This is a genomic window from Cytobacillus firmus (genome assembly GCF_023715565.1).
Lineage (GTDB): Bacteria > Bacillota > Bacilli > Bacillales > Cytobacillaceae > Cytobacillus > Cytobacillus firmus_C.
In genome coordinates, this window is the sequence record NZ_JAMBOJ010000020.1 from 1 (window position 1) to 57671 (window position 57671).

General features: G+C 41.2%; 57 protein-coding genes and 1 pseudogene. 41 read left to right on the forward strand and 17 right to left on the reverse strand.

Going from position 1 to position 57671, the window contains the following annotated elements:
* Positions 1 to 352: 352 nt before the first annotated feature.
* The 16 genes and pseudogenes from M3205_RS09825 to M3205_RS09900 all read left to right on the forward strand — a co-directional run bounded on the left by M3205_RS09825 (position 353) and on the right by M3205_RS09900 (position 15542).
* Positions 353 to 1417, forward strand: coding sequence for a M14 family zinc carboxypeptidase (locus M3205_RS09825; RefSeq protein WP_251169741.1), 1065 nt, complete (start codon positions 353 to 355; stop codon positions 1415 to 1417).
* Positions 1418 to 1699: 282 nt separating this feature from the next.
* Positions 1700 to 2729: pseudogene (locus tag M3205_RS09830) on the forward strand (IS1595 family transposase).
* Between the two features lie 111 nt (positions 2730 to 2840).
* On the forward strand, positions 2841 to 3695 hold the full coding sequence (locus M3205_RS09835; RefSeq protein ID WP_251169742.1) for an aminoglycoside adenylyltransferase domain-containing protein: 855 nt from the start codon (positions 2841 to 2843) through the stop codon (positions 3693 to 3695).
* A gap of 337 nt (positions 3696 to 4032) precedes the next feature.
* On the forward strand, positions 4033 to 4230 hold the full coding sequence (locus tag M3205_RS09840) for a helix-turn-helix transcriptional regulator (RefSeq protein WP_251169743.1): 198 nt from the start codon (positions 4033 to 4035) through the stop codon (positions 4228 to 4230).
* Entirely contained in the window at positions 4227 to 4655 is a 429-nt protein-coding gene (locus M3205_RS09845; protein WP_251169744.1) for a hypothetical protein, read from the forward strand. The genes M3205_RS09840 and M3205_RS09845 overlap by 4 nt, the downstream gene beginning before the upstream one ends.
* Positions 4656 to 5334: 679 nt before the next feature.
* The gene (locus tag M3205_RS09850; RefSeq protein ID WP_268891662.1) at positions 5335 to 5493 is read left to right on the forward strand and encodes a YezD family protein; all 159 of its coding nucleotides are present in this window, start codon (positions 5335 to 5337) and stop codon (positions 5491 to 5493) included.
* Between the two features lie 104 nt (positions 5494 to 5597).
* Entirely contained in the window at positions 5598 to 6314 is a 717-nt protein-coding gene (locus tag M3205_RS09855) for a phosphoadenylyl-sulfate reductase (RefSeq protein ID WP_251169745.1), read from the forward strand.
* A gap of 15 nt (positions 6315 to 6329) precedes the next feature.
* Positions 6330 to 7394: an inorganic phosphate transporter gene (locus tag M3205_RS09860; protein WP_251169746.1), complete on the forward strand. Its 1065-nt coding sequence runs from the start codon at positions 6330 to 6332 to the stop codon at positions 7392 to 7394.
* A 26-nt stretch (positions 7395 to 7420) separates the two neighbouring features.
* A complete protein-coding gene (gene sat / locus M3205_RS09865; RefSeq protein WP_251169747.1) occupies positions 7421 to 8566 on the forward strand; it encodes a sulfate adenylyltransferase in 1146 nt (381 codons plus the stop codon).
* A gap of 12 nt (positions 8567 to 8578) precedes the next feature.
* Positions 8579 to 9178, forward strand: a complete 600-nt coding sequence (cysC, locus tag M3205_RS09870; protein WP_251169748.1) for an adenylyl-sulfate kinase — start codon at positions 8579 to 8581, stop codon at positions 9176 to 9178.
* Between the two features lie 211 nt (positions 9179 to 9389).
* A complete protein-coding gene (gene cobA, locus M3205_RS09875) occupies positions 9390 to 10166 on the forward strand; it encodes a uroporphyrinogen-III C-methyltransferase (RefSeq protein ID WP_251169749.1) in 777 nt (258 codons plus the stop codon).
* Between the two features lie 31 nt (positions 10167 to 10197).
* Positions 10198 to 10950, forward strand: a complete 753-nt coding sequence (locus M3205_RS09880; RefSeq protein WP_251169750.1) for a sirohydrochlorin chelatase — start codon at positions 10198 to 10200, stop codon at positions 10948 to 10950.
* Positions 10931 to 11539: a precorrin-2 dehydrogenase/sirohydrochlorin ferrochelatase family protein gene (locus M3205_RS09885; RefSeq protein ID WP_251169751.1), complete on the forward strand. Its 609-nt coding sequence runs from the start codon at positions 10931 to 10933 to the stop codon at positions 11537 to 11539. Before M3205_RS09880 ends, M3205_RS09885 begins: the two co-directional genes overlap by 20 nt.
* Before the next feature lie 95 nt (positions 11540 to 11634).
* Positions 11635 to 12732 carry a CdaR family transcriptional regulator gene (locus M3205_RS09890; RefSeq protein WP_251169752.1) on the forward strand — a complete coding sequence of 366 codons (1098 nt, stop codon included), beginning with the start codon at positions 11635 to 11637 and terminating at the stop codon, positions 12730 to 12732.
* A 124-nt stretch (positions 12733 to 12856) separates the two neighbouring features.
* Positions 12857 to 14131: a GntP family permease gene (locus M3205_RS09895; protein ID WP_251169753.1), complete on the forward strand. Its 1275-nt coding sequence runs from the start codon at positions 12857 to 12859 to the stop codon at positions 14129 to 14131.
* Between the two features lie 268 nt (positions 14132 to 14399).
* Positions 14400 to 15542 (forward strand): glycerate kinase, encoded by a 1143-nt coding sequence (locus tag M3205_RS09900; RefSeq protein ID WP_251169754.1) that lies wholly within the window; start codon positions 14400 to 14402, stop codon positions 15540 to 15542.
* Between the two features lie 94 nt (positions 15543 to 15636).
* Here the strand turns inward: M3205_RS09900 and M3205_RS09905 are convergent, their stop codons facing one another.
* Positions 15637 to 16659 carry a DUF1646 family protein gene (locus M3205_RS09905; protein WP_251169755.1) on the reverse strand — a complete coding sequence of 341 codons (1023 nt, stop codon included), beginning with the start codon at positions 16657 to 16659 and terminating at the stop codon, positions 15637 to 15639.
* Between the two features lie 121 nt (positions 16660 to 16780).
* The gene (locus tag M3205_RS09910) at positions 16781 to 16945 is read right to left on the reverse strand and encodes a hypothetical protein (protein WP_251169756.1); all 165 of its coding nucleotides are present in this window, start codon (positions 16943 to 16945) and stop codon (positions 16781 to 16783) included.
* A gap of 249 nt (positions 16946 to 17194) precedes the next feature.
* On the opposite strand from M3205_RS09910, the gene M3205_RS09915 reads away from it, so the two are divergent.
* Positions 17195 to 18355 carry an MFS transporter gene (locus M3205_RS09915; RefSeq protein ID WP_251169757.1) on the forward strand — a complete coding sequence of 387 codons (1161 nt, stop codon included), beginning with the start codon at positions 17195 to 17197 and terminating at the stop codon, positions 18353 to 18355.
* Between the two features lie 207 nt (positions 18356 to 18562).
* A complete protein-coding gene (locus M3205_RS09920) occupies positions 18563 to 19816 on the forward strand; it encodes a methyl-accepting chemotaxis protein (protein WP_251169758.1) in 1254 nt (417 codons plus the stop codon).
* 278 nt (positions 19817 to 20094) lie between these two features.
* Here the strand turns inward: M3205_RS09920 and M3205_RS09925 are convergent, their stop codons facing one another.
* Together M3205_RS09925 and M3205_RS09930 are read right to left on the reverse strand one after the other, a co-directional pair.
* The gene (locus M3205_RS09925; protein ID WP_251169759.1) at positions 20095 to 20979 is read right to left on the reverse strand and encodes a hydroxymethylglutaryl-CoA lyase; all 885 of its coding nucleotides are present in this window, start codon (positions 20977 to 20979) and stop codon (positions 20095 to 20097) included.
* The gene (locus M3205_RS09930; protein ID WP_251169760.1) at positions 20976 to 21647 is read right to left on the reverse strand and encodes a GntR family transcriptional regulator; all 672 of its coding nucleotides are present in this window, start codon (positions 21645 to 21647) and stop codon (positions 20976 to 20978) included. The genes M3205_RS09925 and M3205_RS09930 overlap by 4 nt, the downstream gene beginning before the upstream one ends.
* 218 nt (positions 21648 to 21865) lie before the next feature.
* Here M3205_RS09930 and M3205_RS09935 point away from each other — a divergent pair, with 218 nt between their 5' ends.
* The 8 genes from M3205_RS09935 (at position 21866) to M3205_RS09970 (ending at position 30458) form a co-directional block, all read left to right on the forward strand.
* A complete protein-coding gene (locus M3205_RS09935; protein ID WP_251169761.1) occupies positions 21866 to 23068 on the forward strand; it encodes a CaiB/BaiF CoA transferase family protein in 1203 nt (400 codons plus the stop codon).
* Between the two features lie 12 nt (positions 23069 to 23080).
* On the forward strand, positions 23081 to 24508 hold the full coding sequence (gene leuC / locus M3205_RS09940; RefSeq protein ID WP_251169762.1) for a 3-isopropylmalate dehydratase large subunit: 1428 nt from the start codon (positions 23081 to 23083) through the stop codon (positions 24506 to 24508).
* On the forward strand, positions 24505 to 25110 hold the full coding sequence (leuD, locus tag M3205_RS09945) for a 3-isopropylmalate dehydratase small subunit (RefSeq protein WP_251169763.1): 606 nt from the start codon (positions 24505 to 24507) through the stop codon (positions 25108 to 25110). The genes leuC and leuD overlap by 4 nt, the downstream gene beginning before the upstream one ends.
* Before the next feature lie 25 nt (positions 25111 to 25135).
* Positions 25136 to 25396 carry a hypothetical protein gene (locus M3205_RS09950; protein ID WP_251169764.1) on the forward strand — a complete coding sequence of 87 codons (261 nt, stop codon included), beginning with the start codon at positions 25136 to 25138 and terminating at the stop codon, positions 25394 to 25396.
* Positions 25393 to 26901 carry a sodium:solute symporter family protein gene (locus tag M3205_RS09955; RefSeq protein ID WP_251169765.1) on the forward strand — a complete coding sequence of 503 codons (1509 nt, stop codon included), beginning with the start codon at positions 25393 to 25395 and terminating at the stop codon, positions 26899 to 26901. Before M3205_RS09950 ends, M3205_RS09955 begins: the two co-directional genes overlap by 4 nt.
* Before the next feature lie 24 nt (positions 26902 to 26925).
* The gene (locus M3205_RS09960) at positions 26926 to 28173 is read left to right on the forward strand and encodes an MFS transporter (RefSeq protein WP_251169766.1); all 1248 of its coding nucleotides are present in this window, start codon (positions 26926 to 26928) and stop codon (positions 28171 to 28173) included.
* A 22-nt stretch (positions 28174 to 28195) separates the two neighbouring features.
* Positions 28196 to 28792: a flavin reductase family protein gene (locus tag M3205_RS09965; protein WP_251169767.1), complete on the forward strand. Its 597-nt coding sequence runs from the start codon at positions 28196 to 28198 to the stop codon at positions 28790 to 28792.
* A 295-nt stretch (positions 28793 to 29087) separates the two neighbouring features.
* The gene (locus M3205_RS09970; protein ID WP_251169768.1) at positions 29088 to 30458 is read left to right on the forward strand and encodes an aldehyde dehydrogenase; all 1371 of its coding nucleotides are present in this window, start codon (positions 29088 to 29090) and stop codon (positions 30456 to 30458) included.
* A gap of 259 nt (positions 30459 to 30717) precedes the next feature.
* Here the strand turns inward: M3205_RS09970 and M3205_RS09975 are convergent, their stop codons facing one another.
* Both M3205_RS09975 and M3205_RS09980 read right to left on the reverse strand, forming a co-directional pair.
* Positions 30718 to 30897 carry a type II toxin-antitoxin system SpoIISB family antitoxin gene (locus M3205_RS09975; protein ID WP_251169769.1) on the reverse strand — a complete coding sequence of 60 codons (180 nt, stop codon included), beginning with the start codon at positions 30895 to 30897 and terminating at the stop codon, positions 30718 to 30720.
* On the reverse strand, positions 30878 to 31642 hold the full coding sequence (locus M3205_RS09980; RefSeq protein WP_251169811.1) for a type II toxin-antitoxin system SpoIISA family toxin: 765 nt from the start codon (positions 31640 to 31642) through the stop codon (positions 30878 to 30880). The genes M3205_RS09975 and M3205_RS09980 overlap by 20 nt, the downstream gene beginning before the upstream one ends.
* Positions 31643 to 32054: 412 nt before the next feature.
* Here M3205_RS09980 and M3205_RS09985 point away from each other — a divergent pair, with 412 nt between their 5' ends.
* Positions 32055 to 32762, forward strand: a complete 708-nt coding sequence (locus M3205_RS09985; protein WP_251169770.1) for a CsxC family protein — start codon at positions 32055 to 32057, stop codon at positions 32760 to 32762.
* Between the two features lie 50 nt (positions 32763 to 32812).
* On the opposite strand, the gene M3205_RS09990 is transcribed toward M3205_RS09985, so the two are convergent.
* The 3 genes from M3205_RS09990 to M3205_RS10000 all read right to left on the reverse strand — a co-directional run bounded on the left by M3205_RS09990 (position 32813) and on the right by M3205_RS10000 (position 36623).
* Positions 32813 to 34753, reverse strand: a complete 1941-nt coding sequence (locus M3205_RS09990) for a hypothetical protein (RefSeq protein ID WP_251169771.1) — start codon at positions 34751 to 34753, stop codon at positions 32813 to 32815.
* 102 nt (positions 34754 to 34855) lie between these two features.
* Complete coding sequence (locus tag M3205_RS09995) at positions 34856 to 35632, reverse strand: CsxC family protein (RefSeq protein WP_251169772.1); 777 nt, start codon at positions 35630 to 35632, stop codon at positions 34856 to 34858.
* A 223-nt stretch (positions 35633 to 35855) separates the two neighbouring features.
* Positions 35856 to 36623 carry a CsxC family protein gene (locus M3205_RS10000; RefSeq protein WP_251169773.1) on the reverse strand — a complete coding sequence of 256 codons (768 nt, stop codon included), beginning with the start codon at positions 36621 to 36623 and terminating at the stop codon, positions 35856 to 35858.
* Between the two features lie 176 nt (positions 36624 to 36799).
* On the opposite strand from M3205_RS10000, the gene M3205_RS10005 reads away from it, so the two are divergent.
* The gene (locus M3205_RS10005) at positions 36800 to 37987 is read left to right on the forward strand and encodes a ParM/StbA family protein (protein WP_251169774.1); all 1188 of its coding nucleotides are present in this window, start codon (positions 36800 to 36802) and stop codon (positions 37985 to 37987) included.
* Positions 37988 to 37989: 2 nt separating this feature from the next.
* On the forward strand, positions 37990 to 38361 hold the full coding sequence (locus tag M3205_RS10010; protein ID WP_251169775.1) for a hypothetical protein: 372 nt from the start codon (positions 37990 to 37992) through the stop codon (positions 38359 to 38361).
* 88 nt (positions 38362 to 38449) lie between these two features.
* Here M3205_RS10010 and M3205_RS10015 read toward each other — a convergent pair whose 3' ends face one another.
* On the reverse strand, positions 38450 to 39052 hold the full coding sequence (locus M3205_RS10015) for a CotY/CotZ family spore coat protein (RefSeq protein WP_251169776.1): 603 nt from the start codon (positions 39050 to 39052) through the stop codon (positions 38450 to 38452).
* Positions 39053 to 39307: 255 nt separating this feature from the next.
* Here M3205_RS10015 and M3205_RS10020 point away from each other — a divergent pair, with 255 nt between their 5' ends.
* On the forward strand, positions 39308 to 40684 hold the full coding sequence (locus M3205_RS10020) for an N-acetylmuramoyl-L-alanine amidase (protein ID WP_251169777.1): 1377 nt from the start codon (positions 39308 to 39310) through the stop codon (positions 40682 to 40684).
* Positions 40685 to 40714: 30 nt separating this feature from the next.
* Here M3205_RS10020 and trhA read toward each other — a convergent pair whose 3' ends face one another.
* Complete coding sequence (gene trhA, locus M3205_RS10025; RefSeq protein WP_251169778.1) at positions 40715 to 41362, reverse strand: PAQR family membrane homeostasis protein TrhA; 648 nt, start codon at positions 41360 to 41362, stop codon at positions 40715 to 40717.
* Positions 41363 to 41506: 144 nt separating this feature from the next.
* Between trhA and M3205_RS10030 the strand changes: the two genes are divergently transcribed.
* On the forward strand, positions 41507 to 42061 hold the full coding sequence (locus M3205_RS10030; protein WP_251169779.1) for a DUF1836 domain-containing protein: 555 nt from the start codon (positions 41507 to 41509) through the stop codon (positions 42059 to 42061).
* A 637-nt stretch (positions 42062 to 42698) separates the two neighbouring features.
* Here the strand turns inward: M3205_RS10030 and M3205_RS10035 are convergent.
* Positions 42699 to 43529, reverse strand: a complete 831-nt coding sequence (locus M3205_RS10035) for an undecaprenyl-diphosphate phosphatase (RefSeq protein WP_251169780.1) — start codon at positions 43527 to 43529, stop codon at positions 42699 to 42701.
* Between the two features lie 336 nt (positions 43530 to 43865).
* Between M3205_RS10035 and M3205_RS10040 the strand changes: the two genes are divergently transcribed.
* From M3205_RS10040 to M3205_RS10060, 5 genes are all read left to right on the forward strand, one after another.
* Positions 43866 to 44927, forward strand: coding sequence for a multicopper oxidase domain-containing protein (locus tag M3205_RS10040; protein WP_251169781.1), 1062 nt, complete (start codon positions 43866 to 43868; stop codon positions 44925 to 44927).
* 119 nt (positions 44928 to 45046) lie between these two features.
* Positions 45047 to 46399: a right-handed parallel beta-helix repeat-containing protein gene (locus tag M3205_RS10045; protein WP_251169782.1), complete on the forward strand. Its 1353-nt coding sequence runs from the start codon at positions 45047 to 45049 to the stop codon at positions 46397 to 46399.
* Positions 46389 to 46862: a nitrous oxide reductase accessory protein NosL gene (locus tag M3205_RS10050; protein WP_251169783.1), complete on the forward strand. Its 474-nt coding sequence runs from the start codon at positions 46389 to 46391 to the stop codon at positions 46860 to 46862. Before M3205_RS10045 ends, M3205_RS10050 begins: the two co-directional genes overlap by 11 nt.
* Before the next feature lie 30 nt (positions 46863 to 46892).
* The gene (locus M3205_RS10055; RefSeq protein WP_251169784.1) at positions 46893 to 47846 is read left to right on the forward strand and encodes an ABC transporter permease; all 954 of its coding nucleotides are present in this window, start codon (positions 46893 to 46895) and stop codon (positions 47844 to 47846) included.
* A gap of 1 nt (position 47847) precedes the next feature.
* Positions 47848 to 48546 (forward strand): ABC transporter ATP-binding protein, encoded by a 699-nt coding sequence (locus tag M3205_RS10060; protein ID WP_251169785.1) that lies wholly within the window; start codon positions 47848 to 47850, stop codon positions 48544 to 48546.
* Positions 48547 to 48564: 18 nt separating this feature from the next.
* On the opposite strand, the gene M3205_RS10065 is transcribed toward M3205_RS10060, so the two are convergent.
* Positions 48565 to 49857 (reverse strand): TolB family protein, encoded by a 1293-nt coding sequence (locus M3205_RS10065; RefSeq protein ID WP_251169786.1) that lies wholly within the window; start codon positions 49855 to 49857, stop codon positions 48565 to 48567.
* 469 nt (positions 49858 to 50326) lie between these two features.
* On the opposite strand from M3205_RS10065, the gene M3205_RS10070 reads away from it, so the two are divergent.
* The 4 genes from M3205_RS10070 (at position 50327) to M3205_RS10085 (ending at position 53458) form a co-directional block, all read left to right on the forward strand.
* A complete protein-coding gene (locus M3205_RS10070; RefSeq protein ID WP_251169787.1) occupies positions 50327 to 51556 on the forward strand; it encodes a CNNM domain-containing protein in 1230 nt (409 codons plus the stop codon).
* A gap of 178 nt (positions 51557 to 51734) precedes the next feature.
* Positions 51735 to 51884: a hypothetical protein gene (locus tag M3205_RS10075; protein ID WP_251169788.1), complete on the forward strand. Its 150-nt coding sequence runs from the start codon at positions 51735 to 51737 to the stop codon at positions 51882 to 51884.
* Positions 51885 to 52098: 214 nt separating this feature from the next.
* A complete protein-coding gene (locus tag M3205_RS10080; RefSeq protein ID WP_251169789.1) occupies positions 52099 to 52734 on the forward strand; it encodes an FMN-dependent NADH-azoreductase in 636 nt (211 codons plus the stop codon).
* Positions 52735 to 52858: 124 nt separating this feature from the next.
* On the forward strand, positions 52859 to 53458 hold the full coding sequence (locus M3205_RS10085) for a YdcF family protein (protein WP_251169790.1): 600 nt from the start codon (positions 52859 to 52861) through the stop codon (positions 53456 to 53458).
* 43 nt (positions 53459 to 53501) lie between these two features.
* Here M3205_RS10085 and M3205_RS10090 read toward each other — a convergent pair whose 3' ends face one another.
* Positions 53502 to 53930 (reverse strand): cell wall hydrolase, encoded by a 429-nt coding sequence (locus M3205_RS10090; protein WP_251169791.1) that lies wholly within the window; start codon positions 53928 to 53930, stop codon positions 53502 to 53504.
* Positions 53931 to 54039: 109 nt separating this feature from the next.
* Complete coding sequence (locus tag M3205_RS10095) at positions 54040 to 55182, reverse strand: CAP domain-containing protein (RefSeq protein WP_285886237.1); 1143 nt, start codon at positions 55180 to 55182, stop codon at positions 54040 to 54042.
* A gap of 232 nt (positions 55183 to 55414) precedes the next feature.
* Here M3205_RS10095 and speD point away from each other — a divergent pair, with 232 nt between their 5' ends.
* A complete protein-coding gene (gene speD, locus M3205_RS10100) occupies positions 55415 to 56239 on the forward strand; it encodes an adenosylmethionine decarboxylase (protein WP_251169812.1) in 825 nt (274 codons plus the stop codon).
* Positions 56240 to 56446: 207 nt separating this feature from the next.
* Here the strand turns inward: speD and M3205_RS10105 are convergent, their stop codons facing one another.
* Entirely contained in the window at positions 56447 to 57382 is a 936-nt protein-coding gene (locus M3205_RS10105; RefSeq protein WP_251169793.1) for a MerR family transcriptional regulator, read from the reverse strand.
* 81 nt (positions 57383 to 57463) lie between these two features.
* A complete protein-coding gene (locus M3205_RS25605) occupies positions 57464 to 57598 on the reverse strand; it encodes a hypothetical protein (protein ID WP_285886238.1) in 135 nt (44 codons plus the stop codon).
* Positions 57599 to 57671: the final 73 nt, after the last annotated feature.

Below are 57671 nucleotides of genomic sequence, written 5' to 3' on the forward strand. Positions count from 1 at the left end.
GAAATTCACTGCCAAAAAATAAGAATTTAAAGAATTAATACCCTGAAATAAGAGAAAGGTGAATTTGAGCGCACTCAAATTCACCTTTCTTACTATCTGAAGCTAGTTTTGTCCCAGCCCCTTTTTAGTTCTATGTGCACTTCAAAGTGAAGTCAATTTTTGAAACCGCTCCCAATTGGTAAAAATGGATTATTTTCACAGGTATCCAGCCTTGTAAACTACTCTATTAGTACTTATTTCGCTACACGAAATTTGTCTAAAGAATAGGCAGCATACTCTATTAACTCCCTGTAGCTTCTCTACTAGAATTAATAGTGCAAGATCATCTATCAATTTTGGGGGAATGAATTTCATGACATTAAAGAAAAAAGTTCTATCCGTTTCACTGACAGGTTTAATGGCATTTGGTGCTGTCACAGCAGTTGGCACGCCCGCAGGTGCAGTAGGAAATGGTCCGGGCACAGGTAATGGATCCATCCAGACTTCTATTCTGCATACCTATGCCAGTTTAACAGATTATTTAAAAAAACAGGATGCCAAGCAGGAAGCCATGCAGCTGGAAGTCATCGGCCAGACGGTAAAAGGCCGTGATATTCACATGGCAAAATACATATCCAACACTGAAAATCCAACTATTCTCTTTCTGACTCAGCAGCATGGAAATGAGCAGCTGACAACGGAAGGAGCCTTGGAGTTTATCAAACACCTTGGCACCGGCAAATCAAGCGGTGTTCTAAAAGATGTCAATATTCTCGTCATCCCAATGCTTAACGCAGATGGTGCCATGGGGGATGTGGACTTCTCACTTGATGATTACCTTGCAGATGGCGACCGCCATTTAACCCGCTATAATGCCAATCGTGTGGATTTGAATCGGGAACATGATAAAGACCCAAGCGAAATGGAGCCGGAAGCGCGTGCTCTCCATGTAAACGTGTTCCAAAAATATGATATCGATTACATGATTGATCTTCACCATCAGGGCACTTTAAGTGAAACAGAAGGAAAGCTTGTATCCGGAAGCATTCTTTATCCGACCAACAGCAATGTAAAGCCGGAGGTTCTTGAAAAATCCAAAAAGCTTGGATCCGTTGTGTTTAACACGCTTCACAATACAGGCTGGGGCCACATTGGCAAATATGTCGGCGGCACAGGTGAAAACATTGGCCGAAACGGTGCTGCAGTCCGCTACGACATTTCCACCCTTCTTTTTGAAATGCGCGGAATGTCCGACCACAACTACGAGCCATACGCGCTTGGACAAAAGAGCAACGGCTACCTTATCAAGCAGACAATCAATACACTTGATGCAACAGTAAGAGCAATTGCAGACGGTTCAATCAATTCTGCTGACACCAGCTTCTGGGATACCCTGCCTGAGCAGACAACAAGACAAAACGGAGAAAGTGACGAATAGAATCTCTGCATCCCCGGTAAAGCCGGGGGTGTTTTTTGTTGGGAAAACAGCTATGGGTTGATGTACTTTTCCGGATAAGGTAATAGCATTCAGTGATGACCTAAAGCATTTATATGATGAAACACGCCATTGAATTTACAAAAAGAGAATTAAAATGCCTCAAAGAACAGTATAGAACCCCCTTTTTAAGCAAGGCTATGTTAAAGGTTAATGTTGATTATTGATTACTATCAAAAAAAGTGGTTATAATAAGAACAAACATTCTTAATTAGAGGGTTCAAAATGAGTAAAGCGTTTAACAATTTATTAAAACATATCGATAAATTATCGCATACAGATAAAGAGCGTGTGTTTCAATGGGTAAAACGCTATGTTGAACCTTCCGCAACTATTGGTGGTCGCTTAATCGATGAAATGAGGGAAGTGCGTTTTAAAGAAGGTTTTGAATGCCCTCATTGCACTTCAGAACATATTAATCGATTCGGTAAAGTGAATGGTCGTCAACGCTATCGCTGCAAGGCTTGTCGTAAAACATTTATGGATACTACAAATACAATTCTTTATCGCACTCGCAAAGGTAATGAGTGGATTACTTTTGTTGAATGTATGTTTAAAGGATATTCCTTACGTAAATCAGCAGAAATTGTGGGCGTTACTTGGGTAACTTTATTCTATTGGAGACATAAGTTGTTATCGGCTCTTAAACAAATGGATTTTGAGCAATTTGTGGGTATCGTTGAAGTGGACGAGACTTATTTTTTGTATTCTCAAAAAGGGCAACGTGGGATTAGTGAACGGAAACCACGCAAGCGAGGTGGTAAATCTACACTTAGAGGGATAAGCAAGGAACAAGTCTGTGTTCTAGTTGCAAGAGACAGAGCTAAAGCAACCGTTTCGAAAGTGGCTTGTATGGGGCGTGTTGTCAAAACTAAAGTTGACGATATGATTGGCTCTAAACTAACACCAAATAATGTACTCGTAACAGACGCTTGGAGAGCCTATAAAACGTATGCGAATGAAAAAGGCTTAGAAACACTACCGCATTAAATCTGACGGTGGAAAGCACGTTATCAGAGGTTTATTTCATATTCAAAATGTAAATGGACTACATTCACGATTAAAAAATTGGATAAATCGTTTTAATGGGGTAGCTTCAAAATATCTTGATAATTACTTAGCTTGGTTCTTATTTGTAGATAGCCATAGTAATGAAAGTACAAAACACAATATCAAAGAATTTTTATTGACATCCTTTATATTTGAAATGACAGAAACCTATAAAAGTTTACGTTTGTCGAAATTCAATATGTAATACTCGTTTGACTTTTAGGGCTTTCATCCAAATGCGAGGACTTACAGCGTTAGACGAAATAAAGTTACCAAACATCGCTTTGGGAATGTTCTAGAAGTAATAAATTTATAAATGATACCTACAATATTGATAAAGGAAGATATGATGCTATCTAAAATTAATAATTTAAAAACAAGTTCATCAGATATAAAAGAATTTATTACTAACCTGCAAAAAAACATTTTAGAGATAGTTAATGAAGGTATAATTGGTATCTATATTCACGGTTCATTAGCGATGGGGGGATTTAATAAAAGGTGTAGTGATATTGATATCTTGGTCGTTACAAAAGAATCGCTTACAGTCGAAACTAAAAGAAAATTAGGAAAGCTCTTTTTAGGATGTTCTGGTTCTCCATTTCCTATTGAAATTAGTTTCCTTAATATTCAGCAGCTAAAAGGCTGGCAACTTCCTTGTCCATTTGATTTTCACTACAGTGAATTTTGGAGAGAACGATATACAACCGATTTATTGAATGGAACAAACAGATTTTTGAATGATCAAGTTAATACCGATGTAGATTTAGCAGCACATATAACTATCACAAACAAAAGAGGAATTTGTATATATGGTCAACCTATCAAAAGAGTTTTCCCATCAGTACCTTCCTCAGATTATCGAGCGTCAATTATGGCTGACTTTAAGGATTGTTTAGAGAATATTGAAGAGGACCCTATTTACTGCACCCTAAATTTAATTAGAGTTTATTGGTACTTAACAGAAGGCGTTATTTCTTCAAAGCAAGAAGCTGGTAACTGGGGGGTAACTACATTTCCGAAAGAGATGAAAAACACAGTAAAAAAAGTGATTGAATGTTATACATATGAAAACGATAGTTATGTTTTCGAGAAAGATGAACTTGTACTATTGAAAAATTATATTTCAAACAATGTAGAGAATTTATTACCTATCGAGGGTACGTCTTGATATCGAAGTCCCTTGTTCTATTGAAAAAACAATATTCTGATTTTATAGAAGTTTAACTAATATCTAAAATTCAATATATGAATCTATGCGAAATAACGTTCCCAAATGACACTTAGGGAATATTTTTCTTTAACAAGTGTAGAACCAAAAATTGTAGGTTTTTATACGCATATCACATTTAAAAGTCGAATCCCTGTACGTTGGGGAATCGACTTTTTTAATTTTTGTCTGTTGAGTTAACCTTCACATACATTGCCTATTCGTTACTTGACGAAAACAAAAATGTAATATATAGTTTACATAAAGTAATATATAAATTACTTAAAGGTGGTCTTTTATGGTTAATAAAGTGAAAATTGCTCGTATTGAAAAGGATTTGACCCAGGCACAACTTGCTCAAAAAATTGGGGTTACTCGTCAAACAATCGGATTAATTGAGAAAAACGAATATAACCCAAGTTTGCAGCTGTGTGTTGCAATTGCGAAAACGTTAGACAAAACTTTAAATGATTTATTTTGGGAGGATGAAAAATGAATATTTTAAATTTCTTCGGTCAGGATGAATTCAAGCAGCAACAAATAGCGAGGTTTATAGTTGAAGCTGCATTGCTACAATTTATAGTATCCTTTGTAATGATTGCTTTATATGTCTTTACATCCATTGAACCACTATTCCTAATGCTTATTCCATTTGCTTTGTTTTTATTTTACTGTATCATTCGCTATATGTTATCCGGAATTGAATTCGCTGATGTATTTACTGAACAAGAGTACAGCAAAATGAAAAAACGAAATTTAAAGTTCGCTATCTGGATTTTCTTTTTTAATGGTTTGGCATTTTTCTTTATCGAAAAATCCCTATTAGAAAGTTCATTATTCGGACTCATATCAGGTATTCTAATGTGGGGTATGAATACAATATCCTTAAAAAAATCGTATAAAAAAAATGAGCAATTGTGATAGTCATTTTTAACAAAGAATTATTCCCATATATACAATCCTATACAAAATAACGTTCCCAAATCAAAGTTTGGGTACAGTTTAAAAAGGCACAAACGTTGATTTACAGCGTTTCGTGCCTTTTCTTGTGAACATTTTTTATACTCTATTTTATACAGGTGGCTCAAATGGTTGAAGCGACTGTATTTGTGCTTATTAGAAGTGTTCTCTATCTTGCATAAAATCGTGTATAAATCTGATTCGCTAAATAACAACAATTAAATTTAACAGAGCTTTAAGCAAAAGAAGAAACATGCAGCATCAAAAGCAGGTAGACGCCAATTATCCAGAAAATCAAAACAAGCAGCCTTCACCCGCCAATTAACGCAACTCCCCCCTAGAAATCTCCTTCACTCCCAATCAAACCCCAATCACAAACAATAACCCACGATCCAGCATCAATAAGAAACCAGCTATTCTCAAAGACTCAAATACTAATTAAATATGAATATACAAACGAAAATCCGGTACACTTTTCTAACGGTTTTCAGTGAAGAAAAGCCCATTTATTAGATTTTTATAATTTTCTTTTAATAAGTTGTTGACAATTCCTATGTGTATGGTAGGATTAATCTCAACATCACATATTCAAACTAAAAAACGTATCCTTTCCTCAACAAAAAAAAGGAGGCGAGCCTCACTGAAACAGGCAGACTGGGAAGAGTTATCTGCTCATTTAAAGCAGATGCTTCAGAACATTAAATTCGGATCGATCACACTGGTCGTCCAGGATGGCAAGGTTATACAACTAGAGAAGAACGAAAAGGTTCGTCTTCAATCAAATAAGCGCGCTGACTAGAAAAACTAGAGGCGGTCTTTTCAACTGAAGGAATTTCTTCAGTCGGGAAGACTGCCTTTTTTGATTGAAAAGAACACACAGGAACATGAAAGGAGTACTGCAAGATGAGCACTGCAGTAACATATGAAAACTGGAAGCAAATCTCAGATTCGTTCCCATTTGATGACAAATTTAAAGGCGCGGGCAGCGTGTTGAAATGGGCTTATGAAAATTATCCTGAAGATAAAATAGTTTATGCGTCAAGTTTCGGAGCTGAGGCCATTGTGCTGATTGACCTCATTCACCAAATTAAGCCGGATGCCCATATTGTCTTCTTGGACACAGGGCTTCATTTTCCAGAAACCTATGAAGTGATTGATAAAATGGAAGCCCGCTTTCCAACTCTAAGGATTGAGCGGAAAGAACCGAAGCTGACCCTTGATCAGCAGGCTGCAGAATATGGTTCAGCCCTTTGGAAAAGAGAGCCGAATTCATGCTGCCAGATCCGTAAAGTGATTCCGTTAAGAGAAGCGTTAACACCAAAGCAGGCCTGGATCTCCGGGCTTCGCCGGGAGCAGTCTCCGACAAGAGCGAATACTCAATTCCTAAACAGGGATGAAAAATTCAAGAATATCAAAATCTGCCCGCTGATTCACTGGACATGGGATGAGGTTTGGGCTTACATCAAGGAAAAAGGCCTGCCGTACAACTCTCTGCATGACCATGGCTATCCAAGCATCGGCTGCTTCCCTTGTACACAGGCAGTCGGTGGAAATGGCGATTCCCGTGCGGGCCGTTGGTCAGGCACAGGCAAAACTGAATGCGGCCTCCATACGAGCTAAAAGGAGGATGATACCATGCTTACGATTATAGCGGTCACAGTCGGTTTATTTTTCGCCATGAATATCGGGGCAAGCGGAGCAGCAGCATCCATGGGAATTGCGTATGGCTCAGGTGTCCTTAAAAACCGCATGATAGCTCTTATTCTTTGCGGGTTGGCCGTTTTCTTCGGGGCATGGCTTGGCGGAGGAGAAGTGGTTAAAACGATGGGCAGCGGAATCGTTCCCAAAGAGACCTTCACAGTAGCCATAGCGCTTATTGTGATTGCCTCTGCCGCACTTTCACTTTTTCTGGCAAATATATTCGGCATCCCGCTGTCCACCAGTGAAGTGACGGTAGGTTCTGTTGTTGGTGCCGGAATCGTCTACCAATCTGTATTTGCCGGAAAGCTTATCTGGATCATGATGTTCTGGCTAATTACTCCCATTGCCGCTTTTCTAATTGCCATAGCGGCGGCCTCACTTTTAAAGAGAAGCTTTATACAGAACCTGATTAAAAAGCCTAAAGCTGCTCCGGTTTTAGCCATTCTAGTCGTCTTTATGGGCGTGTTTGAAGCCTTCTCTGCAGGCATGAACAATGTCGCAAATGCTGTCGGGCCGCTTGTTGGTGCAGGCATTATGAGCACAGGCAGCGGAATTTTCTGGGGCGGCCTGTTTGTCGCTTTAGGAGCTGTCCTCTTGGGAAAAAAAGTTCTAGAGACGAATGGCAAAAAGATTACCAAAATCCGTCTTGAAGAAGGATGCGTCATCTCAGGGACTGGAGCAGGTATTGTTACAATCGCTTCCGTCTTTGGAATCCCTGTCCCTTTAACACAAATTACCACATCGTCCATTATCGGCATTGGATTTGTAAAGCAGGGACGTTCAGTCTTCAAGAAGGATATTGTCCTACAGCTATTGGTCGTATGGGTAGTTTCACCAGTTTTATCGATGGTCTTATCCTATACGCTTATCCAACTGCTCATTGAACATAATGTATATCCGGTGATTGCGATGGCCGGTGTCCTTATCTCCGTTTTTGGAGTGAAATTCTTAATGAATCAGGCACCAGCCAATGTGAGCCCGATTACTGAAAAAAAGTAAAACTAAAAAAGAAAGGTTGATGTAAAATGGCTCTGCCGAAACCTCATGGAGGAAAATTAATTCAAAACTATAATCCTAATTATGATCTGACAGGAATTGAAAAAGAAATTTTAATAGACGCCATCGCATTGAGTGATCTGGAACTTATCGGTGTTGGCTTATTCAGTCCTCTTACAGGTTTCATCGGAAAAGCAGACTATGAATCTGTAGTTGAAAAAATGAGACTTGCAGATGGAACGGTTTGGTCCATTCCGGTTACACTTCCGGTATCAGTGGAAAAAGCCAATGAGCTTGCAGCCGGTGAAAAATTCAAGCTGGTTCACGAAGATGAAATATACGGAGTCATCGATGTATCAGAGTGGTATGAGCCCGACCTGGGTAAAGAGGCACGTGAAGTCTACAAAACGGAGGAACTTGCACATCCAGGCGTAAAAAGGCTTTTTGAACGCGGTCCGGTTTATGTTGCCGGTGAGGTAACCCTGATTAAAAAACCTAGTAAAGGTGTCGCAGAAGATGTTTGGTTTGAGCCCAAAGATACACGTGCACTTTTTGAAGAAAAAGGCTGGAAAACGGTTGTTGGCTTCCAGACAAGAAACCCTGTGCACCGGGCACACGAGTACATTCAGAAAGCAGCTTTGGAAACAGTGGATGGATTGTTTTTGAATCCGCTAGTGGGTGAAACAAAGTCAGATGACATCCCTGCAGACGTCCGACTTAGAAGCTATCGAGTTCTACTTGAAAATTACTACCCAAAAGAGCGCACACAGCTTGCTGTTTATCCAGCAGCTATGAGATATGCGGGACCGCGTGAAGCGATCTTCCATGCCATTGCAAGGAAAAACTTTGGCTGCACTCACTTCATCGTCGGAAGAGATCATGCCGGTGTCGGCAATTATTATGGCACATACGATGCACAGCATATTTTCAGCAACTTTACAGAAGAAGAGCTTGGCATCAAGCCGCTGTTCTTTGAGCACAGCTTTTACTGCAATAAGTGCGAAGGCATGGCATCTGATAAAACCTGCCCTCACAGCAAGGAAGACCGCGTCATCCTATCCGGCACTAAAGTAAGGGAAATGCTCCGCAACGGGGAGCTGCCGCCTTCCACCTTCAGCCGCAAAGAGGTTGTCGAAGTGTTAATTGAAGGCATGAGAGAAAAAGAAACGGTATAAGGGGCGGTTAAAATGACGAAAGCAACGAACATCACCTGGCATGATGCCGCGATTACAAAAGAAGACAGACGGGCACAGAACGGTCATGGAAGTGTGGTCCTCTGGTTCACCGGCCTTTCAGGATCAGGCAAATCAACGATTGCAAATGCTGTATCCCATGAGCTTTTCCGCCAGGGCATCAATGAATATGTCCTCGACGGCGACAATGTGAGACACGGCTTAAATAAAGACCTTGGCTTTTCAGAGGTCGACAGAAATGAAAATATCAGGCGCATTGGGGAAGTCGCGAAGCTGTTTGTGGACAGCGGCAAGATCGTCACAACTGCCTTTATCTCTCCATTCCGTTCGGACAGAGAAACAGTCAGGGCGCTTTTTGAAGAAGGGGAATTTATCGAAGTCTTCATCGACTGTCCTCTCGAAGAATGCGAACGCCGGGATCCAAAACAGTTATATGCCAAGGCAAGACGAGGGGAGATTAAGGACTTTACAGGAATTGATTCTCCTTATGAAGCACCAGAACAGCCTGAAATTACAGTCCGATCTGACCAGTACACAGTAGAAGAAGCAGTCGGGCAGATATTAACACATTTGCGAAGAAAAAATATTTTATAAAGTGAAACTTCAATCAATCGGTGTTTTTCCTGTTGATTGACAGTGCGATAAAAACCGGGAGTCTCTTTCTATAGGAGACTCCTTTTCTGAAAAAATAATTCCTACTATTTCACCCCGAAAAATGGTATTATAGAAAACATCAGATTATCAGCTTAGGAAAAGCGTTAAAGTGCATATATTATAAGACATTACAGAAAGGGCGGGCATGAGAATGACAGGAAAAGTGTATTTGGTAGGTGCCGGACCGGGAGACCCGGACCTGATGACTGTTAAAGGAATGCGATGCCTTCAGGAGGCAGATGTTGTTCTGTATGATCGCCTCGTAAATCGTGAACTATTAAACTATGCGAAAAAAGAAGCCCAGCTCGTATATTGCGGCAAGCTTCCCAATCATCACATCATGAAGCAGGAAACGATCAATCATCTTCTTGTCAAATATGCCAAAAAGGGGCTGCAGGTTTGCCGGCTAAAAGGCGGAGATCCGTTTGTTTTCGGCAGGGGCGGGGAAGAGGCAGAAGAATGTGCCAATCATGATGTGCCATTTGAAATTGTGCCTGGCGTCACTGCAGGAATTGCTGCATCTGCTTATGCAGGGATACCGGTCACACACCGAACCTTAAGCAAAAGTTTCGCTTTTGTCACAGGTCATCAGGCCGGAAACGAGGAGGCCGAGCACCAGTGGGCCCATCTGGCTCATGCTGTAGATACGATTTGCGTATATATGGGAGTTTCCCATTTGCCTAATATTGTAGAAAATCTTATTCAAAACGGGAAATCACCTCAGACGCCAATAGCCCTCGTGCATTGGGGAACTCTTTCAGATCAGAGGACCGTTACAGGCACCCTTGCTACGATTGAGAACAAAGTGAAAGAATCAAACATCACGAATCCAAGCATGATTGTCATTGGAGATGTTGTCGCCATGCACCATAAGATCAATTGGTTTGAAGAGGAAATTGTGCCGCATCTGCCTGCTGTCCAAGGATAGGCTTTGGTTTGATAGAAGAGGAGGGAGCCATATGAAAGCAGTCCTATACATCGGTCATGGCACACGTTCAAAAAAAGGGGCTGCCCAAGCCAGCCTTTTTATCGGGAGTGTTATGAAAAAAGTCAACGCACCTATACAAAAGCTCTGTTTCCTTGAATTAACAGAACCGGACATCAAGTCAGGCTTTGATTATTGTGTCCGGGAAGGAGCCACAGAAATTACCGTTGTGCCATTATTTTTACTTGCAGCCGGGCATATCAATGAGGATATTCCTGAAGCACTTGCCCCGCTTATCAAAAATAATCCCGGCATCACTGTAAAAATGGCAGATCCATTCGGCGTACAGAACAGTATTCTTGATGCCATTTCTGAGCTGGTTACAGCAGAAGCCCGGCCAATCAGCATGGATGATTCTATTTTAATCGTAGGAAGAGGCAGCAGTGACCCTTCTATCCTCAAAGCTTTTGAATCTATTAAAAAGGGTATCAGTCAGCGCCTTGGCGTGAAAAACGTGCAGGTCTGCTATTTGGCGGCAGCTGCCCCGCCTTTTAAGAAGGGGCTAGATTCCATATGCCAGCAGGCAAGCGGCAATGTAATTGTTATCCCTTATTTATTATTTTCAGGCCTTCTGTTAAGTGAGGTCACAAGAGAGGTAAATAAGAAAGGCAAAGCAGGCTGGTCCATGATTTTGACTGATACATTAGGAAAACATGAGGTAATACAAAATCTGGTCGCTGAAAAAGCGAATGGAGAGGTGAAAGTAAATGCAGCCGTTATTCATTGATTTAACAGGCAAAAAAGTCGTCATTGCCGGCGGCGGCAGAATTGCATTTCGAAAAGCGAGAACACTTGAAGCTGAATGTGCTCAGATCACATTTGTTTCTCTTGATTTTTCAGAAGACCTAATCCGTTTAGCTCAAGAAAAAGGATATGAACTCATTCAGCGAAAAGCGAAGCCTGCAGATTTTAAGGATGCTTTTTTATCCATACTGGCCACAAATGACCGTGAAGCTAACCATGCTTTGACTCAATCGCTGGATTCAGGACAGCTTGTCTGTGTTGTCGATGAAGCTGGTGAAGGGAATGTGGTTTTTCCGGCAGCTGTAAGGCGCGGTCCGCTGCAGATTGCCATCACCTCTAATGGTGCGAGTCCAAAGCTGACCCGGATGCTAAAAAAACAGCTTGATGAACAATTTGATGAAAGCTGGACCGCTTATTCAGAATTTCTGGGAAAATGCCGCGATTATATTAAAAAGCTCTCTATTCCATCTTCAGAAAAAAACAGCCTGCTTGCCGAACTTTTAGATGACCGTTATCGCCTTTCAGAGGATGAGAGAGACCACAAATGGTCATATCTGCAATCCTTATCATAAACAGCCGTGTTATTCACACACGGTTGTTTTTTTGTTTATTGTGCAAATTCACTATGGTACATTGTTAGTAATGAATCAGGAAGGCGGCGTGAAATGTGAATTTTTTGTCCTATGAACTCGCTCAGGAAATAGTGGAGCGCACGATGAAAATTCTTAATAAAAACATTAATGTTATGAATGAGGATGGCATTATTATCGGTTCAGGTGAAAAGGAAAGGATCAATCAGGTTCATGATGGCGCTTTGCTGGTCCTGAAAAAAGGCGAAAGCGTGGAAATTGATGAGAAAAGTGCTGCTGTACTGAATGGAGCTAAACCCGGGATCAATCTGCCCATCCAGTTTAATAAACAAATTATCGGTGTAGTCGGCATCACGGGGGAACCAGAGCAAATCCGGAATTATGCCGAACTGGTTAAAATGGCAGCAGAACTTGTTCTGGAACAGTCCTTTTTACTGGAAAGAACACAGTGGAAGCAGCGGCTTCAGGGCGAAATTGTAAACCTGCTTATTTCTGAGGAATCCATAAATGAATCCTGGTTAGAGGAAAGGGCCGGTTTTTTGGGATACGACCTTAAGATCCCACGTACCGCCATTGTACTGAAGCTGCCGGAAGAACTGGGAAACAAGTATCAAAAGCTTATCAATACTATTCATTTTGAGTTGGGAAACCAGGATTTAACAGGGGTAACGTTCAATGACGAAATTGTAATTTTAAAAGCAGGGGGGCGCTCTGAACTGATTTCTTCTATAAAGAGGATTGCCAGCCTGTCAAAAAGGAAAGCGGTTATTGGAATTGGGAGCACTTCTGAAAACTCTAACGGATTGAAAACCTCTTTTCGGCATGCACGTCAGCTTGCATTAATTGGACCTGATATTCAGCCTGGCGTAGACTATTACAGCTATGATGAATACTGGCTCGAAGCCGAGATATCCACGCTCTCTTTGAAGGAAACTAACACCCTGTCATTCTATGACCGGCTCATGAAGCAGGACAAAAAAGGGGAATTGGCCCAAACTCTTGATGTTTTCTTAAAAGAAGGCGGGGATCTTGGGAAAATCGCAGAACGATTATTTGTCCACCGCAACACGCTGAGATACCGCCTGGATAAGATAACCGAATTAACTGGTAAAGACCCGAGGAATGTAAAGATGATGCTTGAATTATATGTTGCCAAATTAATTAAAAGGCATTAGTGATTGTGCATTTGCACAATAAATATAAAATTCTGACCGTTTATTTTCATCAGCATTCCCAATGATCCAAACCTCGCAAACGCTTACAATAAATACATAAGCAAACATCACGGGAGGACTCATAATGGATGTAACTGTAAGCGCTTTAGGAGCTGTAACTGCATTAGTTATTGCCATACTATTAATCTTAAAAAAAGTTCCGCCTGCGTATGGAATGGTCGCAGGTGCTTTAATAGGCGGCTTAGTCGGCGGAGCGGATATCACGAACACGGTTAATTTAATGATGGAAGGTGCCAAGGATATCATACCGGCTGTGCTCAGAATCCTTGCTGCCGGGATATTAGCCGGTGTCCTGATTGAATCAGGCGCCGCTTCCTCCATTGCCGAAACCATAGTAAAAAAATTCGGAGAAACCCGGGCGCTTCTAGCTTTGGCGGTGGCTACAATGATCCTGACAACAGTCGGTGTATTTGTTGATGTAGCCGTCATCACAGTATCACCAATTGCCCTGGCAATTGCCAAAAGAGCGAAACTGTCCAAAACAGCGATTTTACTGGCGATGATTGGCGGAGGGAAAGCAGGAAACATCATGTCCCCAAATCCCAATGCCATTGCTGCTTCAGATGCTTTTGGGGTTCCCCTTACATCGGTTATGGCCGCTGGAATCATCCCGGCTATCTTTGGGCTGGCTGTCACCTATGTCCTTGCTAAAAAATTGGTGAATAAAGGTTCTGCAATTTCAGATGGTGAAGTTGAAGTGGACGGCCATACAAAGCTGCCAATATTTTTTAGAGCGATGATTGCGCCGCTAGTCACCATTATATTATTGGCGCTTCGTCCACTATTTGAAATTAATATTGATCCAATGGTAGCACTTCCAGTTGGGGGAATCATCGGGGCGATTGCGATGAATAAGACGAGGAAAATTAATGAATACGCTATATCCGGCTTAAATAAAATGTCAGGTGTCGCCATTATGCTTCTAGGGACAGGGACCCTCGCTGGAATCATCGCAAACTCAAGCTTAAAAGATGTAATTATTAATGCATTAACATCCTCAGGTCTACCAGCATATCTGCTGGCGCCGGTTTCAGGTATTTTCATGTCTGCTGCAACAGCATCCACAACAGCCGGGACCGCCGTCGCAAGCGGGGTCTTCGGCAGCACGATACTTGGATTGGGCATCTCAGCTTTGGCTGGTGCCGCCATGATACACGCAGGGGCAACCGTACTCGACCATCTGCCGCACGGAAGCTTTTTCCATGCGACCGCAGGAAGTGTGAATATGGATATGAAAGAACGCTTAAAGCTAATGCCATATGAGTCGCTTATTGGTCTCACACTTGCTGTAATTTCAACTTTGATATTTGGGGTTTTTCAGATATTGGCTAATACATGATAGATAGGGTGATGTCTGGCAAAAACGGATTTATCAGACATCGCCTGAATGCCCCTAATCAGACCATGTGTAATTAAGCTGGGTAACGGAAAGATAGACACCTATCTCTGATTGGGCGAAAGAGAAAACAACCTGCGTTTAAATACCAGATAGATACCTCTTATTGAGGAAAAAGCCAAAATAACCAGCGTCAAAGTCAATAAGACACCACTCATTCAAAGAATGAATTACAAATCACCATAAAAACAAATTAGGGGAGAGGTCAAGCATGAAAATCGTCATCGCGCCAGATTCATTTAAAGAGAGTTTATCGGCACTTGAGGCAGCGAACGCCATTGAGCGAGGGGTTAAATCGATATTCCCTAATGCAAAATATAAAAGAATGCCGATGGCTGACGGAGGCGAGGGAACGGTCCAATCGCTGGTAGACGCCACAAACGGAAGAGTGATTGAGCGTACTGTTACGGGTCCGCTTGGAGAACCGGTACAGGCTTTCTTCGGCCTGATGGGGGATGGAAAGACAGCTGTCATTGAGATGGCCGCTGCATCCGGCCTGCATCTTGTCCCGCCAGAAAAACGGAACCCGTTACACACATCAACGAGGGGAACAGGTGAATTAATCGCTGCAGCAATGGATACAGGAGTCAAGCATATCATTATTGGAATTGGCGGAAGTGCCACAAATGATGCCGGAGCTGGGATGATTCAGGCATTAGGGGGAAAGCTTCTTGACAAAACTGGCACCGAAATCGGCCCGGGCGGTGGATCACTTGCTGAGCTTTCATCCATCGACATGTCAAATCTCGATTCAAGGCTTCGCGGCGTTCATATTGAAGTGGCCTGTGACGTTGATAACCCATTAACTGGTCCAAGAGGTGCCTCCGCTATCTTTGGTCCGCAAAAAGGGGCCACCCCTGAGATGGTAGGACTGCTGGATCGGAATCTGAGCCATTTTGCAGATGTGGTTGAACACGAACTTGGCAAAGCGTTCCGTGAAATTGAGGGGGCAGGCGCTGCCGGAGGGATCGGCGGAAGTCTGCTGGCATTCTTGAATGCTGATTTAAAAAGAGGAATTGATATCGTCCTTGAAGCGGTTAACTTTGAGGATGAAGTAAAAGATGCCGATCTTGTCATAACTGGCGAAGGAAGAATTGACAGCCAGACGATTTTTGGGAAAACGCCGATTGGGGTGGCAAAAGTGGCCAAGAAACATGGAATACCTGTCATGGGTCTTGCAGGTTCCTTATCAGACGACAGCCATATCGTGCATGAACATGGAATCGATGCACTTTTCAGTATTGTTCCAGGCGTTATTTCGCTGCCGGATGCCTTTAAGGAAGCAGAAGTGTATATGGAGAGAACAGCGAGGAACGTAGCTGCCATTATAAGAATGAATAAGAATATGAAATGAGAAGCTGGTGAATGCAGCTTCTTTTTTTAGTATATTATAATTATATTATGTAAACAATTCAATCTAAACAAAAAAGGACTGCAAGCAGCCCTCATCAATTACCAGTAAATATAATAAACAAAAAATATCCCATCATAGTGACCAGACCAAATGGAACCCCGAATACTGCCCATTCTTTACTCGTAATCTGCAGTTTCCCAGCAGCAATGATATTGGGAATATTCCCGGGGATCAGCATTCCGCCGCTGATCAGGAGACCAAGGAGAATCGATTCCACCGTAAAATGATCCATCGATGGACTGATTTCAGCAGCGGCAAGCGTTGCGTTGTCCAGTACAGCTGAAATCATATTAATCCAATAGAGCAGAAGTGGATTCATACCGATTAGAAAGTGGTTGATCAGCGGTTCAAAACCGGCACCAAGCATTGTAAGACCCATGACAAAGAAATAAATCTTCAAAGCTCTGACAACAATTTCTTCATAGCTTTCACTGGCGGGCTTCTTGCTAAAGGACACTTTACCAGAACCAGGCGGCTTCACTGCTAATGCTCCCATTACTCCGAAAAATATGAGAGCAATCAGGATTTGCGGTCCCACTAATTCAATTAAAAAGAAAAAGTCTTCCTTCATTTTACTGATGGCAATGGTGGAAAGAGGTTCGCCAATTGGCGTCAATGCAGCGCCAAGGCCAATCGAAAAGCAGGCGAGTATCGTCAGCCTTACTTCAGATCCCCTGTCCAGCTTTAGGGCACTGATAATTAGCACAAGCACTAATGCAGCGATAATCGCAGTAATGACACTTGAAATCAATCCAAGTAAAATGACAATCATAGCTGCAAACATTCGAAAAGGCATGCGCCTGCTTACTGAAAGGATGCTTTTTTCCAGATTTGACTGAAACCATTTAAACAAGAGGCCCGCAATGAACACCGCAAGCGTAATTTTCACTGGCTCCTTTGCCGCTTGTACAAAAAGAGAGCTGTTCAGAACTCCGCTTGCAAGTGCTGCTGAAAGCCCCATTACAAATAAAAACATCTCCAGATTTTTTTCGACAAACTCAGAAAGAAAAGGCATGACAAGAACAATAATGAAAATAACCACTAATAAATAAATCATGAATCCTTCTCCATTAGGTTATTTTCCATGCTTATACACAAGGAATATTACATGCATATGCGTTTCCTTGGACAAACTTTCCATAAAAAATCCCTGCTATGAGACCCGCAGGGATAATCTATTAATTATAGTCGTTTAATACCGTTCCAGTCAGATCGAATTCAGGTTCCATGTTTTTGATGGCATTTGTGTCAATAGGAGTTGTACCGGCAGGCTGTATTTCTTCAATCACAGGTGGTGTCAGCGGGGATAAACTATGCCCTTTTTTTGCTTGATTGTCCAACAAATGAATCAACTCCTTTACAGTTTTTGTTAATTAAATTCCTATTTTACTGTTATATTCAAACATGTAATTTTTGGAAGTTGTCTCAGGGAGGTATTTATATTTTTCCCCAAAAAATTATTTTTATTAACCAAATAGCATTTATTGTTTTTAGACTATTCAATCCTTTGAGCATACATGTTCAGGTATGTTAAGATGTTATTTTATTGAAAAATCAACATAATCGCTAGGATAATAGGAAGGAAGTTCAGCTTGGATAAACGCATCTATTTATTGGCAATCATATCATTTGTTGTTGGAATGGTGGAATTGATTATAGGAGGGCTATTGGATCTTGTTGCTTCAGATCTGGGTGTAAGCCTCGGGCAGGCAGGCCTGTTAATCACAGTATTTTCACTTGCCTTTGCCATCGCAGCGCCTGTCCTGCTCACAATGACGGTTAAAATGGAACGCAGCCTTTTAATGATGATATCCTTGGCTGTATTTTTAGCAGGGAACATTGTGGCTGTATTCAGCCCGTTTTATGGTGTCTTATTAGTCGGCCGAATACTTTCGGCAGTAAGCGGCTCACTGCTCATAGCCTTGTGCATGACAATGGCATCATACATCGTCTCAGAGGAATATCGCGCACGTGCAATCGGAATCGTGTTTATGGGAATCAGTGCATCTCTTGTACTGGGTGTTCCCATTGGATTAATGCTTGGAAATGCTTTCGGCTGGCGGGCTCCATTTGTACTGATTTCAGCACTTACACTCTTATCAATGGCCGGAGTATACTTCTTCCTTGGAAAGGTTGCTCCAAAGCCGGCTGTGCCGATTAGCGTACAGCTTAAAACGCTGAAAAGCAGGAAAATAGCGCTGATACAAATAACATATTTTTTATTGATGACCGGCCATTTGGCTTTTTACGGATACCTGACACCTTTCTTGAAGATTAAGATGGGGCTTGATGGAAACTGGGTCAGTATCGTGTACCTGATATTCGGGATCGCCGCAGTCATCGGAGGGGGCCTGGGTGGTCACCTGGCAGATCGATTTAATGCAAAATCAGTCATTCTAACGCTGGTTGTCATGTTTGGAATTACACTTTTTGCATTGCCTTTTGCCGCTTTTTCCCTGCCGGTTTTCCTTGTCACAGTAGTTATTTGGAGCATGCTCAGCTGGGCGGTCACACCCGCTATACACAGCTACTTGATTGAAGTAACCCCGGAAACTTCTGATATACAGCAGACATTGAACAACTCAGCAGTTCACATGGGAATGGCATTTGGCAGCATGATCGGCGGAATCATGATTGAGACAACATCCGTTGAATACAATGCAGCTGCAGGAAGTATTTTTATAATTATTGCTCTTGGTACAGCAGCTCTTTCCATGGCGAAAAAAGAGACAAGGACTGCTGCCGCAGAATAATTCTGATGAATGCCGGCTTCTTTTTGAGGCTGGTATTTTTTTAGCGGCAAGTGACGAACTATTTCAATTATTAAAAATATTTTCACAAAATATATTGATATATTTTCCTTTTATCAACTATAATCAAATTATCTATTGGTATAACACGGGATTATAGGAGAAATATGGAATTTGTTTTTGTGAAATAATAATAAAGGAGTCTGTTTGATGAGCCAGCTTAGCTATATTCTCCGCACTTTATTCGTCATTATTCCTGCTGTATTGATCATCAGCATTGCTGTATGTGTTGGTAATGGGCTTGAAGGAAGTGCCTTTTGGATGACGATCGGGTTTGTTTTTATTCTTGGAACACTAGCGGGAATGTTATCCGCATTTATGAATTACCGCAAGTTTATTGCACCTATCAGTAAAATTAATGCCTACATTGAAGAACTAGCAGAAGGAAATATGTCCAAAAGACTGGACGAGAAGTCAGTTGGCCAACTTGGTTCCATTGCTTCTGCATTGAATCATACTGCCTCAGCCTGGCAGATGGTGCTCAATAAAGTGGTACTGGCTTCGGACGAAGTCACACAATATGCCCAGCAGTTATCATCCGGCGCTCAGCAAACAAATATGGCCACAAGCCACATTGCTGAGGTGATTGAAGAGATTGCTGCAGGGGCAGACAACCAGGTCAACGGAGTCGGGTCAGCTTCCCATGTCATTTTGCAGATGTCTGAAACACTGACACAGGTAGCGGCAAATTCTGAACAGGTGACAGAGCAAATCAATGATTCCCTGGAAAAAGCAAATCATGGCGATTCAGCCATTTCAACAGCAGGCTGCCAGATGAATTCCATTCACGTAAATGTACAGGACTTATCGAAGGTGGTAAAAGGCCTTGGACAGCGTTCACAGGAGATTGGAAAGATTATCGAAGTGATCACAGGTATTGCCGCTCAAACGAACCTTCTGGCATTGAATGCTGCCATTGAAGCAGCTCGAGCAGGAGAACAAGGCAAAGGTTTTGCAGTTGTAGCGAACGAGGTAAGAAATCTAGCTGAAAAATCGGCGGAATCCACTCTCCAAATCAGCCAGCTGATCTCAAAGATCCAGGAAGAAACCCATCAGGTTGTTCAAACCATGGATACGGTCAATCATGAAGTAACAGAAGGCATGGAAGTCATGAAGGGTGCAGGAGATTCCTTCAAGCAAATCAGGCAGTCTGTCAGCATGGTGACCAATCAAATGCAGGAGGTCTCCTCGGCCATTCAGCAAATGTCTGCCGGTTCACGGCAAATGGTCCAGTCCATGGATGAGATCACCCATGTGGCAAATGAATCCGCCATGGCTACACAAAGTGTTCTGGCATCAACTGAAGAACAAGCTGCATCCATGGAGGAAATATCTCTTTCCGCAGACCATCTTACGGGCATGGCGGAAGATTTGAAAGAGTTGATCAGCAGGTTTAGGTTGTAGAGCTCAGTTTTAAAACCTGGTTTTTATAATGAAGGCTGTTTTCGCAGGGTAAATTGCTTTTAATCTGAGTTGATTGCAGGAGAAATCTACCAGCCAACAGACAACATTTATAAACAAAGAAGATACAAACCAAAACAGTGCTGCAGATGCGGACGGTTTGTCACTAACCTAAAATTCATAAAAATTCAAATCTACATAGCTGAAAATTAAAACACCATACTGGCAAACCTAAAATTCAGCAAATAAAAAAGCCATCCCACAGATGGCTTTCTCCGTAATTAAGCTATTCCCGCTTTCATTAACATCCCATCAAGCGGCCGTTCCATCACTGTTTCCATCCACCTGGCTGTTTCGAGGACGGAAGGAAGATCTGTCCCGGTATCCACACCCATCTCATGGAACATATTGATCATATCTTCTGTACAAACATTTCCAACTGCCTTTGGTGCGAATGGACATCCGCCAAGTCCGGCAATGGAGGAATCAAAGCGGCGTACACCTGCCTGATATCCAGCCAATACATTTGCCAATCCCAATCCCCGTGTATTATGGAAGTGAAGACCAAGTGAAAGATCTCCACCAAACGCAGAAAAAAATGAATCTGCAAGCTTTTTAACCTGTATAGGATTCGCCATGCCCGTTGTATCTGCCAGGGTGATCTCTGTACAGCCGGCTTCCATAAATCTCTCTGCGGTTTTCAATACGTTATCTAATGGAACTTCTCCTTCAAAGGGACATCCGAATGAGGTCCCTAATACTCCTGCCACACCTTTGCCGGCAGCGGCGCCTTCTTTTATGACCACACAAAGCTCTTCTACTGCCTGCTCGACAGTCCTTTTTACATTGCGTAAATTGAACGAATCACTTGTAGTGGTTACCACATGAAGAAAGTTCACTTCTGTCTTAAGGGCACGTTCCAGCCCGGAACGGCTTAAAACGAGGCCGCCATAACGGACCCCCTCTCTTTTAGGCAGTGATTTCAGGACGTCTTCTGCATCTGCCATCTGGGGAACAACCTTCGGATTGACAAAAGAAACAACTTCAATATTGCGAATGCCGGAATCAATTAACTTTGTAATCAATTCAACTTTTGAACTGGTTGAGACTCTTTTGCACTCATTCTGCAGCCCATCCCGGGGGCCGACTTCACAAATTTGGATCATTTTTCTTCCTCCTTCAGCAGATGAATATTTTTGATTTGCTCCAAATGCTTCAATACATGATCACGGCCCTGATAGATATGTTCGTGCATTCCAATGCGGGCACGTTCCGGTTCCCGATTTTTAATCGCTTCCAGGATGGTTTTATGCACCTCAAGTGATTGCTTAAGCTGAAAGCTGTTATACCAATAGAAGGACCGGAACACGATTGGAACAACAACAACCTTAGAAATGTGGAAATGTATATGCTCATTTTTGGAAGCCGTGACTATGGCTTCGTGGAATTTCTGGTTTACTCTAACAATATCTTTCAGACTATCCATATCGGATTCCACATGCTGGTTAATAGCTTCTTCATATAAAATATTGGCTTTCTCCATTTCCACTAGATCATTTTCTGTCCGGTGTATGGCAGCCTGACTGGCAGCGTACCCTTCAAGCAGAGTGCGCAGGTCATAGATTTGCCTTATATCATCCTTTGTAAAATGTCTTACGCTGACCCCGCGCTTTAGAGGGATGACCAGACCTTCAGCTTCAAGCTGTCTAATGGCCTCTCTAATAGGAGTGCGACTAAGGTTCATTTCCTTGGCCAATGACTCTTCAGCAAGACGCATGCCTGGGACAAATTTCCCTTCGATAATGGCATCCTTAATAAATTCGTATGCATCCATATCAACACCTCAGATTCATTGTATACAAACAGATAAATTATTACAACAAATATTCTGAAAACTTCCGGTTAAACGTATTAAATAAAGGCTTTTTTACTAAATTCAGAAAAATTTTAAAATTCTCATTGACTTATTGTATACAAGGGATTAGATTTGTATACAAGATTACGAAAATTCAAGTATTAAAATGCATTCAAGAAATAACAGGAGGGAATTACATGTCAGATAAACAGCTTCCATTGGAGGATATTAGGGTTCTTGAGCTCGGTACACTATTAGCCGGACCATTTTCTGGACGTCTCCTTGGGGATTTTGGTGCTGAAATCATAAAGGTCGAGCCTCCAGGAAAATCGGATCCCATGAGAAACTGGGGGAAGTCAAAGGATGGCGTTGGGCTTTGGTGGCCTATACAATCACGAAATAAAAAATCTATCACCTTAAACCTGAGGGAAGAAGAAGGACAGCAGGTTTTAAGAGAACTAGTAAAAGAAGCTGATGTAATCATTGAGAATTTCCGCCCGGGCACAATGGAAAAATGGAATCTTTCCTATGAAACATTGTCGGAGATAAACCCCAAATTGATTATGGTCCGTACTTCCGGTTATGGACAGACAGGGCCTTATAAGCACCGTGCCGGCTTTGGCAGTGTGGGTGAAGCAATGGGCGGGCTAAGAAATGTAACCGGTTACCCTGACAGGCCGCCATCACGAATTGGTGTATCAATTGGTGATACATTAGCAGCACTCTTTGCTACAATCGGGTGCCTGGTTGCTTTACATGAGAGAGAGCGTTCAGGAAAGGGACAGGTAGTCGATACAGCCCTGTATGAATCTGTATTCTCCGTAATGGAAAGCATCATTCCGGATTATCTCTTAGCAGGATACATAAGGGAAAGGATGGGCAACATCCTTCCAGGTGTGGCTCCATCCAATATTTATTTTACACAGGATAAAACCTATATTGTAATCGGCGCCAACGCGGATGGAGTTTTTAGAAGATTATGCGAGGCAATGGAGCAGCCGGAATTGGCGGATGACCCGAGGTTTTCAACACACCAGGCCAGAGGGGAGAATATGAAGCTTCTGGACTCGATGATTGAAGAATGGACAAAGACTCTCCCGGCTAAAAAAGCCCTTAAAATCCTTGAAAATAAAGGAGTGCCATCTGGCCTGATCTATTCTGCTAAAGACATCATCGAAGATCCACATTATAAAGAACGAGACATGATCATTAATGTAGATCATCCACAGCTCGGAGAATTTCCGATGCCTGGAATTGTTCCGAAATTAAGCAGGACACCAGGAGAAGTGAAGCATGCCGGTCCTGAAGTAATGGGTAAACATAATGATGATATATACGCAGGCCTTCTTGGTTTCGATGAAGATAGACTAGAAGAATTGAAGAAAAAAAATATCATTTAGGAGGGCTTCATTATGTGGCGGACTCTATATGAAAAAATATGGGATAAGCACACAGTCGTTGAGGAACAGAATAAGCCTTCAATTTTATACATTGATCTGCATTTAGTACATGAAGTAACATCACCTCAGGCATTTGAAGGCTTAAGAATTAAGAATCGAAAGGTGAGAAGGCCGGATCTGACGGTAGCTGCCATGGATCACAGCATTCCAACAACCGATCGATCTCTTCCTTTTAATGACCCAATCGCTAAAAAACAAGTCGACGCTCTCGTAAAAAACTGCAGAGAGTTCGGCATACAGCTTTTTGACCTGGAAAGCCGCTATCAGGGAATTGTACATGTTATTGCTCCGGAGCTGGGCCTAACTCAGCCCGGGATGACCATTGTTTGCGGTGACAGTCATACATCTACACATGGAGCTTTTGGCGCACTGGCCTTTGGCATTGGCACAAGTGAAGTAGAACATGTTCTTGCTACCCAGACATTGAAGCAATTTAAATCCAAAACATTAGCCTTAAATATACATGGCAGTTTGCCGCAAGGAACGACAGCCAAGGATTTGATATTATCAATCATTGGCAAATATGGACATGACTTTGCAACTGGCTACGTTGTGGAGTATCGCGGTGAAGCGATTCGAAATTTAACAATGGAAGAGCGAATGACCGTTTGCAATATGAGCATTGAAATGGGAGCAAGAGCAGGATTAATTCGGCCTGACGAAAAAACCTTCCATTATTTGAAAGGGAAACAAGCTGTACCTGATGGAGTGAAGTGGGAAGAGGCACTGGCAGAATGGAAACAATATTTTTCAGATGAAGATGCCAAGTTTGATCTTACTGCTGACTTTAATGCAGCTGAAGTAATCCCGCAGGTTACCTGGGGGACAAATCCAGGCCAGTGTTCTGGGATTTCTGAAGATATTCCGCTCTTGGAAGATTTGCCTGCAGATCAAATAGGACCAGCTAAAAAGGCATTGAAGTACATGGACCTTCAGCCGGGTACACCAATCACAGAAATAGAAATCAATAAAGTGTTCATTGGCTCTTGCACGAACAGCCGAATAGAAGATCTCAGAAAAGCGGCCAAAATCGTAAATGGTTACGAAGTTGCTGAAAAGGTGGAAGCACTGGTTGTTCCTGGTTCACAGCTTGTAAAAATGCAGGCAGAAGCTGAGGGACTCGACCAGATTTTTATCAATGCCGGTTTTCAATGGAGAGAAGCGGGCTGCAGTATGTGCCTCGGTATGAATGAGGACATAGTTCTTCCGGAAGAACGCTGTGCATCGACTTCTAACCGGAATTTTGAGGACAGGCAGGGAAGAAATGCGAGGACCCATTTAGTCAGTCCTGAAATGGCTGCTGCTGCAGCGATTGCCGGCCGGTTCATAGATGTAAGGGAGTGGCCTGTTAAGAATAGCAAGGAGGTCAGTGTACAATGAAGTCTTTTAAAAGATTTTCTGGCATAGTTGCTCCGCTTGATGCTGCAAATGTTGACACAGATGCCATTATTCCAAAACAGTTTTTAAAAAGAATTGAAAGGACTGGGTTTGGTGAATTCCTCTTCTACGAATGGCGATACGAAAATGGCAGGCAAAGACAGGATTTCATTCTAAGTCAGGAACCTTACTGTAAAGCACCCATTCTGCTGGCCAGGAAAAACTTTGGCTGTGGTTCATCCAGAGAGCATGCACCATGGGCCATTGCAGAATATGGGATTAGAGTAATCCTCGCACCATCATTCGCTGATATCTTCTATAATAATTGTTTTAAAAATGGCATCCTGCCAATAGTTCTTCCTGAAAGGGATATTGAACTTCTGTTTCAAAAAAGCAGGGAATCACCTGGCTATCAGCTGAGGGTGGATTTAGAGAATCAAAGAATTGAAGACTCTTTCGGCTGTATGGTCGAATTTGATATCGTTTCTTATCGGAAAGATCAGCTGCTTAGAGGGCTGGATGAAATCGGAGCAACTCTGGAATCAGCTGAATTAATAGACTCCTATGAAGTGGCACATAAGATTTTCTACAAGCTGGAGATTTAAATTTCAGTAAAAGGGAGGAATCCATATGGAAAACAGAACAATAAAAGAACCTATTCGAAAAAAATGGATTTGGATAGTCCTCGCCATCATAACACTTGGCGTAGTGCCCTGGTATTTTCCTGATGCAGCAGCAGAACCCTATATTCTCGGGTTTCCGTTATGGGCATTTATCTCGACAGCGTTTTCAATCATCATGTGCGGTTATTTAAGCTGGCTTTGTGTAAATGAATGGAATATCGTAGAGGACCAGGAAGAAGCCGAAAGAGCAAAGGAGGATAAAGCATGAATGATTTAGCATTTGCAGGCACAGATGGCATCATTATATTATCAGCTTTTGCCATAATCATGCTTGTAATTGGCTACTTTTCCGGCAGAGGCGAGAAAAACCTTCATCACAGTCTTTCAGGGTACTATCTTGCCGGAAGGAACCTCGGTTTTATTGCACTCTTTTTTACCCTGTATGCGACACAATATAGCGGAAATACCATTGTCGGCTATGCACCGACAGCCTATCGGACAGGTTTTTCATGGATTCAATCCATTTCGTTTATGACTATTATTATAGGAATCTACTTACTGTTTGCTCCAAGATTGTATGTGATTGCAAAGAAAAGAAACTTTGTTACACCTACAGACTGGATTGATCACCGCTTCAAATCAAAGGCAGTCACACTGCTTAGTATTTTTCTCATGCTTTGGGGGCTTGGAAACTATCTTCTAGAACAGCTTGTAGCAATTGGCCAGGCTGTGTCAGGAATGACAGGCGGCACGATCCCATACCAAATCGCTGTTATCGTCTTTGTAGCTGTTATGCTTGCCTATGAGTGGATGGGCGGAATGAAGGCAGTTGCTTTTACGGATGTTATGCAAGGCATTGTTCTGATGATTGGAATCATTGTCTTCCTCATCGGCGGATTATACCTGGTAGGCGGAAATTTCTCAGAGGTTACTAGATATGTTGCGCAAATGGAGCCTGCAAAAACGGCGGTCCCTCCAATGGAAGTGAATATCAACTGGCTGAGTATGCTGCTGCTTGTTGGACTTGGTGCAAGTATTTATCCGCATGCTGTTCAAAGAATATATTCAGCGCAAAGCGAGAAAACTCTGAAAAAATCCTTTGCACGCATGGCATGGATGCCGCCAATTACAACAGGGCTTGTATTCATGGTAGGGATTATTGGAATTATGCTTTTTCCGGGACTGGACAAGACAGGATCTGAACAGCTGGTAGGTCTGATGGCCAATGAGATTGCCGCTATTAATCCATTTTACTATTGGATTATGATCATCTTCTTTGGAGGAATTGTTGCTGCCATTATTTCTACAGCCGACTCTGTTCTGCTCAGCTTTTCATCCATGCTTTCTAATGACGTATATGGGAAATTCATCAATCCAAAGGCAACTGAACATAAGAAAGTTATGGTCGGGAAAGTATGCGGAATCATTGCCATCATCTTTCTTCTGTGGATTGCCTGGAATCCTCCTGGAACACTATATGAAATTTTCGTCTTAAAATTTGAATTGCTTGTACAGGTATTCCCGGCTTTTGTACTGGGTTTATATTGGAAGCGCTTATCTGGAAAAGCTGTCTTCTGGGGAATGCTTGCAGGCGCCATTTTAGCTGGATTGCTTACTCTTACAGGCTATAAAACCATCTATGGAATTCACGGCGGAGTTATCGGGTTAGGACTGAACTTCTTTATCTGTATTGGAGGTTCTCTATTAGCTCCGGCTGTTTCAAAGAGCACAGTTTTGGAGGAAGATATGACTGCAATCAATTTAAAGGCTTAATAGCCAAAAAAGAGATGATAAAATATGAGTAATTCACTGGCAGAAAAGCAATTTGCCATTAAAGAAAATCCATGGAGAATGCTATTATTTCTTCTGCTCGCACAGCTGATGGTAGCCTTTGTCGGCAGAAGCATTGGACCGCTGGGTGTTTTAATCGGGGAGGACCTTTCCTTGACCAAGTCGCAAATCGGTATGCTCCCCGCGGCACTTTTTTTGGGCCAGGCCATTATCTCGGTGCCTGCAGGCTTTCTGACTGACGTGGCAGGATCCCGCAGATTGCTGGTTCAGGCATCAGCACTAATGGGGTTAGGTTATCTTTTCATGAGTATGCTCCATGAATTTTGGCTTGTCCTGTTACTGATTGTTATCGGAGGTATAGGATATGGATCCATGCATCCGATAACAAACAGGGGCATTATTTATTGGTTTCCGCTTAAGCAGCGGGGGACCGCAATGGGTATTAAACAAACTGGCATCACGGCAGGTTCTGCTCTGGCGAGTCTGATCCTGCTTCCCCTTAGTGTCTCTTTCGGCTGGCGATTTGTATTGCTGATTGCGTGCCTTCTTTTATTGGCAGGAGGGTTTGTCTCCTATCACTATTACCGTGATCCGCCAGAACTGGAACAGGCAAAAACCAGGGAAAAGAGTTTACTCCAATTTTACAAATCAATGTTCAAAATGGCAAAAAATAAAGCATTAATGCTTATCAGCTTCAGTGCTATGGGCTTGAATGGCACACAAATGTGCTTAAATACGTATATCGTCTTATTTGCATATGAACAGCTGAAGATTCCAATCATTTTATCAGGTTTGCTTTTAGTTATATCAGAAATATTCGGAACGATCGGAAGGCTTGCATGGGGTATCATCAGTGACCGGCTGTTTGATGGCAGACGGGTTATTATACTAATGATCATCACTATTATTACAGCATTTGCAAGTGCGGCAGCGGCCGTCATCAGCTCAGCCCCATTTTGGGTAATCGCGCCTATTACGGCCCTGTTTGGTTTTGCTGCTTCGGGCTTCAATGGCATCTGGATGAACCTTGCAAGTGAATTGGTGCCAAAAGAACAAGCTGGCATCTCTAGCGGAATTAGTATAACACTTGGATCAGCCGGGGCCATAATCATACCCCCGCTGTTTGGTTTCATAGTGGATCAGACTGGTCAATTCTCTTCAGGCTGGCTGCTAATTACGGGCATGATGCTTATTGTGTTTACCCTGCTGACTACTTTAACTATTATGAACAAAAGGAATAACATTTTCATTTAACGGAAGAAAGGAGTGATTCCAAGTGGAATTTACACCGTCAGAACTTGGAGAGAAAGATGTCTATAAATTATTAACCGGATCGGTTGTGCCAAGACCTATTGCCTGGGTATCCACTGTGTCGGAGGAAGGAGGCCTGAATCTCGCCCCTTTCAGTTTTTTTACAGTAGCCTCCAGGAATCCTCCCATGCTCTGTATTTCAATTGGTCCAGGCGTTGGTGACCGCGAAGGTACAGAAAAAGATACCCTGGTAAACATCCGGAAGACAAAAGAGTTTGTCATCAATGTGGTTCCTGCACCATTGGGCAACCAAATGCAAAAAAGTGCAGAGAATCTTCCAAGTGATGCAAATGAGTTTACTATAGCAGAACTTACACCTGCAGAAAGCCATTCTGTGGTGCCTAAAAGAGTCAAGCAGGCACCAATCCATATGGAGTGTAAACTTGAACAAATTATACAGCTAGGAAGTGACCATCTGGTTATAGGGCGAATGGTTCATTATCACATAGAAGACGATTGCTACCTCGGGAATTATAAGGTGGATCTGGAAAAGCTGCAGCCGCTTGGCAGATTGGCAGGCAACTACACTGAAAGCAGGGAATTCTTCAAATTGCCCAGATAATCATTTAGTGCCGAACCCAGCGTTCGGCGCTTTTTTATTGATTAGTTTCATTTAGATGCTATTCCCCCATTATAGAAAGGCTTAAAAATTGAAGACGAATTAGAGCCGTAGAAGCCAGTAGAAAGAATCCTGGATGTGGACCGTGAGATTGAAAAGGAAGGTAACCTTTAGTGGACCAACCTATTTGTAAGCTGCCAACCCAATGTTTTTATTATAAATAACATACCTATTAATGTATTTCCACCTGCCAAAATGATACGATATCCATAAATAAAACCCCATTTGGAGGTATTCTATGGAATATTACGGCGATCTCATTAAAAAACAAAAGAGCTTCTTCACCACAGGAAAAACAAAAGATGTCTCATTCAGACTGGAAGCTCTAGCGAAGTTGCGTATCGTTATTAAACAGCATGAGCAGGAATTACTGGATGCTTTAAAGGCTGATCTTAATAAAAGTGAATTCGATGCTTATTTAACAGAAATTGGAATTTTACTTGAAGAGATCCGTTTTACGATGAAGCATCTGAAAAAGTGGGCTAAGCCAAGAAAAGTAAAGTCGTCGCTTGCCCAGGTCGGTTCAAAAAGCTATATCTATCCGGAGCCATACGGAATTGCGCTGATCATAGCTCCTTGGAATTATCCTTTCCAGCTTGCGATTGCACCACTGATTGGAGCGATAGCTGCAGGAAACTGCGCAATATTAAAGCCATCAGAATTAACACCGCAAACGTCGGCATTGCTGTCAAAGCTTATCAGCAGCCATTTTCCTGAAGAGTATATAACAGTTGTTGAAGGCGACGCAGAAACTAGCAGAGCGCTTTTAAATGAAAAGATCGATTATATTTTCTTCACAGGAAGTGTGCCTGTTGGAAAAATCATAATGGAAGCAGCTTCGAAAAATCTTACACCTGTTACGCTCGAATTGGGCGGGAAAAGTCCGTGCATTGTGCATGATGATGCTAACCTGAAGCTTGCTGCGAAGAGAATTGCCTGGGGAAAATATATTAATGCCGGCCAAACATGCGTGGCTCCTGATTATCTTTATGTTCACACCAGAGTAAAAGAAGAATTCCTTAAAGAACTAAAGCAGGCCATACAGGAGCTTTATGGAGAAAATCCAATTACATCCGGCCATTTCACCCGGATCGTCAGTGAAAAACATTTCAGTCGTCTCACTACATTTTTAACCAATGGCACTACTATTCACGGAGGCAGGCATGATTTAAGTTCATTAAGCATCGAACCGACTGTTCTGGACCATATTTCATGGAATGATATTGTCATGCAGGATGAAATCTTTGGACCGATCCTGCCGGTGCTGGAATATGATGACTTGTCCAAAATGATCGGAGAGGTTACTGCACGCCCGAAGCCATTGGCACTATATATTTTCACAGAAAGTGATGACGTCCAAAAGCAGATTCTCAGCAGTATTTCCTTTGGGGGAGGCTGTATCAATGATACCGTTTATCATTTGAGTTCACCATATCTTCCTTTCGGAGGGGTAGGGGAGAGCGGGATTGGCGCTTATCACGGAGAGGGCAGCTTTGATGTATTTTCTCATGAAAAAAGCATATTGAAGCAAACCACCAGATTTGATCTGCCATTCCGATATCCGACGACAAAGGATGCTTTAAAAAAGGTGAAGTTTTTTATAAAATAACCCTCTCATTTGCAGAGCAGGTCTAAGCATTGTTTTTCGGAGGCTTGAGATCCTTTTTTAAATTTTGTATGGCGGCATCGGTTTTTTTTGAAAGGTTTTTGGTATATGGGGAAAGAGAGAAGGTGGGGAAGTTAACATTTTTCACTTTCTTGGTCAGTTTTTTCAATGAAATCAGCCCTTTTTAACTATAGTATATGTCCCAGCAGAACGAACATGAATATGGCGCGGAAGAAAATTCCTTCCACGCCATATAATATGCTCAAGTCTTCTTTTTGGTATAAACGCTTATTAATCTTTTATTCTCTTTTAATATTCTTTCGGTATGAGGGCTGACTTCAAAGCCCGGCAGGCTAATCCGGGATTTCTTCTGCAGTGTTTTCATCGTGCTGTCAGCATGTATTCGCGGTACTTTCTTTTTCTTATCCGCTGGTTCCTTCATGGTCTTCGTCCTCCTGTTCAGCAGGGAGCATTAGGTCGTATATTGATATGAGTGAAGTGAATAGCAAATAGTCGAATTCTGTTACAAAACGGCCGGAGGTCACTTTAATAATATAATCCTCTTCGAAAATGGAGAAAGGGATCAGCGCCAGCTTTTCTTCCGCATCATAATAAACTTCCCTGCGGTTTAGCCGGCTATGAATCAAAGCTTTATCGGTATAGTGCTCAAGGAGATAGTCCTTCTCTTCCTGTGTTGAATACCTGCATAACGTTGCCTTCATATCGACTTTTTCCGCAAAGTCACCCAAAAGCTTTTCAATTCCGGCAAGATAAGCCTCTTCATTTCCATAATAAATGTCAATCGGTTCATTTTTCAATAAATATTGAAACGATTTCAGCTTATTCATATGCGAATTTAACAGGTCGCTGTTTTCTTCAAGTAAATCTCTTGTGTCAGTTGCCAGTTCATTATTTCCGACTCTTTTCAAATAAGATCCAAGAAAAACAAAGGCATCAACAAGGGCAAATATAATCGCGACAATCAGGTAATTCTGCCATTGGTTAAAAATGGATTCAGGCTCATTTGTCCAATAAATAACTGCACCAAGTACATAAAGAATATACCAAGTTTTACGAATGACGGACATTTTTTCTTTTACTTTCTTTTCCCAAAGCCAGACAGAAATAACATAAAACCCAAGACAAGCGACAATGGTCCACACACCAATCTTAAAGAATATCAGCAAAAAAATCGCCTCGTCTGCCATAAAATGAATTTCTGTTAGAATATTTGCATAATTTTAATTCCATTATACCAGAAAATATGCCATAAATTTGAAAATAAATGTGGAGGAAGTAAAAATATGAAGAAATACCTAATCATAACGGCAGCAGATCTTAAACTTTTCATAATCATCAATAACTTCAATTAAATCTGGCAGTTGCTATATGTAATAAATCAAATTGGTATGCCACATATGCTGTAAATAGCTAGGCATCAATACAGTTTTATAAATTTTTTCTAAAAATGATATAAATGCCCTCCCTAACTTGTCCACTCCTTGATGGGACTAGCCGCATATAAAATAGTAAGCCATAGAAAACAGCTTTTTTATATTGGATTCCTTTGGCTAAAAACAACAAGTAGGAGTGTATAATATGAAGAAAAACCATTCGTATGGCTGTGGAAGCAGCGACAAATGTCCTCCATTGCCGAAGTGTGACACGGCCAAATCGCATACACATTTTTGTGATGTGGGGACTCCGGCAAATACAGGCGGAGTTGAACAGACAATAATTCTTGGAGATGTACCCATTCAGACATTAACAGAAGCAGATATCTATCTTCCTTCATATGCAACAGAAATTAAACAAATCCGAAAGAATGTATACCTGACACAATGTAAAGCAGTGCCAGTTATTCCAGAAGGCTTCCCTGAAACAGCACCAACATCTGTGAAGCTTTATGTAGAAGGGTATATTCACAAGAACATTCAATATGTTGATGATTGTGAAGGCTATGTGAAAGACTACAGTGTCAATGTTCCATTTAAGTGCTACTCCCTGGTAAACAGCCTTCCTGGAATTGATTGGGAATTCAGCAATAAGAACAGCAATTCCAACGAAATCAGAGAGCTTGCAAAAAATGGCATGGGTGCAGACAGATGCAGCTTTGGCTCCTTCACATTTGAGTTCTTAAATGAGCCAATCAAGTGTAAACTTCTAAATGCTTCCGTTACCCAAATGGATATTCTGAGCGATTTTGATAAATGGGGCAGATTTGACAAGATTACTGAAAAAGCAGAAGTTAATTTGCTTGTAAGGTTAACTCAGCGTCAATTGGAAAACGGCGGGGGAGATCTCTAATCGGGTTTTCCTGGTGAGGAATGAGAGGGTATCGTCAGGAGATACCCTCTTTATATTTGTATGATTTGCTCTTGAAAAAAATCCATAGAAAGCAAGGCTTTACCCATGATTTCCAGACCTGAATGATCGTTTGCATCCCCATGCCAGAGAACACGAATGCTCTTTAATTTACAGGAGATTTCCTCTGTGAATTGCTGGTAATATTCGAAATGATGATCCAGTCTGTTTTCGTGCATAAACATAAATTCCTTTTTATTAGATGAAGCTGGCATCTGAGGAGGGGAAATCCACTCCAGCTCTATGGTTTTATCTATAGAAACAGGCATCCTTATGGTTTGCAGCTTATTATGAGTTTCATAAAGTATGTCTGCCATAAGCTTACCTTTGATGAAAATTGTTGTTGAAGGCAAAATGGCAGAGCATTGTAAAGATTCCACTGACCATTTCATTTTTGAAATGTGACCATTCTTAATAGACAACGGCAAGCAATCGAATATTATAATGTCCACGTCCGCTTTTCCTATTAAGACAGGAAGCTTGACTTGATGTCCATCCCGGAAACATTCACAGCAGCATGGAACCGATTCTTCTTCATTCATAAGACTGCTGCTAGAGGAGGATTCCTCCAGCATCTCAAACAGGTCATCACTTAACTCCTCTGAATCTTCACTTTCATCTGAGACAGGATTCACACTCTCTTCAGTTTCGTTTATTGACTCTTCTTCATTTTTAGGTGATTCGGTTAAAATAACACCCTGCAGCATAGCTGAAAAGTATTCAAGCAATGATGAAACTTCCTTATATGTTGCTTCTACAGACTGAACTGCCGAGTCAGATTCTTCACATTCACTTTCCATAAGTAACCCTTCCGGTACAAAGTCAAAGTCAATACAGCTATTACTGTGATCAGAAGATTCATCCAGCAGTGCAAGGAATTTCCCCTGAAGCGGTGGAGTGTTTTCACACTCCTTATCCAGGATGCTGCAGGCTTTTTTCAGTAGAAGTGAGAACTCGCCTTCATAGCTGGATTCTTCAGTTTGATTGGTTTGCCAATGATCTTCAGAATCACAATTTAAATGTTTGACAGATTCACGAGCAGAAGATTCACTTTCGTAATAGTCAGCTTCTAAAATCAGTGCAAATGCTTCATCCTGCTTGTTCTGTAAATAGTCAAATCCAATTTCCGTGGAGGAAGACTCGCTGAGCATCTCAGCAAATTCATCCTCCCGTAAACTAGCAGACTCAGATTCTTTATTAGCTGCTTTAGGCATGCTGCTGTTCCATTCTGTATCTTCATTTGTTTTGTTCATCATGACGTCATCAAGCATGCTAAGAAATTCCTGTGTCAAATCAGTTTCTTCCGGAGCCTTAACAGAAGATTTGTATTCTTGAATTTCATCCATTTTCTCAAATACTATGGTTTCACGATTGCATGCTTGACTGGTAAATTTTTCGGCTGGCAGAAATTCGTTCAGTTTTGTTTCTGTATCCACCTGGGATGAATCATTCTCATAAGACCCGCCAGGTAAATGGCTCTTCGTGAACGCAGGCTGGTTTGAGTATTTACTGGGTAAAGAAGGGGACCAGCTCAGCATTGGAGAAAAGGGCGTCAGCATGTCATTCAGCTGCGAAGGAAGTTTGAATTCTTTCGGCTTTGTTATTTCGGTTTTACCTTTGGGAGGTATACTTTCCTCCTCCGTGTTCTCCTTTTCTGCAGCTTCTTCTGACAGTGCACTGGTTTTGGTAATAAGATTCGAATCAACTGAAGGTGGCGGTAAAATAAGCGGAAACGACTTTGATGTTCCGCGGTTAAAAGACTTTCCAGCTGCCTTTTGATCTTTTTTAGATTCCTTTTCATTTACAGCTTCAGCTGATTCTTGGCTTTTTGAATTGTTTCCTGTATAAAAGAAAAATTGCTGCTGTTCCATCGGATTTCCAGTGTCTGCATCAATCCGGTAAATCCGGTTATAGGCACTTCTCATATCACTCATATACATAGGAAGGTGCTGCAATTGCAGAGCATCCCCACCGGTCCCCTCCTTACGTCAAATAGTAAGTGCTATTCAATCATTGAAAAAACATTTTGTGGCAGTCTATTCACAATCGAAACAGTCATCATGATCATTGGTGGTTGAGGATACACGGATTTGCTGGTTTTGAAGTACTTTAATGACCAGATCTACAACCATTTTTTCCTCTATTTTTGTAAATACTCCTTCTCCGATCGGTGAGCGATTTGGAAGGGGACGTCGGTCAATCGCTTCATCCCATTCAATTATTCGGCTTGAAACCAGTTCACAGAATGGCAATTCATTATAATGCTGCACACTTTTCTGGTGAAACTGAGATAGATCACTCGATTGTAATTCATCTTTCTCCGGATATCCCCGCGGAACAGGCTTTGTTACGAGGAAATCAAATTCCTGGCGGTGGTTCATTTCAGGCTCTACAGGACAGGTAAGAAATTTTTTAATTTCTGTCACACATTGGAACGGAACATCAACCGTATAGGAGTGAATATCAGAAGCTACGGTTCTTTCAGTATGCATTTCTATGTCAGGACAAGGGCTTGCATACTGAATATTCTTGCGTACAAAGCCTTTAATAAATAGCTGGTCAGCTGGCAATAACAACCGGCATTGTGTTAGCTTTACTGTTTTCTTGATATCTTTAATTTCCAGAACAGGTTCCGGAAATGTAATAAGGGCATTTACATTTATTTTTAAAGATAGCTCAGCCAGAACGACAGGGACCTTTGCTGTAATTTTCCCAATATTGACACGAGGGAGATGTGGGCTGCTTTCACAATCACAGTTCTGAGCAGAAACCTGGCATTCTGCTTTATCTCGATCTTTATTTTCTTCTGACATTTGGGCTCCTCCTGAAATCATGATAATCACATCCTATGCATGATAATCGTCTATGTTTGGGCGCATACCTATGTAAAACCAGAGAACCGCAATACAGAAAATGGGCACAAGAAATTTGGTAGGAAAATGTCATTTGAAGGGCTACTGAATATGATGCTAGTAACTAAATAAAAAAAAGCAATACCTGTCCATAAAAAAGGAACAGATATTGCCTGTGGCTGCATTATAGTGCTGTTACTCGGACTTGCTGGTTTTGGAGAACTTTCACAGTAAACTGCAGGAACATTTTTTCGGAGATCGTTTCAAATGTTCCTTCCTGCCAATTGGCATTGTTGTGGAATGGCTTGCGGTCAAGTGCTTCATCCCATTCAGTAATCCTGCTTGAGATCAGCTCGCAATATGGCATTTGATTGTAGAACTGACTGCTGTCCTGATGGAACTGGGAAAGATCGCTTGATAGGAAATGATCTTTTTCAGGATAGCCATGTCCAAGGTCTTGCTGTCTGAAGAAATCAAATTCTGCACGAGAATTCTGGAAAGGAAGCTGTGGAGTTCTGTCAAAATCCTCTTCAGCAATTTCAACGACACATTCAAAAGGCACATCCGTTGTCAGGGAACGCATTTCGGAGTTCACGCATGCCCCTGAGTTGTAGCAAGGTGCAGCATATTGAATATTTTTTCGTACATATCCTTTAATGAATAAATGGTAAGGGCCTTCTACAAAAGGATCCGATCCTGCTGCAACGCCAGGAAGAAGGAGTTTGCATTGGACGATTTGAACTCTCTTTTTTATATCTTTTATTTCCAAAACTGGCTCCGGAAACTTAATCTTAGCTGCAAGGTTTGTCCTAATATTTAAAACAGCAAGTTCAACAGGTACTCTAATGATGGCTTCACCTGCGTCTGCAATAGGAGTGGATCCACGGGAATAAGCACACTCACCCACATTTGCAGACACATTAAGATCCACGCATTTGTTATCTTTTTTCAATGTTGTTCCTCCTTAATAAATTTACTTCAAGATATACTATGCAAATCCTGAGTTGAATGCATTGGACAAACATGGAAATTTAAAGGGTTGATTCATTGGCGGATAAAATGTGAAAGGGTACGGGCACAATTGGACTTCTATCACGCATAAGATTCAAAAGGAGGAGTGAGGAGAATATGGAAAGACACAATTTTCTTGCTGTTGATATCGGAAACAGCTGGTATAAAGCGTTAGCTTCTGAAAATGGTATTTTGTCAGAATATCAGATTCCCAATGCTATTGCTTTATTTGATACGGAATTTTACGAAAAGCCTTATGATGACGATGACATCGTGTTTGAAGATAACTTGATTGTGGAGGTAAAAAGCAAGGCTGTTGTAGATCGAAGAGAAATATTTTATATCGGCAAGGGGGCGGCTAAACAGCGGGACGTAAGCCTGACTGCTTTCAATAACCAGAAAGTTGATGAAGACAGAACCTATCTGCTGTTATTTGGTCTTGCAGGCTACCATGCTGCACTTCAGCACCCCGAAGAAACAGAAATCACCTATTCTATTGATCAATTAGCTGTATCTCTTCCAACCACACAGTATAAAGAGAGAAAAACCCGCCTTAAAGACAAACTCGCTGGAACACATACTATCATTTTTCATAAAGTTCCCGGGCTCTCAGAACCAAAGGAGTTAACCGTTAAAATAATCATAAATGATGTAATTGTCGGTGCTGAAGGTGCGTGTGCCTACTTGGGTCTGACAAGAGATCAGGAAACCTTGGGCATTAAAAATGAAGATCTTGTTAAAGAATCACAAAAAGGAATCATCATTGGCGACCTTGGGGGCGACTCAGTCGATTTTGTGGGAATAAAAAATAATAAGCCAGTTGCATCTGTAGAGGGAGAGCCGTTCGGGATCAACCAGTTTCTGGATCACATCATTCAAAGAGTGAGTAAAAAGGAAATGTATCGCTTTGACTCACGTGCCGAACTGGAAGAGAAATTGGCAGAAGGACCTTCAGGATGGTTTGTGGAGCCATTTGCAGGGGTCAGGAAGGATATAAGCAAATACATTTTGCCGCAGTTAAAGTCGATGGCTATCAAATACCTGGAGCATTTTGATCGGGTAAGGAGCAGTTCATCAGAGATTAAAGGGGCTGTCCGATATATCGCTGTTGGAGGAGCTGCCAAACTCGCCCAAAAGCAAATTCAGGAAGCTGCAGCAAAATGGTCGGACAGAGGAAGGCCAATTGAATTAACTTTTCCTGAAAACATGGAAAAACTAAATGTCCTTGGTCTTATGATACTGGCAAAAATGAATCAGCTTAAAAGGGAAAAAGAAAGTAATCATACCATGTCAAACAGAGGTTAAGGATGATGGAAAAACAGAGAACATATACCGACTATGCAAATAAAACAGCCTTAACACTCCCGGATGATTTTATAGATGTTAAAACCGGCAATTCAATAAAAGTTTCACAGAAGATTCTAGAACAAGTCGACTATCATTCTAATAACAATTCGCTGATCCATTTAGTTCTATCCGCTTTAAACAGCTATCTCCATCCTAAAAATATGAACAGTGAGATCATCCTTGCAGAAATTAATGAAATTAAGAAAATGATGCAATCAGGCTATGTGCCAGACCAGACCCCAGCATATAAAGAAATGGCCTTTCAAGGCTCAAAACAGGATGAGGTTGATTTAAAAGAGGTAGAGGATGTACTGGAGGCATTTGGAGGATAATACTTTAAGAAACCAAAAAAGGTGCACCATGCCACTAGGGTGTACCTTTTTTGGTTGGCTGTTTAAATTTGGATGCGCTATGAAACTTTTATAAGCGGACGGCAGGCAGACAGGTAACAGCACAAAAACAAGAAAGGTCCACATTTATACAAATCCCCGTAGGAATAAGATCTTCTACGTTTTCACAGTCGATTTGGCTGCAAGGGGAACAGAAATCTTTTGTATGTGTTTTAAATGGATCTTTGGAGGATTTACATTGCTTGAACGTTAACAGTTCCAATACCGCGCATTTGCCATCAAATTCTTTTATTCTAAAGATGAATGATGTGATACAAGCAAATTTCTTTTCCTTAGTATGATTAGTGAAGGTGGTAACACCTGTGGCTTTGAATGGTTCACAGTTCCCGCAGTATAATAGAAAAGGAATTGTATTCTTTCTTGCCTTCTTATGTCCCCCCATAAGGTCATCAATGGATTCCCGGCAGGAACTCCTGCAGTCATCTTCCATCCCCGCTTTTTTCTGCGCTTTGAAAATGGCTTCCAAAACCTCTTCAACACAATTTCCATAGAAATTTTTCCGGTATTTCCCTTCATCCCATTCCGGTTTTATAGGACAATCACAGTCATAATCATGCTCATGGCAAAAATCATGCCTTTCAAAGTCTTTATTTTTTTTCCCGCACAAACCCATGATTTTTCACTCCCCGAAAAATTAGTTCCACCATTAGCATACGGCTTCACCAAAGATTTTGAATGAGGATGCCGCCTATAAAAGGACAATTTTTTGTGTTTCCTTTTATGGTCAGCAGAAAGAATGGTCATGAGTACAAGCCATTTCATCCGGTAAACATAGAATATTACAGGCAAGTACTTGCAGTATTATAATGATTTATAATGAAAAGGAAAGCTTCAGGTCTTTGAAATATCATTTTAAGGAGTGAACACGATGAAGCTTTATTTAGACCCAGGACATGGAGGGACTGATCCGGGTGCTCAGGGAAATGGAATAAAAGAAAAGGATATTGCTCTTGATATCGCAAAAAATATAAAGAACATCTTAGTTGCAGGTTATCAGAATGTAGAAGTAAAAATGAGCCGTGAAAACGATCAAACAAAAAGTTTGAGCCAAAGAACATCTGAAGCGAATAGCTGGGGGGCTGATTATTACCTGTCTATTCACTGCAATGCAGCAAATGGAGCAGCGAGGGGGTATGAAGATTTTATTCATAGCAGTTTAAGCAGCTCCTCGCAGACCGCCAATTATCAGAATATAATTCATGCTGAAGTTATAAAGATAAATAACCTTATTGATAGAGGGAAGAAGAAGGCAGACTTTCATGTACTGCGTGAATCTGTCATGCCGGCACTCTTATCTGAAAATGGGTTTATTGATAATGCAGCTGATGCAGCACTAATGAAAGATCCTCTGTGGAGACAAAAAGTGGCACAGGGACATGTTAATGGAATCGTTAAAGCCTTTAACCTAAAAGCAAAAACAGCTGTTCCGCCAAAGCCGCCGACGCCAGTCAATCCCAGTAATCTGTATAGAGTGATTGCCGGTTCATTTACAAATAGAAAAAATGCCGAGGACAGAGCATCCTTTCTAAAAAACAAGGGCATTGAATCTGCTATAGCCATTGCTGAAATATCAGGTACAGTCTGGTACCGTGTACAAGCCGGGGCTTTCACTACAAAAGAAAATGCAGAAAAACAGCTGGAAGCAGTGAAAAAAGCAGGCATTACGGATGCCTATATACAGTCAGACGCTCCACCGGCAGTTCCTTCTGAACCCACAGGATTTTCCATTCTCGGCGCAACTCATTTATCGGCTGAGCATATGAATCAATATGTAAAAATGATAAACCCGAATGCCCCCAATTTAGGTTCATTTTATTCAGCTTTTGGAGAATATTACGGAATCAGAGGGGATGCAGCTTTTGCACAGGCCATGCATGAAACCAACTATCTCCGATTTACCGGTGATGTAAAACCAGGCCAGAATAATTTTGCAGGAATCGGCGCAACAGGGAATGGTGCGTCAGGAGCAAGCTTTCCCACACAGGAGGAAGGCGTGCTGGCACATCTGCAGCATTTGTATGCCTACGCATCGACTCAGCCCCTGCCTTCCAAATACAAGTTGGTGGATCCGCGTTTTAGTCTGGTGAAAAGAGGATCGGCTAAGTTATGGAAGGAATTGAACGGAAAATGGGCAGTACCCGGTACTAATTATGCTGAATCTATCCTGAACATTTACAAAAATATGATCAGATTTTCTAATGAAAAACTGGAAGCTGTTTTAAAGGATATTGATGGCAACAAATAAAAAGCGGACCAATCTGGGTCCGCTTTCTTACTATATCACATACATAAACACACAAAGAAAATGTGCCATACTTCCCATCATAATGAAAATATGAAAAATCTCATGAAAACCCAAAGTATTAAATTCAAGGAATTTGGGTTTAACAGCATAAATCACTCCACCGACAGTATAAAGGATGCCTCCGAGTAAAAGAAGCAGGACGCCTGAAAAGCTTAATGATTCAGAGAGAGGTGAGAAAGCGAAAACGATAATCCATCCCATCGCAATGTATAACGCTGTTGAAAGCCATCGAGGACAGTTAAACCAAATCATTTTAAACAGAATGCCCGATAAAGCAACAGCTGTAACAATTCCAAATAAAACCCAGCCGGTAACACCATTTAATGTGATGAGGCAAAAAGGGGTATACGAACCTGCAATTAATACATAAATCATAGAGTGATCAAGTTTTCTTAAAAAGGCAATGACTTTATCTTTAGCGATGACCATATGATAGACAGCAGATGCTGAATAAAGAAGCATCAAACTGATTCCAAAAATAGCAACAGCCGTAATGGCAAGCGGTGAAGAGGTTGTCAGTGAGGCTTTGATCACCATGGCAAGCAATCCGGCAAAGGATAAAATGGCTCCTGCTAAATGGGTTAGTCCGTTGATGGGCTCCCGGATATACGAATTCATACTATCTCCTCCTAATGTTCTTGTATATAGTTTTTATAACTACTTATTATGATATATATAAAACATCATCTAGTCAATGTTTACAATCAGTGTTTTTTTAAGTAGAATTTACTTAACGATAATTGAGGGGTTTGAGGAATTATTATGGAATTGGAAAAACTCATAGCGGATAACCAAATTGAATTGGAGGATATACCACAAATAGACTTATATATGGATCAGGTAATCCAGCTTTTTGAAAATGCCTTTGGCAGTACGACGAGAAATGAAGAGGAAAAAGTGCTGACTAAGACAATGATAAATAACTATGCAAAAGGGAAATTATTTTTTCCAATTAAAAATAAAAAATATTCAAAAGAGCACATTATATTAATTGCTTTTATTTATCAGCTAAAAGGGGCTCTATCCATAAACGATATTAAAAGCCTGCTAACTGGTGTCAACACGAGGACGGAAGAAGGAAAGATGGACCTGGACCATTTTTATCAGCTTTACCTTGATTTGACGAAACTGAATGCCGATGCATTTATGAATGATCTGGAAAAGCAGGCGGGCAGGGCGACGGAGCTAAATGAAGGGCAGCCAGCCCAGCTCGAAAAAGTCCTGCTGGCATCTTCACTCGTTCATATGAGCAACTTATACCGAAAAGCTGCTGAACGCATTGTGGATGAGATAAAGGAGAAAGGCGATGAAAAATAGAAAAGCGGGTACCTTCATTAAAAACGAAAAACACGTCTGTCTCGGGACATCATGTCCGAAATTCTCAATTCAATGATGGCGAATTCTTTATTCGGATCAACCTGTGGGTCCCGCGGTTAATTGTCAGCTTTTCTAAAAATCAGGTTTGAAGGAAGCAGCTTCTGACACACATAGCTTGAAAGCATGGGTTTGTGTCAGAACCAGGAGCAACTTCTGACACACATAGCTTGAAAGCATGGGTTTGTGTCAGAACCAGGAACAACTTCTGACACCACTAGCTTGAAAGCGAGGGGTTGTGTCAGAACCAGGAGCAACTTCTGACACCACTAGCTTGAAAGCATGGGTTTGCGTCAGAACCAGGAGCAACTTCTGACACACATAGCTTGAAAGCATGGGTTTGTGTCAGAACCAGGAACAACTTCTGACACCACTAGCTTGAAAGCGAGGGTATGCGTCAGAACCAGGAGCAACTTCTGACACAAAAAACCACAAATCCCGTAGTCAGAGTCCGAACCACCTTCCAATTATACAATTATACAATTATACAAATCCTCACCATAAACAAATCCCCGCAGCAGAAGTTATCGCGCACCAAACATACAAAAACCCGGGCCGTCACCACAGCCCGGGTTCATTTTTATAGAAATACAAAATAGATAACACCCGCCAGAACGATTCTGTAAATGGCGAAAGGAATCAGTTTAATCTTGCCGATAATCTTCAAGAAGAATCTGATTGAAACTAATGCAAAAATAAATGCACTGACAAATCCTGCAATAAAGAACGGAAGCGCTTCGACTGAGAAGTATTCAAGATTCTTTAATAATGAAAGAAAACTTGCTCCCGCCATGATCGGAACGGCCATGATAAAAGTAAAATCAGCTGCAGCCCTATGTGACAGGCCAAGCAGCACGCCGCCTGATATGGTGGAACCTGAACGCGAGAATCCTGGCCAAAGGGAGAAACACTGTATAAATCCAATAGATAAAGCCTGTTTATAGGTGATTTGATCAACAGAAACTGTCTTCGGGTTTTTGGCTCCAAAAATATCAGCAAAAATCATCAGAAAAGCACCAATGACCAAACCAATCAGTACCGTCTCAGTTGAGAACAAATGTTCATCAATATAATCCTCAAATAAAACACCAAGAATCCCTGCAGGAATTAACCCGACAATGACTTGTGATAGTTTCAGGCGGATTTGTTTTTCTTCCGAGCTTTTATTACGTCCCCCGAGGCCGAGCATTTCAATGAACCGGTCCCTGAAAATAATTACAACCGCTAAAATGGAACCGAGCTGAATAACGACTTTAAAGGTATTTGCTTCATATTTAGACAAAAACTCTTTTGTATTTAACCACATATCATCCACAATAATCATATGTCCTGTTGATGAGACTGGGGCAAACTCTGTCATTCCTTCAACAAACCCCAATATAATTGCTTTCAAAATCACAATAAATTCCATACTGTAAAATTCTCCTTTTATTCTGATACAAACAACTCCATTTAATGATTATAAACCATTTGAGAAGATAGGAACACTTTTTCACAAACTAATATAGATGTAAACTGTCTATTAATTCAACTGAAAAATGGCTTTTGCAAACTAGTCAATTGCAGGAAGAAATCCTCATTTAAGATATGTGAAATCAAAAGGAGCTTAACTAAATAATGGTTCGTTCACTAATTCACAAACTCTTCACAGAATTCCAAAGTCTTGTGAGAAATATCACCAATTTTAGAGCTGATTTACCATATGATAAAAGCAGATAAACCAATCGATTAAAAGGAGGAAATTAAGATGAGAAATGGATCTAAATATCTGCTTACTTCTGCAATAGGCATTGGCTTGATGACGGGATGCAACCAGTGGGCAGCACCTGAAAATGCCCTTCAGCCCGAGGAAAAAGTGCTGGCTGCAGAAACCCAGCAGCCTGAAGCAATCGCTCCGCACAAAGATTTAAATCAGAAGCCTATTCCATTGAAGATTGAAAGAGTCGGGGAGAATGAAGTGAATGTTGAAATGACTTCCCAAATTACAGATATCGAGATCGATAAAGGAAAATTCTATAAAGCATGGACATTTAACGGGGAAGCACCTGGACCGGTAGTAGTTGTCAATGAAGGGGACACAATCAATTTCACCTTAAAAAACATGGATCCGGCAATTCCGCACAGCATGGATTTTCACGCCGTACATGCAGCTCCATCAAAAGACTTCTCCAACGTCAAGCCTGATGAGACAGGAACATTTAGTTACCCTGCCAATAAACCGGGCGTGTTTATGTATCACTGCGGAACTTCACCGGTATTATCACATATCGCAAACGGAATGCACGGAACGATTATTGTTAAGCCAAAAGCCGGCTATCCGACAGATAAAGAGATTGATAGAGAATATACAATTATTCAAAACGAATGGTATAAATACAATGACCTTGATGATTTTACAAATGGGGTTCCGAGTCATGTGGTTTTCTCAACAAAGGCGCTTAAAGAGGGAAATCCTAATACAAATGGGGATACGTTCACACTTAAAGACAATCCGCTTCTGGCTAAAGTAGGGGATAAAGTACGGATATATGTAAATAATGTGGGGCCAAACGAAGTTAGCTCTTTCCATGTGGTTGGTACGGTATTTGATGATGTATACATTGACGGCAACCCTTTTAACCATTACAAAGGTCTCCAGACGGTCATGCTCCCGGCTAGCGGCGGAGCTGTTGTGGAATTTACCGTAACGAAGGAAGGCAGCTACCCAATCGTGACGCATCAATTTAACCATGCACAAAAAGGAGCCGTCGCCATTCTAAAGGTAACTGCGACCGGTGAAGACGACGGTAAGGCTACAATGAGCCACTAAATATAAATAAACATCAACTCAAACTAAATTATACAAGAGAAAAATAAAAAAAGGAATACTTTTCCGGCTATCTTCTAAAAGATAGCCGGAACGCATATTTCCGGGCAGGTGATCGCTGAGTGTATAAAAAAATCGGATGGTTTCTATTAATCTTCAGTATGATCCTGGCCGGAAAAGCTTCCGCTCAGGAATTCTCTGCAGCATCTTCAAAGGAGCTGAGAGAAGCGTTGTCGGATCCGAGTGTATCAGTCATTAAAATACAAACTGGAATATATGAAGGCAATTTTTCAATAGAGAGAAAAGTTCATATTATCGGGGATAAAGGAACAAGATTTATAGGATCTGAAAATGGCCATGTGCTGACAATTTCAGGTGATGATGTCATAGTCGAAAACCTTGAAGTGGAGGGTAGCGGTTCACAGAATGCCGGAATCTATGTGACAGGAGATCGTGCCTATCTTCAACATATAGCGTTGAGGAATGTTTTTCACGGCATATATGCAAGGAATTCATATGGACACCGGTTTGAAAATAATCTCATTACAAGCTTTCAGAGTAAGAACCGTCACAAGGGCTTTGGAATCTATTTGGTTGAAGCTCCGAATACTTCGGTTAAAAATAATTACTTCTTTCACACTCAGGACGGTGTTTATGTGTCCTATTCTGATTTTTGCGAGGTCTCAGGGAACATCATGTCCAAAGCACGCTATGGCGTGCACACAATGGATTCCCGTAATATTTTAATTGCTGACAATAGGGTGACCGAAAGCATCAACGGACTCATGATCATGCAAAGCTATGAAGTATTTATCCTGGAAAACTATTTTTATAAGAATACAGAAAATGAGGGTGCCGGGATTTTTATGTATGACACATTTGATTCTAAAATTGCTTCCAATATTGTGAGGGGCAATTTCAGGGGAATGATTCTTGAAAATGCACAGCGGAACAGGCTTAAATTTAATCAGATTCAGGAAAATGATACCGGCCTGGTAATGGGGAAGAATTCAAATGATAATATCATTTATTTAAATAACTTTTCCGGGAATACAAAGCAAATCATCTCTGAAAAAGATAACAGGAATCTATTCAGCAAGGATACATATGGCAACTATTTTGATGATCATCAATTATTAAATCTGGATCAGGATCATAAAGTGGACTTTGCCTATAAAAGCGGGGATGTTTTTTATCAGATGGCAGATGAAGAGCCTTTACTGCAGATCTTTTATCAAAGTCCTGCCGTAGAATTGTGGAATATGATTGAACAATACACTCCGATTCTATCAGATGCCTTTATCATGGATGAGTCACCGCTTGCTGAACCTGCACCTGTAAAACAGAAAGAACTCAAATCAGAAAAAAGGAATGCCCGTCCTAGCCGTGAACCTTCTTTAATCTTGTTCTATTTCCTTATCACTTTAACCAGTTTGTTTATATTGAATTATGGGAGGAAGCACTATGAAATTTAAACCTGTTCTCCTAATGGCTGTTCTCGCAATATTGCTGAGTGCTTGTTCTTCACCAGCTTCGGAGCCTGCAGAAATTAAACTGAATCAGGATAACTGTGATGCCTGTAACATGGGAATCGCTGATTTGGATTCTGCTGCACAGCTAATTTTAAAAAGTGGTGAGCCTGTATTGTTCGATGATATTGGATGTATGGCACAATATTTACAGTCAGAGAAGCCTGAATATGAGGCTGCTTTTGTACATGATTATCTCAGCAGGGAATGGATATCGTTTGATGCTGCTGCATTTATACATCACAGCGATATTAACAGCCCCATGAGCTATGGAATAGCAGCTTTTGAATCATTGAAAAAAGCCAAGGAATACCGAAAGAAGCACGGTGGAACTGTATACTCCAAAGATGAGCTTCTGGAAGCTGATATGAAGAGCTTTAAAGGAGACGGAAAGAACCACAGCCATTAACGATATCCCTCAGCAGGAGGAGGAATCAAGATGAATCCCGTACTTTTGTATACTATGACAAAACATGAACTGCGGCTTCTGTTAAGAAGCAGATGGCTTGTAAATTTTATGATTCTATTTTTCTTTCTGGCAGTTCTCCTTTATTTGTATGGCCTTCAGTCTGCTAAATCCGATCCTGCTGAAGTAACGTATGGGCTGGACGGTGTTAATGACAATATTGAGACAATGGGTGTGAACCCGGAATATTACGGCCTTAAAGAAATAAAGGCGGAAGAGGGCAATGCAGCGGGATTCAGCCAGTCCGCCTACAACCGTTCGATTGCCATGCTGATCAATCTATCTCTTTGGATGATCCCGGTCATCTGCATGATTCTTGGCGGGAGTTCCATTATTGCCGATAAAGAAAATGGGCGATTATCCTTATACAGAACCTATCAGGCATCTTCAGGATACTATCTGATCAGTAAATTCCTGTCTTTAGTCCTCTCGTTATTTTTTGTAACAGGTATTTCATATGGGTTATTCGGCTTGATTTTCTCTTTAGCAGGCAGCTCTTTTGCAGCCCATATTTATCAGGTTTTTCTGCTGGTGAATATGATTTTAATCCTTGTATTTTCAGCGGCATCCTTACTGATTGGAGCCCTTTCCAAAACAAGGATGCAGGGACTGTCAGCAGCCATTTTATTATGGATTTTAATGGTGTTTGTATACGAATTTATCATCTTTACTATTATCGGGTGGGTTCCATATGCATTCAAGCAAAACAGCCTGTTCTTGTTTATCCTTCTGAACCCGGTTGAATCCGTCCGCGTATGGTCGATCTCTAAATTGAATTCTGAATATGTATTTGGACCTGAATACCTCATAATCGAAAAGTGGGGGGCAAATGGGTCTTTAGCAATTGCCCTAACAGTATCCATCTCACTCATAATTCTTATCACCATCCTATCTTCAGCCCGGCTTTTAACGAAAAGAGGTGTATAAAATGATAGTGGAATTGAAGGAGTTATCGAAAGCATATAAAAAGAAGACAGTATTAGCACCGCTGAATCTCCACATTGATCAGGGGGAATGTATCGTATTATGCGGGGGGAATGGAGCCGGAAAAAGTACGATGATTAAGATGCTTACAGGTGTTGAAAGTCCTACCACTGGAAGTGTGGTGTTCCATTCGAAACAGCGGAAGCCATTTGCTTACATGCCTGACCAGATGATGTTTCCTGCAGAGCTTACCCCCTATGAAATCCTTGATTATTATAGACGATTCTTAAATAAGAACAAGGAAACGATCAAATTGGCTTTAGAAAAAACTGGCTTATGGAGCGAACGGAACCAGAAAGCTGGAGGATTTTCAAAAGGGATGAGTCAGCGTCTTAATCTGGCTCAATGTCTGCTCGCCGATACGGACATCTATATCCTTGATGAACCGACAGACGGATTGGATCCCTATTGGGTTATTCAGCTGAAAAAGATAATAAAGGAGTTGAAAGTTAAGAATAAAACGATCATTATCAGCAGCCACATTATGAGAGACGCTATAGAAATCGCCGACAAACTGATTATCTTATTTAACGGGAAAATAAAATTTCACGGAACACTTGATCAAGCTTACAGAGAATACAAATGTTCCTCATTAGAGGAGGTATTCCTTTCTATACATAAAAAGGAACACCAATCGGACTGAAACAAAGAGCGATTCCATTTAGGAACCGCTTTTTTGACCATTGTTTTCATAAAATGAATATTGTTCAACATCCTTTGCCCATAGCTTCGCATTTTTTCCGTTAAGCTCAGCAACCCATATGTCTCCTTTTTGCCCGGCAAGCTTTTTTCTGACCCAAGTTAATTTGCCGGCCGTCTTTAAATAAAGAGGGTTATAATCTCCAATTGAATTTTTGGGATAGGTGATTCTCGTCTGCTGGGTTTTATTGAGCTGAATCAGACATAGTGTTGGTTCGGGCCGCCGTTGCGGATCGTTTGACCATTCGCTTTCATCTACGCGTGAAGCTACGAGCCTTTCATTATCCACCCACGTAAAGCCCATTTCCGCAAATTTAGCAGGGGTAAGGTTCAAGGTTTTAAAAGCTGGCAATTCAGCCACCTTCAATTTTTTGTTTTTGAAGCCCATGACAATTCTGCCCCCGCCCGCAATGTAGCCCAATAAATTCCTTCCCGGCGCCCACTTAGGAACGTCCAGATGAAGGATCATCTCATCAAGAACTTCAAAATTCTTCCCATCAGGAGAAATGACACAAACCATATCACTGTCCATAGCCAGGGATGCAGTTGGACTCACTATGAAAGAGATCCATTTCCCGTCCGGTGAGAATTCCAACGTGGTAGCGTTTATGGACATAATGGTTGCCTTGCCGTTGCCTATTTCCTTAGGTATAGTAAAGATCGGTTTCACATGCTGAGTCAAATTCATGTCCTCAAGTTGTTCCGGCAGCTGAACCTTATATAGAATGGGACTGGTCCAGCCGTCCGGCTTTAAGACGGCGCTTGATGATAAAATAAATCCTTTTCCGTCAGGATACCAATTATAATCATCTACTCCTAAAGCGATATTATGGAATTGATCCAGATCCGATATGTTTAAGACTCCGTTGCTGGTGAAAGCAATCCTATAATCGGAAGGTGCCCATTTGGCATTCCCGCCCCCTTGAATAATCCTTTTATGCTTCTTTGACTTTACATTGTATACCCATATCTCTGTGCTGTTTTCCATATCAGGCGCTTGGGGTTCCTGCGATTTTTTTTCGTATAGGAGCCATTGGCCATCATAGGACCACTTTGGCGTATTTGTGAAATTTCCAGGTTCCGCAGTAATCTGTTCTTCAGCCGCTCCGGTCTTGATCCACAAATAGCCATTTCGTATAAAAGCTGCCTGCAAATGGTTTTCTGCCGTATCTCCCCATGCATCTGACGGGATAATAAACAGGAAGCAGCAAAGCAGCAAAATCAGCTTGCGCATATTCTTCTCATCTTCCTTCAAGTTACTTAATCATGCTTATTATGGACAAAGAGTGTTATTTTATCGCAGTCTAACGGGCAGTAAGACCCCCACTTCAAGACTCAGAGGAATCCAAGGAGGATAAGCGGGGGTCAAACTGCTCGTAAAGGCCCGATTGGTGAGATACAGTGAAACTTGCCGACGCGCAGGCAGAGGCTTAGTTGAACCAATCGGGTTCGTAGTGTCGATTGATAGAAGCGCTAGCGGAGATCTTAGCGACACTAGAACGCGACTAACAATCAGTGGGGGATAAGGAAAACCCCCACTGATTGAAGTTTCACTTTATTGAAAGCAAATGAAAGAGCAGATTGAATAAAAGCTATAAGTTTTCGATATAATTTCAATTACTTTAAAATGATGGTTTAGCAGATAAAATTGCCCAGCTCCGTTTTTTCGGATGCTAAACAGGGAAAAACACTTAAAAACGGATTAATATTGGAGGAAATCAACTTTGTTCATTGCTATTGTATTTTTTATGTTCATGTCCTTTTTCCTGTCAGGAAGTGAGACTGCCTTAACGGCTGTTAACAAAATGAAATTAAAATCCAGAGCAGATAATAATGATAAGAAAGCACAAAGAATTTTGGATGTGGTATCAAAGCCTGATGAGATGATTACATCCATTTTGATTGGCAATAATATTGCAAATATCATGCTGCCTACACTGGTTACTATCATTGCGCTTGACTATGATTTCAACGTAGGGGTGGCAACGGGTATTCTGACTGTAGCACTCATTTTATTTGCGGAAGTTCTACCAAAATCCATCGCTGCAAGCTTTGCCGACAAAATTGCTTATCTTGTATTTCCGGTCATTAGAATCCTAATGCTGATCTTAAAGCCAGTGACTTTTCTAATATCCAGGTTCACGGGGGGAATCATTAAATTTCTTTCAAAAAATAATGGAGATGCTGTATCTGTATCCAAGGAAGAGCTTATTACCATGGTTGATATAGCAGCAAGCGAAGGAACCTTCCATCAAGAAGAAACACAACGAATTAAAGGAATCATTGACTTTTATAATTTAGATGTCAGCGATGCGCTAAAAACACCGCGAATGGAGATTGAAGGCATTCCATATGAAGCAACGATAGATGAAGCAAAGAATATTGTGCTGGATAATCGTTTTACAAGATATCCGGTGTACAAAGATAATATGGATAACATTATCGGGGTTTTCCATGCTAAGGTTTTGCTCTCATGGTCCAATCAGCCAGAGAAATCCCTAAAGGATTTTACCGACTTAGAGCCTTTATTTGTCTATGAATTTCATAGCATTGACAAAGTATTCAAAATGATGATGAAAGAAAGGAAACACCTGGCCATTGTTCTTGATGAATATGGCGGAACGAAAGGCATCATCACCCATGAGGATATTCTTGAAGCAATGCTGGGCCAGGAAATTGAAGACGAAACGGATGAAAATGCAGAAGTACTGATTGACGAATTAACGGAAAACCATATTATGGTTCATGGGAAACTGGCAATCCGCAGAATCAATGAAGTATTTAAAACAAAAATTCCCGAAGAGGAAGACATTCTTGCAGGATTTTTATTAAAAGAACTGGGGCATTTTCCTGAAGAAGGGGAAACATTCGAATACCACCATCTACATTTTGAAATAAAGTCAATTGAAGCCAGCAGAATTAAATTGGTCGATATTAAGAAAAAAACACCTTGATGTATATGAGCATTATTTTCCCGACGGAAATAATGCTTTTTTATTATAAATAAATAAGCCAGGAAAGAATGGGGGACAATAGTTACAGGAATATAAAAAATATATTTTTATTTTCTGAAAAATAGGTCTTTTTTAGTATATAATATAATTAAAATAAAATTTCCGAGGTGAGCTTAACATGGAAAACAAACCATTTCATTATGACGGAAGCGTGCAAATGAACTACGAAACAGACAGTGAAGCAACTTCAAGTATTCCTTTTGAAATAACGGATGAAATGAGAAAGAGTATCGGAACCAATCCATATTCAACTAAAGAACAAGAATAAATATGGACCCAATGAGGGTTCTTTTTTTTTGAGATTTTCTACTATAAATTTTGGGTATTAAAATATACCATGAGCAAATCATTTGAAAATCTTTTTTAATTTGAATATGATTATCTCGGATTAAGAATAAAAATGATCATTCTGCAGGATGAATACATATTTTACTTCTGATTCAAACTATATTGACTACTCAAATTGGAAAGGTGATAACATTATGGCTCAGGTATTATATATCACAGCACACCCTCATGATGATAAGGTGTCCTATAGCATGGCAGCAGGAAAAGCATTTATTGATTCGTACAAGGATGCTAATCCAAATGACGAAATCGTTCATATTGATTTATACAAGGAAAATATCCCGGCAATCGATGTTGATGTTTTCAGCGGATGGGGCAAGCTTCAGTCAGGCAAAGGTTTCGATGAACTGTCTGAAGATGAAAAGACAAAAGTAGGCCGCTTATCCGAACTAAGCGAGCAGTTTGTTGCAGCTGATAAATATGTGTTTGTTACACCGCTTTGGAACTTCTCGTTCCCTCCGGTAATGAAAGCGTATCTTGATTCTGTGGCAGTAGCAGGCAAGACATTTAAATATACAGCTGAAGGCCCAATCGGGTTATTGACTGACAAAAAGGCAATTCACATTCAGGCTCGTGGAGGCATCTATTCCGAAGGGCCTGCAGCAGAGATGGAAATGGGTCACCGCTATTTAACAGTATTAATGCAATTCTTCGGCGTTCCTTCATTCGACGGTCTGTTTGTGGAAGGGCACAATGCAATGCCTGATAAAGCAGAAGAAATCAAAGCTGATGCAATTGCCCGGGCAAAAGACAAAGCGAAAACATTCTAAACAAAAGCAGCGGATTTCCGCTGCTTTTTCTTTTTGAATAGGCATCTATAAGTAGAGCTCTTGTCCCGTAAGAATAGTATAATACAGGAAGTTAATACGCTGGGAACGAAAGGGGGAAAGCTTTGTGAAAATCTCGGAATTCAGCCCCAGCCATTTAAATGAGGATGATGTTTCCAAATTGCTTTATGACGGAATTGAGGATAATCTGCAAAAAGGAGATTTAATTTTTGTTCCTGGAAGCAGCAAAGCAGCAGAATATCGATTGCCTGAAGCTGTCAGGCTTTATCAGGAAGGAAGGGCAACAAAGCTGCTTTTCTCAGGTGGTGTAAAATGGCCGGGAAATGAATTAACTGAAGCAGAAATGTTAATGAAAAAAGCAATCTTGTACGGAATCCCTTCAAATGATCTATTCATTGAAAATAGTTCTCTCCATACAAAAGAAAATGTGCTTGGCTCCTTGCTGGTTTTGGACCGGATGTGCGGGCTGGAGAACATCACTAACATCATCATTGTGACGGCGCCATTTCATATGAGGAGGCTGCACTTAACATTGTTGACGTATATGCCGAATTGGATTAACTATTCTCTAGTATGTTCTGATGATGGTTCAACCGGGAAAGAGAAATGGAAGAAGCATCCATACGGGAGAAAAAGAGCGTTTGATGAAGCCCAGAAAATAATTGATTACGTGAATAAGGGCATTCTGATAGATCAGGAAATCTAATGACAAGAAAAACCCCGCCAGTATCCAATCGGCGGGATCCTTATTAAAATGTATTATAAATATTCTCGCATTCTTCCGCTGTAGGTTCGTAAAAGCAATGTTGCTTAAATTTACCTGCAAACGGCTGATTGTACCATGTGGGCGGACATTCCCCGGGTGGCCTGAAATACCATAGTGCAAATTTAGAGGGCCAAATCCTTTCACCTTTTACAGCCCTCCGTGCGAGTCTTCTCTCCACTTCTCTTGGCCGCTGATAAAAATAACTTTTCTGAACTGCTTCAAAAGCATGCGGTTGATGTATCATCTCAGGGATAGTGCGAATTCCTTTGAAATCAGAACAATTTCCCCTGATTCGGTTAACGCCTACATTTCCCACCATTAACATGCCCTGCTGGCCTTCTCCTTCAGCCTCTGCCCGTAAAAGGCGGGCCAGTAAATCTATATCCTGTTCGCGTGCCTTTACCACTGCCATTCTGACTCACCACCGTTACCCAATATTAGTTAAGGCTGATATAGGGTATGCACATAAGAGGGAGATGTGCTTATAGCAAGAGAAAAGGCTCCGGCAGAAGCAGGAGCTTTTAATTGGCATAAAAATTTTCGGTATAATAAGGCTGTGATTTTGAATTAAAAGCGACACCAACACCCAAAAATTCATAATCCGCACGCAGAATGTTTTTGCGGTGACCTTCCGAGTTCATTAATCCTTCATGAGCAAAGATACTGCTGAATTGGCCGGAAGCAAGGTTTTCCCCGGCTAACATAAACGAAACTTCATCCGACTGCATTCTGTCAAAAGGGGAGAGGCCCTGCAGATTGGTATGGTCAAAATAATTGTTCTCTGCCATATCGCTGCTGTGTTTACGCGCCGTACCCTTAACTGTATCGTCCCACTCCAGAACGGGCACTCCATGAGTTACTCTCTCTGCATTGGTAATATCGAACAGCTGCCATTCAAATCCTTCTTTTAGAACACTGCTGGCATTTGCATAAAAGGAATTTTTTTGCTTTTCAAGTGATTTGCTGATTATTTGAATGGATGTGACCGTATTGTCACGATGCTTATCATAAAAAATGGTTATGTAATTCCCATCCAGTTCGTATAAGTCATAATCACGATTCTCCTCAAGCTGGAAGATGACCAAGTCTTTTCTCATACTATCCAGCGGCTTTCCAAGCTGCTGTGCCACAGATGACTTTGGCGTCCCGTAGGCAATATCTTTTGAAGAAGAAATCAGATCCTGATTTGTATAGATGCCCGCTGCTTTTTCCTGCTTATCATAAGCAACCATTACGAAATTTTGATAGTGGTCGTGATAGGCATGCCAGTCTGTTCCATATTCATTCTCGGAGATACGATTGGAGGGACCAAGGTTTTTTTCGATTTCCGCCTTATCATCTCCTATTACTATGTTATGAATAGAAAAGGTTTGTTCCTCAGGAGCTTCCAAAACAGGTTTTTCGGCTTTATCCTCTGGAGAATGATTTTTATTCCCGGTATATTGCCCTATAGTCATGAGAAATTGATCCGCCCAGTTTTGCGCCTTCTCCATAACGCCCGTTATTAAATTCTGGAAATCCTCATTATCTTTAAAAAGCTGAATATCTGTTTTTATATTATCCATTACAGTTCCTGACTTAGAATCATCAGCTGATTTTTCATCCGGCTGCGAAAAAGCGAAACCGAGAAATAACAGGATAAGTATAAATAAAACCTTCCTCAAATAATCTCCTCCCATGCACCTTTAAACCCAATATCAAAGGTATACCCATCCATTATAAGATCTAAAAATACGGAATTGCAAAACATTGCGGCTTTCCTTATTTTTCTACCCTGTTTGCCTGGTGCTTTAACCGTGATTCGATATTTTCCGTTTTTAATAGCACAGTTGGGGTAACATAATTATAAAAATGAAAAATGAAAGATGAAAGATGAACTGCAAAGGGGGAAGCATGATGAAACTAACACCTGAACAAAGAATTGAACTCCATGGATTTAATAATCTGACAAAATCGCTCAGCTTTAATATGTATGATATTTGTTATACAAGGACAAGGGAGGAGCGTGAAGCCTATATAGATTATATTGATGAGGAATATAGCGCGGAGCGGCTCACAAAAATACTTACGGATGTTTCTGATATTATTGGTGCACATGTCCTGAATGTAGCACAGCAGGATTATGTGCCACAAGGTGCAAGTGTGACGGTTCTTGTATCTGAAGGGCCAGTAGTGGAAGTACCGGCTGAATCTTATGATGAATCTCCCGGACCCCTTCCGGATAACGTAGTCATGCAGCTGGATAAAAGCCATATTACCGTTCATACCTATCCTGAATATCATCCTGACGAAGGCATCAGCACATTCAGGGCAGATATAGATGTATCCACCTGCGGAGAAATTTCCCCGCTAAAAGCCCTTAATTACTTGATTCATTCTTTTGATACTGACATCATGATTATAGATTACAGAGTCAGGGGATTTACACGGGACAAGGACGGGAAGAAACTCTATATCGATCATGATATCAGTTCGATCCAGAATTATATTCCCGATGAAGCAAAAGAAGATTTTGATATGATCGACGTAAATATATATCAGGCTCACACCTTTCATACTAAATGCAAAATAAGGGATTTCGATTTGGATAATTATTTATTTGGATACACTAAGGACACACTTAATCCAAAGGACGCCGAAGAGATTACTGAGCGGCTTAAAACAGAGATGGACGAAATTTTTTACGGAAAGAATATTAAACCCGGTTCTATATCAGAGTAAACGTGAAGGCTCCCAATCAGGGAGTCTTTTTTTAGTACACCCGAATTCAGGAAATGATAAAACCGGAGTGCATTGGGAGCAGGGAACTATTAAGGAGCAGTCTCTGCTTCGCCAAACCGAAAAGAGTTAGCAAATAAGCACAGTTAGAGCCAGGAAAATTGGGTTTTCCTGGCTCTTTTCTTAATTCCACCTCAATCTAAGGTTTATTTATTTCCAGAATTCCCACCATTTTTTTTCTGGTTCCTGTGCAGCTGCCGCGCTTCGGAAAGAAACAATCATATCCTGAAAAACATCTTCCCGCTGCTTTACTTCATGCCAATATTGCTCCCGCTCTTTATTAATGGTTTCGATATAAATTTCCCGATCAGTATTTAATGTTTCTATCAGCGAGCTGATTTCGGTGCTGGTCACTTCGGCGGAAGAGGAGATGTAATGAATCATGGTTTTGAACTCTTCAGAAGATGCTTCCGATGATTCTGTCAGTTTGTTTGTCAAATGATGAATTTGATCGGAAGTGCGTTTCGAACTTTTCGCAACCCTCTTCGAAAGAGTTCCGAATGCTTCAGAAGTTTCTTCCGAATTCTGCTCAATCCTCGCTGACAGTGATTCGATTTCCGCTTTTGTTTTTTCGCCTGATTTGTAGATTGAATCCGAAAGGCTTTTAACGGTATGCAATGACCCTTTGCTAATCTCTTTTTTCACTTCTTCCATAACTTCCTTTCGAACGCCGCTGCGGATTTCATTTCTTATATCTGTAAGTAAACTGTCCCTGAAGTTTTCCATCAAAACCATGAATTGTTCTGCATCCATGACTGGATCAGGCTCTTTATGTATGGCAGTTTCCTGTTCTACTGTTGCCAAAGCGTTTTCATTTTCAGGCGAAGCCATTCCAGGAGCAAGGTCCATATGTTTTTGCATTAATTCCCGAATCATTTCCTTGCTCAGGTTTTTATCCCGCATTTGCTTCACTTTTTCAAGCAATGCAATTTCATGGTCTGTATAAAAACGGGCTCCTTGTTTAGAACGTGGAATCAGTAAAAGTCCATTTAAATCCTTTTCCCATTGCCTTAAGGTCCCGGGAGGCACATTCAGCATTTTCGAAACCTCTTTAATTGTATAAGCTTTCATATATTGTGTATCCATTTAACTCAGCCCTTTCCAAAATAGATTCTGAATCATTCGGAAGCGGGTTCCGAATCAACTTCTACTAACCTATTCAGCATGTTATCCCTCTTTTTCCTGCTGCATGACAAAAGCTATCAAAACAAGACCTTTTTCATCAGAAAAAAGCAAAAAACCGTTATCTTGACAAAAACTCTCAAAAAATTCGCCTATCATCAGGAGATTTGTCTTATCCATGCGGGTATGGCACAATGGTGGGTGAGTTAGCAAACTAGAATATTATGAAAACAGCGAAATGAAAAGGGAGTTT

Excerpts from the sequence above, each read along its gene's own strand:
- M3205_RS09825 (WP_251169741.1), top strand. The coding sequence starts at position 353 with ATGACATTAAAGAAAAAAGTTCTATCCGTTTCACTGACAGGTTTAATG.
- M3205_RS09835 (WP_251169742.1), top strand. The coding sequence starts at position 2,841 with ATGATACCTACAATATTGATAAAGGAAGATATGATGCTATCTAAAATT.
- M3205_RS09840 (WP_251169743.1), top strand. The coding sequence starts at position 4,033 with ATGGTTAATAAAGTGAAAATTGCTCGTATTGAAAAGGATTTGACCCAG.
- M3205_RS09845 (WP_251169744.1), top strand. The coding sequence starts at position 4,227 with ATGAATATTTTAAATTTCTTCGGTCAGGATGAATTCAAGCAGCAACAA.
- M3205_RS09855 (WP_251169745.1), top strand. The coding sequence starts at position 5,598 with ATGAGCACTGCAGTAACATATGAAAACTGGAAGCAAATCTCAGATTCG.
- M3205_RS09860 (WP_251169746.1), top strand. The coding sequence starts at position 6,330 with ATGCTTACGATTATAGCGGTCACAGTCGGTTTATTTTTCGCCATGAAT.
- sat (WP_251169747.1), top strand. The coding sequence starts at position 7,421 with ATGGCTCTGCCGAAACCTCATGGAGGAAAATTAATTCAAAACTATAAT.
- cysC (WP_251169748.1), top strand. The coding sequence starts at position 8,579 with ATGACGAAAGCAACGAACATCACCTGGCATGATGCCGCGATTACAAAA.
- cobA (WP_251169749.1), top strand. The coding sequence starts at position 9,390 with ATGACAGGAAAAGTGTATTTGGTAGGTGCCGGACCGGGAGACCCGGAC.
- M3205_RS09880 (WP_251169750.1), top strand. The coding sequence starts at position 10,198 with ATGAAAGCAGTCCTATACATCGGTCATGGCACACGTTCAAAAAAAGGG.
- M3205_RS09885 (WP_251169751.1), top strand. The coding sequence starts at position 10,931 with ATGCAGCCGTTATTCATTGATTTAACAGGCAAAAAAGTCGTCATTGCC.
- M3205_RS09895 (WP_251169753.1), top strand. The coding sequence starts at position 12,857 with ATGGATGTAACTGTAAGCGCTTTAGGAGCTGTAACTGCATTAGTTATT.
- M3205_RS09900 (WP_251169754.1), top strand. The coding sequence starts at position 14,400 with ATGAAAATCGTCATCGCGCCAGATTCATTTAAAGAGAGTTTATCGGCA.
- M3205_RS09905 (WP_251169755.1), bottom strand. The coding sequence starts at position 16,659 with ATGATTTATTTATTAGTGGTTATTTTCATTATTGTTCTTGTCATGCCT.
- M3205_RS09920 (WP_251169758.1), top strand. The coding sequence starts at position 18,563 with ATGAGCCAGCTTAGCTATATTCTCCGCACTTTATTCGTCATTATTCCT.
- M3205_RS09925 (WP_251169759.1), bottom strand. The coding sequence starts at position 20,979 with ATGATCCAAATTTGTGAAGTCGGCCCCCGGGATGGGCTGCAGAATGAG.
- M3205_RS09930 (WP_251169760.1), bottom strand. The coding sequence starts at position 21,647 with ATGGATGCATACGAATTTATTAAGGATGCCATTATCGAAGGGAAATTT.
- M3205_RS09935 (WP_251169761.1), top strand. The coding sequence starts at position 21,866 with ATGTCAGATAAACAGCTTCCATTGGAGGATATTAGGGTTCTTGAGCTC.
- leuC (WP_251169762.1), top strand. The coding sequence starts at position 23,081 with ATGTGGCGGACTCTATATGAAAAAATATGGGATAAGCACACAGTCGTT.
- leuD (WP_251169763.1), top strand. The coding sequence starts at position 24,505 with ATGAAGTCTTTTAAAAGATTTTCTGGCATAGTTGCTCCGCTTGATGCT.
- M3205_RS09950 (WP_251169764.1), top strand. The coding sequence starts at position 25,136 with ATGGAAAACAGAACAATAAAAGAACCTATTCGAAAAAAATGGATTTGG.
- M3205_RS09955 (WP_251169765.1), top strand. The coding sequence starts at position 25,393 with ATGAATGATTTAGCATTTGCAGGCACAGATGGCATCATTATATTATCA.
- M3205_RS09960 (WP_251169766.1), top strand. The coding sequence starts at position 26,926 with ATGAGTAATTCACTGGCAGAAAAGCAATTTGCCATTAAAGAAAATCCA.
- M3205_RS09970 (WP_251169768.1), top strand. The coding sequence starts at position 29,088 with ATGGAATATTACGGCGATCTCATTAAAAAACAAAAGAGCTTCTTCACC.
- M3205_RS09975 (WP_251169769.1), bottom strand. The coding sequence starts at position 30,897 with ATGAAGGAACCAGCGGATAAGAAAAAGAAAGTACCGCGAATACATGCT.
- M3205_RS09985 (WP_251169770.1), top strand. The coding sequence starts at position 32,055 with ATGAAGAAAAACCATTCGTATGGCTGTGGAAGCAGCGACAAATGTCCT.
- M3205_RS09990 (WP_251169771.1), bottom strand. The coding sequence starts at position 34,753 with ATGAGTGATATGAGAAGTGCCTATAACCGGATTTACCGGATTGATGCA.
- M3205_RS09995 (WP_251169772.1), bottom strand. The coding sequence starts at position 35,632 with ATGTCAGAAGAAAATAAAGATCGAGATAAAGCAGAATGCCAGGTTTCT.
- M3205_RS10005 (WP_251169774.1), top strand. The coding sequence starts at position 36,800 with ATGGAAAGACACAATTTTCTTGCTGTTGATATCGGAAACAGCTGGTAT.
- M3205_RS10010 (WP_251169775.1), top strand. The coding sequence starts at position 37,990 with ATGATGGAAAAACAGAGAACATATACCGACTATGCAAATAAAACAGCC.
- M3205_RS10015 (WP_251169776.1), bottom strand. The coding sequence starts at position 39,052 with ATGGGTTTGTGCGGGAAAAAAAATAAAGACTTTGAAAGGCATGATTTT.
- M3205_RS10020 (WP_251169777.1), top strand. The coding sequence starts at position 39,308 with ATGAAGCTTTATTTAGACCCAGGACATGGAGGGACTGATCCGGGTGCT.
- trhA (WP_251169778.1), bottom strand. The coding sequence starts at position 41,362 with ATGAATTCGTATATCCGGGAGCCCATCAACGGACTAACCCATTTAGCA.
- M3205_RS10030 (WP_251169779.1), top strand. The coding sequence starts at position 41,507 with ATGGAATTGGAAAAACTCATAGCGGATAACCAAATTGAATTGGAGGAT.
- M3205_RS10035 (WP_251169780.1), bottom strand. The coding sequence starts at position 43,529 with ATGGAATTTATTGTGATTTTGAAAGCAATTATATTGGGGTTTGTTGAA.
- M3205_RS10040 (WP_251169781.1), top strand. The coding sequence starts at position 43,866 with ATGAGAAATGGATCTAAATATCTGCTTACTTCTGCAATAGGCATTGGC.
- M3205_RS10050 (WP_251169783.1), top strand. The coding sequence starts at position 46,389 with ATGAAATTTAAACCTGTTCTCCTAATGGCTGTTCTCGCAATATTGCTG.
- M3205_RS10055 (WP_251169784.1), top strand. The coding sequence starts at position 46,893 with ATGAATCCCGTACTTTTGTATACTATGACAAAACATGAACTGCGGCTT.
- M3205_RS10060 (WP_251169785.1), top strand. The coding sequence starts at position 47,848 with ATGATAGTGGAATTGAAGGAGTTATCGAAAGCATATAAAAAGAAGACA.
- M3205_RS10075 (WP_251169788.1), top strand. The coding sequence starts at position 51,735 with ATGGAAAACAAACCATTTCATTATGACGGAAGCGTGCAAATGAACTAC.
- M3205_RS10080 (WP_251169789.1), top strand. The coding sequence starts at position 52,099 with ATGGCTCAGGTATTATATATCACAGCACACCCTCATGATGATAAGGTG.
- M3205_RS10090 (WP_251169791.1), bottom strand. The coding sequence starts at position 53,930 with ATGGCAGTGGTAAAGGCACGCGAACAGGATATAGATTTACTGGCCCGC.
- speD (WP_251169812.1), top strand. The coding sequence starts at position 55,415 with ATGAAACTAACACCTGAACAAAGAATTGAACTCCATGGATTTAATAAT.
- M3205_RS10105 (WP_251169793.1), bottom strand. The coding sequence starts at position 57,382 with ATGGATACACAATATATGAAAGCTTATACAATTAAAGAGGTTTCGAAA.
- M3205_RS25605 (WP_285886238.1), bottom strand. The coding sequence starts at position 57,598 with ATGGATAAGACAAATCTCCTGATGATAGGCGAATTTTTTGAGAGTTTT.